The organism is Pelagimonas sp., assembly GCF_058892305.1.
Window position 1 is genome coordinate 78,666 of record NZ_JBZXVN010000001.1, and the last position, 56,739, is coordinate 135,404.

54 protein-coding genes (2 of these 54 running past the window's edge) are annotated in these 56,739 nt (G+C 60.0%); 28 read left to right on the top strand and 26 right to left on the bottom strand.

Translation table 11 applies throughout. The features are described from left to right. Nucleotides 1-155, bottom strand: partial view of a TetR/AcrR family transcriptional regulator gene (locus AC5EFR_RS00425; protein WP_493574091.1) — the 5' portion only. Its footprint begins 1,168 nt before the window's first position; 155 of the gene's 1,323 nt are visible here — the first part of the coding sequence; the start codon lies at nucleotides 153-155; its stop codon lies off the left edge, out of view. Between the two features lie 72 nt (nucleotides 156-227). Between AC5EFR_RS00425 and AC5EFR_RS00430 the strand changes: the two genes are divergently transcribed. The 3 genes from AC5EFR_RS00430 to AC5EFR_RS00440 all read left to right on the top strand — a co-directional run bounded on the left by AC5EFR_RS00430 (nucleotide 228) and on the right by AC5EFR_RS00440 (nucleotide 3,953). Next, nucleotides 228-1,052, top strand: coding sequence for a glucose 1-dehydrogenase (locus tag AC5EFR_RS00430; protein ID WP_341235577.1), 825 nt, complete (start codon nucleotides 228-230; stop codon nucleotides 1,050-1,052). A 112-nt stretch (nucleotides 1,053-1,164) separates the two neighbouring features. After that, nucleotides 1,165-3,102: an AMP-binding protein gene (locus tag AC5EFR_RS00435; protein ID WP_027238765.1), complete on the top strand. Its 1,938-nt coding sequence runs from the start codon at nucleotides 1,165-1,167 to the stop codon at nucleotides 3,100-3,102. Then, entirely contained in the window at nucleotides 3,099-3,953 is an 855-nt protein-coding gene (locus AC5EFR_RS00440; protein WP_027238764.1) for an SDR family oxidoreductase, read from the top strand. Before AC5EFR_RS00435 ends, AC5EFR_RS00440 begins: the two co-directional genes overlap by 4 nt. A gap of 120 nt (nucleotides 3,954-4,073) precedes the next feature. On the opposite strand, the gene AC5EFR_RS00445 is transcribed toward AC5EFR_RS00440, so the two are convergent. From AC5EFR_RS00445 to AC5EFR_RS00460, 4 genes are all read right to left on the bottom strand, one after another. After that, nucleotides 4,074-4,493, bottom strand: a complete 420-nt coding sequence (locus AC5EFR_RS00445; RefSeq protein WP_205855511.1) for a flavodoxin family protein — start codon at nucleotides 4,491-4,493, stop codon at nucleotides 4,074-4,076. Between the two features lie 24 nt (nucleotides 4,494-4,517). Continuing rightward, on the bottom strand, nucleotides 4,518-4,649 hold the full coding sequence (locus AC5EFR_RS00450; protein WP_276202234.1) for an NADPH-dependent FMN reductase family protein: 132 nt from the start codon (nucleotides 4,647-4,649) through the stop codon (nucleotides 4,518-4,520). Between the two features lie 229 nt (nucleotides 4,650-4,878). Further along, nucleotides 4,879-6,417 (bottom strand): class I adenylate-forming enzyme family protein, encoded by a 1,539-nt coding sequence (locus AC5EFR_RS00455; protein ID WP_027238763.1) that lies wholly within the window; start codon nucleotides 6,415-6,417, stop codon nucleotides 4,879-4,881. A 27-nt stretch (nucleotides 6,418-6,444) separates the two neighbouring features. Then, nucleotides 6,445-8,478 carry an FAD-dependent oxidoreductase gene (locus AC5EFR_RS00460; RefSeq protein WP_027238762.1) on the bottom strand — a complete coding sequence of 678 codons (2,034 nt, stop codon included), beginning with the start codon at nucleotides 8,476-8,478 and terminating at the stop codon, nucleotides 6,445-6,447. A 93-nt stretch (nucleotides 8,479-8,571) separates the two neighbouring features. On the opposite strand from AC5EFR_RS00460, the gene AC5EFR_RS00465 reads away from it, so the two are divergent. The 18 genes from AC5EFR_RS00465 (at nucleotide 8,572) to AC5EFR_RS00550 (ending at nucleotide 29,317) form a co-directional block, all read left to right on the top strand. Next, nucleotides 8,572-9,753: an acyl-CoA dehydrogenase family protein gene (locus AC5EFR_RS00465; protein ID WP_027238761.1), complete on the top strand. Its 1,182-nt coding sequence runs from the start codon at nucleotides 8,572-8,574 to the stop codon at nucleotides 9,751-9,753. Beyond that, nucleotides 9,750-10,529 (top strand): enoyl-CoA hydratase/isomerase family protein, encoded by a 780-nt coding sequence (locus AC5EFR_RS00470; RefSeq protein ID WP_027238760.1) that lies wholly within the window; start codon nucleotides 9,750-9,752, stop codon nucleotides 10,527-10,529. Before AC5EFR_RS00465 ends, AC5EFR_RS00470 begins: the two co-directional genes overlap by 4 nt. 9 nt (nucleotides 10,530-10,538) lie before the next feature. After that, nucleotides 10,539-11,699 (top strand): acyl-CoA dehydrogenase family protein, encoded by a 1,161-nt coding sequence (locus tag AC5EFR_RS00475; protein ID WP_027238759.1) that lies wholly within the window; start codon nucleotides 10,539-10,541, stop codon nucleotides 11,697-11,699. Between the two features lie 26 nt (nucleotides 11,700-11,725). Continuing rightward, a complete protein-coding gene (locus AC5EFR_RS00480; protein WP_341235578.1) occupies nucleotides 11,726-13,117 on the top strand; it encodes a phenylacetate--CoA ligase family protein in 1,392 nt (463 codons plus the stop codon). Then, on the top strand, nucleotides 13,114-14,721 hold the full coding sequence (locus tag AC5EFR_RS00485) for an acyl-CoA carboxylase subunit beta (RefSeq protein ID WP_027238757.1): 1,608 nt from the start codon (nucleotides 13,114-13,116) through the stop codon (nucleotides 14,719-14,721). Before AC5EFR_RS00480 ends, AC5EFR_RS00485 begins: the two co-directional genes overlap by 4 nt. Nucleotides 14,722-14,731: 10 nt before the next feature. After that, entirely contained in the window at nucleotides 14,732-16,738 is a 2,007-nt protein-coding gene (locus tag AC5EFR_RS00490) for an acetyl/propionyl/methylcrotonyl-CoA carboxylase subunit alpha (protein ID WP_341235579.1), read from the top strand. A 4-nt stretch (nucleotides 16,739-16,742) separates the two neighbouring features. Further along, on the top strand, nucleotides 16,743-17,702 hold the full coding sequence (locus AC5EFR_RS00495) for a hydroxymethylglutaryl-CoA lyase (RefSeq protein ID WP_027238755.1): 960 nt from the start codon (nucleotides 16,743-16,745) through the stop codon (nucleotides 17,700-17,702). An 11-nt stretch (nucleotides 17,703-17,713) separates the two neighbouring features. Beyond that, nucleotides 17,714-18,628: an SDR family NAD(P)-dependent oxidoreductase gene (locus AC5EFR_RS00500; protein ID WP_341235580.1), complete on the top strand. Its 915-nt coding sequence runs from the start codon at nucleotides 17,714-17,716 to the stop codon at nucleotides 18,626-18,628. Then, a complete protein-coding gene (locus tag AC5EFR_RS00505; RefSeq protein WP_027238753.1) occupies nucleotides 18,628-19,422 on the top strand; it encodes a citryl-CoA lyase in 795 nt (264 codons plus the stop codon). The genes AC5EFR_RS00500 and AC5EFR_RS00505 overlap by 1 nt, the downstream gene beginning before the upstream one ends. 3 nt (nucleotides 19,423-19,425) lie before the next feature. After that, nucleotides 19,426-20,589 carry an acyl-CoA dehydrogenase family protein gene (locus tag AC5EFR_RS00510; RefSeq protein WP_027238752.1) on the top strand — a complete coding sequence of 388 codons (1,164 nt, stop codon included), beginning with the start codon at nucleotides 19,426-19,428 and terminating at the stop codon, nucleotides 20,587-20,589. A 10-nt stretch (nucleotides 20,590-20,599) separates the two neighbouring features. Next, the gene (locus tag AC5EFR_RS00515) at nucleotides 20,600-21,439 is read left to right on the top strand and encodes an HTD2 family dehydratase (protein ID WP_027238751.1); all 840 of its coding nucleotides are present in this window, start codon (nucleotides 20,600-20,602) and stop codon (nucleotides 21,437-21,439) included. Nucleotides 21,440-21,650: 211 nt separating this feature from the next. Next, nucleotides 21,651-22,430 (top strand): ABC transporter ATP-binding protein, encoded by a 780-nt coding sequence (locus tag AC5EFR_RS00520; protein WP_036784113.1) that lies wholly within the window; start codon nucleotides 21,651-21,653, stop codon nucleotides 22,428-22,430. 25 nt (nucleotides 22,431-22,455) lie between these two features. After that, nucleotides 22,456-24,432 (top strand): AMP-binding protein, encoded by a 1,977-nt coding sequence (locus AC5EFR_RS00525; protein ID WP_027238749.1) that lies wholly within the window; start codon nucleotides 22,456-22,458, stop codon nucleotides 24,430-24,432. Nucleotides 24,433-24,447: 15 nt separating this feature from the next. Continuing rightward, entirely contained in the window at nucleotides 24,448-25,332 is an 885-nt protein-coding gene (locus AC5EFR_RS00530) for a branched-chain amino acid ABC transporter permease (RefSeq protein WP_027238748.1), read from the top strand. Between the two features lie 3 nt (nucleotides 25,333-25,335). After that, nucleotides 25,336-26,388 (top strand): branched-chain amino acid ABC transporter permease, encoded by a 1,053-nt coding sequence (locus AC5EFR_RS00535; RefSeq protein WP_027238747.1) that lies wholly within the window; start codon nucleotides 25,336-25,338, stop codon nucleotides 26,386-26,388. Nucleotides 26,389-26,492: 104 nt separating this feature from the next. Then, the gene (locus AC5EFR_RS00540) at nucleotides 26,493-27,662 is read left to right on the top strand and encodes an ABC transporter substrate-binding protein (protein WP_240476211.1); all 1,170 of its coding nucleotides are present in this window, start codon (nucleotides 26,493-26,495) and stop codon (nucleotides 27,660-27,662) included. A 61-nt stretch (nucleotides 27,663-27,723) separates the two neighbouring features. Beyond that, a complete protein-coding gene (locus AC5EFR_RS00545; protein ID WP_027238745.1) occupies nucleotides 27,724-28,515 on the top strand; it encodes an ABC transporter ATP-binding protein in 792 nt (263 codons plus the stop codon). Between the two features lie 13 nt (nucleotides 28,516-28,528). Next, on the top strand, nucleotides 28,529-29,317 hold the full coding sequence (locus AC5EFR_RS00550) for an SDR family NAD(P)-dependent oxidoreductase (RefSeq protein ID WP_027238744.1): 789 nt from the start codon (nucleotides 28,529-28,531) through the stop codon (nucleotides 29,315-29,317). Between the two features lie 25 nt (nucleotides 29,318-29,342). Here AC5EFR_RS00550 and AC5EFR_RS00555 read toward each other — a convergent pair whose 3' ends face one another. Then, complete coding sequence (locus AC5EFR_RS00555; RefSeq protein WP_036784160.1) at nucleotides 29,343-30,446, bottom strand: CaiB/BaiF CoA transferase family protein; 1,104 nt, start codon at nucleotides 30,444-30,446, stop codon at nucleotides 29,343-29,345. Nucleotides 30,447-30,474: 28 nt separating this feature from the next. On the opposite strand from AC5EFR_RS00555, the gene AC5EFR_RS00560 reads away from it, so the two are divergent. Genes AC5EFR_RS00560 through AC5EFR_RS00570 form a run of 3 tightly spaced genes read left to right on the top strand, consistent with a single transcriptional unit; the run spans nucleotide 30,475 to nucleotide 33,784 of the window. Next, nucleotides 30,475-31,347: an enoyl-CoA hydratase/isomerase family protein gene (locus tag AC5EFR_RS00560; RefSeq protein WP_493574092.1), complete on the top strand. Its 873-nt coding sequence runs from the start codon at nucleotides 30,475-30,477 to the stop codon at nucleotides 31,345-31,347. A gap of 16 nt (nucleotides 31,348-31,363) precedes the next feature. Beyond that, nucleotides 31,364-32,602 carry a thiolase family protein gene (locus tag AC5EFR_RS00565; protein WP_027238741.1) on the top strand — a complete coding sequence of 413 codons (1,239 nt, stop codon included), beginning with the start codon at nucleotides 31,364-31,366 and terminating at the stop codon, nucleotides 32,600-32,602. 15 nt (nucleotides 32,603-32,617) lie between these two features. Beyond that, nucleotides 32,618-33,784 (top strand): acyl-CoA dehydrogenase family protein, encoded by a 1,167-nt coding sequence (locus AC5EFR_RS00570; protein ID WP_341235581.1) that lies wholly within the window; start codon nucleotides 32,618-32,620, stop codon nucleotides 33,782-33,784. Between the two features lie 80 nt (nucleotides 33,785-33,864). Here the strand turns inward: AC5EFR_RS00570 and AC5EFR_RS00575 are convergent, their stop codons facing one another. The 10 genes from AC5EFR_RS00575 to AC5EFR_RS00620 form a co-directional block, all read right to left on the bottom strand. Then, on the bottom strand, nucleotides 33,865-35,061 hold the full coding sequence (locus AC5EFR_RS00575) for a phenylacetate--CoA ligase family protein (RefSeq protein WP_286135106.1): 1,197 nt from the start codon (nucleotides 35,059-35,061) through the stop codon (nucleotides 33,865-33,867). A 27-nt stretch (nucleotides 35,062-35,088) separates the two neighbouring features. Further along, entirely contained in the window at nucleotides 35,089-35,898 is an 810-nt protein-coding gene (locus tag AC5EFR_RS00580) for an enoyl-CoA hydratase/isomerase family protein (protein WP_027238738.1), read from the bottom strand. Between the two features lie 39 nt (nucleotides 35,899-35,937). Next, a complete protein-coding gene (locus tag AC5EFR_RS00585; RefSeq protein WP_101657240.1) occupies nucleotides 35,938-37,089 on the bottom strand; it encodes an acyl-CoA dehydrogenase family protein in 1,152 nt (383 codons plus the stop codon). Next, the gene (locus AC5EFR_RS00590; RefSeq protein ID WP_027238736.1) at nucleotides 37,086-38,210 is read right to left on the bottom strand and encodes an acyl-CoA dehydrogenase family protein; all 1,125 of its coding nucleotides are present in this window, start codon (nucleotides 38,208-38,210) and stop codon (nucleotides 37,086-37,088) included. Before AC5EFR_RS00590 ends, AC5EFR_RS00585 begins: the two co-directional genes overlap by 4 nt. Further along, entirely contained in the window at nucleotides 38,197-38,646 is a 450-nt protein-coding gene (locus tag AC5EFR_RS00595; protein ID WP_027238735.1) for a MaoC family dehydratase, read from the bottom strand. Before AC5EFR_RS00595 ends, AC5EFR_RS00590 begins: the two co-directional genes overlap by 14 nt. Then, nucleotides 38,643-39,362, bottom strand: coding sequence for a transglutaminase-like domain-containing protein (locus AC5EFR_RS00600; RefSeq protein ID WP_027238734.1), 720 nt, complete (start codon nucleotides 39,360-39,362; stop codon nucleotides 38,643-38,645). The genes AC5EFR_RS00595 and AC5EFR_RS00600 overlap by 4 nt, the downstream gene beginning before the upstream one ends. A gap of 64 nt (nucleotides 39,363-39,426) precedes the next feature. Then, the gene (locus AC5EFR_RS00605) at nucleotides 39,427-40,563 is read right to left on the bottom strand and encodes a CaiB/BaiF CoA transferase family protein (RefSeq protein WP_027238733.1); all 1,137 of its coding nucleotides are present in this window, start codon (nucleotides 40,561-40,563) and stop codon (nucleotides 39,427-39,429) included. A 10-nt stretch (nucleotides 40,564-40,573) separates the two neighbouring features. Continuing rightward, nucleotides 40,574-41,431 carry a MaoC/PaaZ C-terminal domain-containing protein gene (locus AC5EFR_RS00610; protein ID WP_027238732.1) on the bottom strand — a complete coding sequence of 286 codons (858 nt, stop codon included), beginning with the start codon at nucleotides 41,429-41,431 and terminating at the stop codon, nucleotides 40,574-40,576. A 23-nt stretch (nucleotides 41,432-41,454) separates the two neighbouring features. Next, the gene (locus tag AC5EFR_RS00615) at nucleotides 41,455-42,606 is read right to left on the bottom strand and encodes a thiolase family protein (protein WP_027238731.1); all 1,152 of its coding nucleotides are present in this window, start codon (nucleotides 42,604-42,606) and stop codon (nucleotides 41,455-41,457) included. Nucleotides 42,607-42,609: 3 nt separating this feature from the next. Continuing rightward, entirely contained in the window at nucleotides 42,610-42,987 is a 378-nt protein-coding gene (locus AC5EFR_RS00620; protein WP_027238730.1) for a Zn-ribbon domain-containing OB-fold protein, read from the bottom strand. Between the two features lie 104 nt (nucleotides 42,988-43,091). Between AC5EFR_RS00620 and AC5EFR_RS00625 the strand changes: the two genes are divergently transcribed. After that, entirely contained in the window at nucleotides 43,092-44,258 is a 1,167-nt protein-coding gene (locus AC5EFR_RS00625) for a CaiB/BaiF CoA transferase family protein (protein WP_027238729.1), read from the top strand. After that, nucleotides 44,255-45,421: a CaiB/BaiF CoA transferase family protein gene (locus AC5EFR_RS00630; RefSeq protein WP_101657236.1), complete on the top strand. Its 1,167-nt coding sequence runs from the start codon at nucleotides 44,255-44,257 to the stop codon at nucleotides 45,419-45,421. The genes AC5EFR_RS00625 and AC5EFR_RS00630 overlap by 4 nt, the downstream gene beginning before the upstream one ends. 21 nt (nucleotides 45,422-45,442) lie before the next feature. Here AC5EFR_RS00630 and AC5EFR_RS00635 read toward each other — a convergent pair whose 3' ends face one another. Continuing rightward, nucleotides 45,443-46,600 (bottom strand): acyl-CoA dehydrogenase family protein, encoded by a 1,158-nt coding sequence (locus tag AC5EFR_RS00635; protein ID WP_027238727.1) that lies wholly within the window; start codon nucleotides 46,598-46,600, stop codon nucleotides 45,443-45,445. A 61-nt stretch (nucleotides 46,601-46,661) separates the two neighbouring features. Between AC5EFR_RS00635 and AC5EFR_RS00640 the strand changes: the two genes are divergently transcribed. Beyond that, nucleotides 46,662-46,820: a hypothetical protein gene (locus tag AC5EFR_RS00640; RefSeq protein ID WP_161631283.1), complete on the top strand. Its 159-nt coding sequence runs from the start codon at nucleotides 46,662-46,664 to the stop codon at nucleotides 46,818-46,820. Nucleotides 46,821-46,847: 27 nt separating this feature from the next. Then, complete coding sequence (locus tag AC5EFR_RS00645; protein WP_027238726.1) at nucleotides 46,848-48,023, top strand: acetyl-CoA C-acyltransferase family protein; 1,176 nt, start codon at nucleotides 46,848-46,850, stop codon at nucleotides 48,021-48,023. Nucleotides 48,024-48,135: 112 nt separating this feature from the next. On the opposite strand, the gene AC5EFR_RS00650 is transcribed toward AC5EFR_RS00645, so the two are convergent. From AC5EFR_RS00650 to AC5EFR_RS00690, 9 genes are all read right to left on the bottom strand, one after another. Next, complete coding sequence (locus tag AC5EFR_RS00650) at nucleotides 48,136-49,062, bottom strand: electron transfer flavoprotein subunit alpha/FixB family protein (RefSeq protein ID WP_111368636.1); 927 nt, start codon at nucleotides 49,060-49,062, stop codon at nucleotides 48,136-48,138. Next, nucleotides 49,062-49,820, bottom strand: a complete 759-nt coding sequence (locus AC5EFR_RS00655; RefSeq protein WP_319828968.1) for an electron transfer flavoprotein subunit beta/FixA family protein — start codon at nucleotides 49,818-49,820, stop codon at nucleotides 49,062-49,064. Before AC5EFR_RS00655 ends, AC5EFR_RS00650 begins: the two co-directional genes overlap by 1 nt. Nucleotides 49,821-49,860: 40 nt before the next feature. Further along, the gene (locus AC5EFR_RS00660; protein WP_319828967.1) at nucleotides 49,861-50,643 is read right to left on the bottom strand and encodes an enoyl-CoA hydratase/isomerase family protein; all 783 of its coding nucleotides are present in this window, start codon (nucleotides 50,641-50,643) and stop codon (nucleotides 49,861-49,863) included. 11 nt (nucleotides 50,644-50,654) lie between these two features. Then, nucleotides 50,655-51,431 (bottom strand): enoyl-CoA hydratase/isomerase family protein, encoded by a 777-nt coding sequence (locus AC5EFR_RS00665; protein ID WP_319828966.1) that lies wholly within the window; start codon nucleotides 51,429-51,431, stop codon nucleotides 50,655-50,657. A 78-nt stretch (nucleotides 51,432-51,509) separates the two neighbouring features. Continuing rightward, nucleotides 51,510-52,760: an ABC transporter substrate-binding protein gene (locus tag AC5EFR_RS00670; protein WP_341235582.1), complete on the bottom strand. Its 1,251-nt coding sequence runs from the start codon at nucleotides 52,758-52,760 to the stop codon at nucleotides 51,510-51,512. Nucleotides 52,761-52,852: 92 nt separating this feature from the next. Then, a complete protein-coding gene (locus AC5EFR_RS00675; RefSeq protein ID WP_493574093.1) occupies nucleotides 52,853-54,040 on the bottom strand; it encodes an ABC transporter substrate-binding protein in 1,188 nt (395 codons plus the stop codon). A gap of 84 nt (nucleotides 54,041-54,124) precedes the next feature. Continuing rightward, nucleotides 54,125-54,937, bottom strand: a complete 813-nt coding sequence (locus tag AC5EFR_RS00680) for an ABC transporter ATP-binding protein (protein WP_027238719.1) — start codon at nucleotides 54,935-54,937, stop codon at nucleotides 54,125-54,127. An 11-nt stretch (nucleotides 54,938-54,948) separates the two neighbouring features. Further along, nucleotides 54,949-56,022, bottom strand: a complete 1,074-nt coding sequence (locus AC5EFR_RS00685; protein WP_027238718.1) for a branched-chain amino acid ABC transporter permease — start codon at nucleotides 56,020-56,022, stop codon at nucleotides 54,949-54,951. A 3-nt stretch (nucleotides 56,023-56,025) separates the two neighbouring features. After that, nucleotides 56,026-56,739 carry the 3' portion of a branched-chain amino acid ABC transporter permease gene (locus tag AC5EFR_RS00690; RefSeq protein WP_027238717.1) on the bottom strand. The gene runs 174 nt beyond the window's last position, so the window shows 714 of its 888 coding nt (coding positions 175-888); its start codon lies beyond the right edge, outside the window; it ends in the stop codon at nucleotides 56,026-56,028.

Here is a 56,739-nt window from a genome sequence, read left to right on the forward strand (position 1 = left end):
CCGGCCTCAACGCCCGCTTCCTGCGCGATATCGCGCATCGTCGTCGCGTGATAACCTTCATACCGAAAAAGTCGAGCGGCCGCCGAAAGGATCGCTTCGCGGGTTCTCTCCGACTCGCTCAGATCATCGTCTGCTCTCTTGGCTGCGTCTGTCATCTGTACCATTCCATGTCGATACTTGCCGGTGGTGAGGCTGTCCATTGCAATAATTCTAACAAATGTTAGAATATGAAGGAGAACGTACCGAATCAAGTTCTCTACGAAGGTCTATTGGAGAAGGAGGACCTCCTTATGCGAGGGTTGAGTGGGAAACGGGTCATCGTGACCGGCGGCGGCAGCGGCATTGGTCGCGCGGTTTGCGGACGGTTCGGCGAAGAAGGTGCCGAAGTCGCCGTTTTCGATCTGAACAAGGATGGGGCGGAAGAAACTGTCCGACTGATCACCGAGGCTGGCGGAAAGGCGCAGGCCTTCAAGGTAGATATCACCGACCGCGCCCAGGTCGACAAGGCGGTGGCCGAATTCGAGGCCGGAGGCCCGATCGATGCGCTGGTGAACAACGCCGGCTGGGACGTGATTAAACCGTTCCTCGATACAGATGTCGATCTCTGGAAAAAGGTCATCGACATCAATCTATACGGTCCGCTGAACATGCACCACGCGGTGCTTCCGGGCATGGTGAAGAACGGTGGTGGCCGCGTTGTCAATATCGCGTCCGACGCTGGTCGCGTCGGGTCATCGGGCGAGGCTGTCTATTCGGCCTGCAAGGGCGGCATCATATCGTTCACCAAGACTGTAGCGCGCGAACTTGCACGCAAAGGTATTCAATTGAACGCCGTCGCCCCCGGCCCGACCGATACGCCGCTGTTCGCACAGGTTGCCCAGGGCGAAGCTGGTGAAAAAATTGCCGAAGGTCTCAAGCGGGCAATTCCGATGAAGCGCCTGGCGCAGCCGACAGATTACCCTGGCATCATCTGCTTCCTGTCGTCGGATGACGCCGGATTCATCACCGGCCAGGTGATATCGGTTTCGGGCGGCTTGTCCATGCACGGTTAACCGCTGGTCGCAGCGCCTGTTACATGGCGCTGCGACCAAGCCGTGACAAGATATTTTACCTCCCCGACTGGCCGCGCTCACTGTGCGGTCTTTTTTTGAAGAAAGGTGATGAATGTTTCAGCCAGACTCTGACATTCAGCGTTCAAGCACGCTGACCGCTTTTCTGAAGGACTGGGGCATTGACAGTTACGAAGATCTCGCCCGCCGCACCAATGAGGACCCGGACTGGTTCTGGGGCCGGATCATCGACCACGTCGGCATTCGGATCGCGCGACCCTACACACGATTGCGGGACATCTCCGAAGGTTCAGAATCGGTCAGATGGGCCGTCGGAGGCACTTTGAATCTGACGGAAACCTGTCTTGACGCCCGAATTGCCGATGGCCTGGGCGAAAAAGTCGCGATCGACTGGATCGGCGAAGACGGAAGCCGCCGCCGCTGGACCTATTCCCAACTTGCCGCCGAAGCCGCCCGCGCCGCCTCGGCCCTTGACGCGCGCGGCGTAAAGCCCGGTCAGGCGGTGGGCATTTATATGCCGATGATCCCCGAAATCGAGGCCGCGCTGCTGGGTATTGCCCGACTGGGCGCGGTCGCGGTGCCGCTGTTTTCCGGCTTTGCGCCCCATGCCATCGTATCGCGCCTGAACGATGCCGGTGCCGTAGCGGTGCTGACAGCGGATGCCACACCCCGGCGAGGCAAGCCGGTCTGGATGGAGGCGGCGCTTGCCGAAGCCCTGACCGAGGTGCCTTCGGTGCACACCGTGGTCAGCCTGCGACGGTTCGGCGGCGCGGTGGCCGATCCGACCCGCGATCTCGACTGGACCGAAACCGTGGGCCCCGCCAGTCCGGATTTCGCCGCTGTTCCCGTCAAGGCCGAAGATCCCTTCCTTATCGCCTATACATCGGGCACCACCGGGCGGCCCAAAGGCGTCGTGCATACCCATTTGGGGGTGCAGGCCAAGGCCACGGCTGATTTCCTGCTTTGTCTCGACATGAAACAGGATGACCGGCACCTGTGGATGACCGACATGGGATGGGTCATGGGACCGCTCACCCTTTTGTCGGTGCTGCTGTCGGGTTCAACGCTGGTGCTTGCTGAAGGCGCACCATCGATGCCCGGCGATTCGTTCAGACTTTTGCGCCTTGCGTCCGAGATGAAGGTCACGCATCTCGGCGTGGCGCCAACCCTGGTACGGCAGTTCATGACGCAGGAGCTCGAGCCGCTGACAGACTACGACCTGTCGCCCCTGCGCATTGTCGCCTCGACCGGGGAACCCTGGACCGAGGACGCCTGGCGCTGGCAACTGGATCATATCTGCCGCCGCCGCGCGGTGCCGCTGAACATCTCGGGCGGGACCGAGTTGTTCGGTGCTATTCTGACATCGACCGTGCTGCACGAAATCAAGCCCGGCGGATTTTCCGCCCAGGCCCTGGGGGTCGGCGCGAAAGTGCTGCGCGAGGACGGCAGCGAAGCCGCGCCGGGCGAGGTGGGCGAACTGGTCGTTACCCAGCCGCCTCTGGGGCTGACCCCGGCCATTTGGGGCGACCGCGATCGCTACCTTGAAACCTACTGGTCCACCTTCCCCGGCCTCTGGCGGCACGGCGACTGGGTGCGCTACGATCCGGACGGGACATGGTTTATCCTGGGCCGGTCTGACGACACGCTGAACATCGCCGGTAAACGGATCGGCCCGCCCGAGATCGAGGCGGCCCTGACCGAGAGCGGAGAGGTGGTGGATGCCGCCGCCATCGCGGCACCTGACGACATCAAGGGTGTGGCCGTCGTCTGCGTCTGCGTGGCGGCACCGGATGTGTCGCTGGACGCGGACCTCGTGGACCGGCTCAAGGATCGGGTCGGAGAGATCGTCTCGAAACCCTTCCGCCCGCGCGAGATCCACTTTGTCGAGGCGCTGCCAAAGACGCGTAGTATGAAAACCATGCGCCGGGTCGTGCGCGCCGCCTTCCTCGGCGAAGATCCAGGCGATCTGTCGTCGATCAGCAACCCTGAAACCATTCAACCCATCGCAGACCTGCAAAAGGAAAAGCCATGATCACTGTATTCGGAGCCACGGGCACCACCGGCGCGCCTCTTGTCGACACGCTTCTGGCAAAGGGCGCTACCGTGCGCGCTGTCACCAGTGACCCGGCAAAGGTTGGCACGCTCAAGGCCAAGGGATGCGAGGCGGTCGCCGCGGATTTCACCGATCCCGCCGCGCTGGCGCGGGCCTGTGACAGGGCAGAAAAGATATACCTGGTCACGCCTGCCCATCTGGACATGCGCCAATGGAAGGCGAACGTGATCGAGGCGGCCAAGGTCGCGGGGGTGCGCCATGTCGTTGTGGCCACCGGGCTGGGTGCGTCACCCAAGGCGGGGCTGACCTTTGGCAAATGGCATTCCGACACCCAGGAACTCTTGAAGCAAAGCGGCCTTGACTGGACCTTCGTTCAGCCGACCTATTTCATGCAGAACCTGCTCTGGCAGGCCGGCAGCATTGCGAAGAATGCGGTGTACTACGATGATCTGGGCGGCCCCGTTGCCTGGATCGACGCCCGCGACATCGCGGATGTCGCCGCCGAGGCGCTGACCGCTCCGGGTTACGCAGGCAAGGGTCTTGGTCTGACCGGGCCCGAAGCGCTGACCGGAGATGATATCGCGGCCCTTCTGTCCGAGGTGACAGGGCGAAATGTCACCTGCGCGCCCCTGTCGGCCGAGGATACCAAGGCGTCCATGATCGCCGGCGGAATGCAGGACGAGGTCGCCGGGGCCATGGTCGAACTGGCGTCCATCGCGCCCAAGGGCTACCTTGCCGGTATCGAGACCACGGTCAGCGACGTGCTGGGGCGCCCTGCCCGCCGATTTGCTGATTTCGTTGCCCAGAACCGGGATGCTTTCGTCCAGTGACCTGACGGCGATTGTCGGGCTGACAGGCGTGGCCGGATAACGGGCGGCCGGGCGGGACTCTGCGTTCCCGCCTCGACCGCCCCAAGCCGCAGGGGCCGGTCACCGGTCCGTGGCCCTGGTTCAGCCCTGCCAGCGCAGTGTGACTTCGGCCAACCGCTTGCCATAGGCGCGCGCGGTGTCCAGATCGCCACCGGCCGGGAACTCTTCGGGCGCGCTGTCGGAGGGCGCGATTGCCAGAAGGCCGGAATAACCACCTGTCCAGTTCATCTTTTCCGGGCCGTCGGCCTTGGTATTCGGCGCCATCAGCCCGACGCCGCACCAGATCTGGCCATGCTGTTGCGACAGCGTGATGAAATACTGGATGGTCGAGAATTTGTCACCGTTGACTGTAGCCGAGGTGGTGAACCCACCGGCGATCTTGTCCTTCCAGTTCTGCGTGAACCAGGGCTTCGAGCTGGCATCGGCGAACTTCTTGAACTGCCACGCGGGGCCGCCCATGTAGGTCGGACTGCCATAGACGATGGCGTCGGCAGCATCCAGCGCCGCCCAGCCGGCTTCGTCAAGTTACCCATTTTCGGGCAGTTTCAGAATCTTGGCTTCGGTGCCTTCAACACTTCTGACCCCTTCGGCCACGGCGTTCGCTTGAACCTCCGTGTGCCCATACCCGCTGAAATAGACAATTGCGACACTCGTCATGTTTTCGGTCTCCTTCTCGGTTTGAAACGCAATGCTGACGGCTTAGGATTGACGGTTACAAAAAGAAAGCGGATAATTATTTTACACCAACGCGATGATCCGGACAATCATCGGCAGGGGAATTCCCATCTTCGGTGTAAGTCACCGGAATACATTAATATTATATCAGCACCGGACGGGCTCACGGGATGTTATGTTCATGACCTCACATCCATTGTGCGCCGGTGTATCAACTGGTTTCGGCTTTCTCGTCCCCGATCCATGTTTCGAGCACATGCCGCTGAACCTTGCCGCTGGTCGATCTGGGAAAGTCCTCGAACGCGATAAAGCGAAACTCGCGCGGCCGTTTGTAGCCTGCGAGGCTTTCGCGGCACAAATTCATCAGCGCCTCGGCATCCGGCCCGTCATTGCCGCAGGCGACAAAGGCCACCGGGCTTTCCCCCCATTTCGTGTCAAATGCCCGCACCACCGCAGCATCGACTACACCGGGGTGGGATAGAAGCACACGCTCGATTTCCGCAGGATAGACATTCTCGCCGCCGGTCTTTATCAAGTATTTGGCCCGGTCCACAAAGTCGACCGTGCCGTCCACATTGCGCCGGAAAAGGTCACCCATGTGGAAGAAGCCGTTGCGAAAGTCGCGGGCGTTGGTGTCGTCGGCGTTCCAGTACCCTGAAAACAACGTTGGGCCCCGCACTGCCATTTCGCCCGGCGTTCCATCGGGGACTTCGCGGTCGTCAGGATCGACCAGCCGAACCTCGCAAAATGCGCTGATGCGCTTGGAAAGCCGGTGCGGGGTAACACCCGGCGCAATCAGATCGGCGGTCCCCGGCGGCAGGCCGGTTTCGGTTGCCCCGAAGGAATTCAGATAGGGCGTGTCCAGAAGGCCCGTCAGTTCCGCGATTTGATGCGGCGGCACCAGATCGGCCATTGCGCCGCAAACCTTGATGCCCTTCACCGGCAGAGGGTTGGCGCGCCGGTCTGCGATAAAGGCGTCCAGCGCACCCGGCATCATCACGAACCAGCCGATCCTGTGGCGCGACAGCGCCTCGTTGATGACCGCAGGCTGCAAACCATCCACCATCACCACGGTCCCGCCCCGCAGGATTGTCGCCAGCGCATGATCGGTGGACGCCATGTGGAACATCGGTGCCCAGGCGATGAACCCGTCGCTGGGATCCAGCGCCAGTTGTGCCGCAAAAGCCATGGATCGGGCGATATGCGCGCGGTGGCTGATGAGCGCCCCCTTGGGCAGGCCCGTGGTCCCCGAGGTGTAAAGGATCGTCAGACCGGCCTCTGGATCGTCTACCATGGTTCCGGTGCGCGGGTCCGGTTCGACCCCGGCAATGGCCGTGTCCAGGTCTGGCCCGACGGTCAGACAGGGTGTCGCCGCGACGGCCCGATAGGCTTCTGAAAGATCCGGTTCGGCGACGGCGAGAACCGGCGCGACCAGATCGATGCAATGCCGCAGTTCATCGGGAGCAAGCCGCCAGTTCAGGCAAGCGACGATCGCGCCGATTCCCGCCGCAGCCAGTTCGACCTCCAGGTATTCAGACCGGTTGTGCGACAGGATCGCGATCCTGTCGCCGGGTGCCACGCCTCTTGCCAGAAAGACGGCAGCCAGACGATCGACGCGCCCCAGCAATTCGCCGTAGGTCAGTTTCTTGCTGCCGTCCTCAATGGCCAAAGCCCCGGCGCAGTCCTGTGCGCGGGTTCGAAAGATCGAATACAGATCAGCGCGCCCTGCACGGATGACGTCGGTCAGCATGGTTTCCTCCCTTGCCAGGGCTTCGGTTCAGAGACTTTGCGCCAGACGCACCCCTTCATCAATGGCGCGCAGAGCATCAAGTTCGGCGGCCTCCTTTGCCCCGCCGATCATCGTAACCGTGACACCGCGGGCGGCAAGCTCCTCTGCCAGGGCGCGTTCCGGCTCCTGGCCGGTGCATAGCACAATCGTATCGGCCGAGATGATCATTGGGCTTTCGTCCGTGAGGATATGCAGCCCCGCGTCGTCGATGCGGTCATAGGTCACCCCGCCCATCGCCTCGACCCCGTGTTTGCGCAGCGCGTTGCGCAGAATCCACCCTGTTGAAACTCCAAGCCCCGCGCCCGGTTTTGCTGTCTTGCGCTGAAGCATAACGACTTTGCGTCGCGACGGTTTCGGTGCCAATGGATCGCCAGCCAGGGCGCCCGGGGTGGCAAACTCGGGGTCCACGCCCCATGTTTCGCAAAAGGCGTCTGTGTTGGCGGCCTCGGCGGGTTCGGTCACCAGGAATTCGGCCACATCATGGCCAATGCCACCGGCCCCCATCACCACGACACGGTCGCCCGCCTCGCGGTCGCCGGACAGGATTTCCGCATAAGTCGCGACGCTGGGATGGTCGATACCCGGCAGGTCGGGAATACGCGGCGTGACCCCTGTGGCGATAACCACATGGTCGAAACCGTCAAGATCGTTCACGTCGGCCCGCTGCCCCAGCCGCTGTTTGGCCCCGTGCTTTCTCAGCTGACCGGCATAATACCGCAGGGTTTCGTCGAATTCGTCCTTGCCCGGCGCCGCGCGGGCCAGATTCAGCTGGCCGCCCAGTTTGTTCTGCGCTTCGAACAGCGTGACATCGTGGCCCAGCCGCGCCGCCTCGGCCGCCGTGGCCAGGCCCGCCGCGCCGCCGCCAACCACAGCCACTTTCTGCGGCGCGTCAGTTGGCGTGTCCCGAAATTCGGTTTCACGCCCGGCGCGTGGGTTGACCAGACACCCGACAGGCCGGTCCGAAAAGATGAAATCCAGACAGGCCTGGTTGCAGGCGATGCAGGTGTTGATTTCGTCCGCGCGGCCGTCGCGCGCCTTTTTCACGAAATGCGGGTCGGCCAGAAACGGGCGCGCCATCGAGATCATGTCTGCATCGCCAGAGGCAAGGATGTCTTCGGCAAGCTCGGGCGTATTGATTCGGTTCGAGGCGACCACCGGAATCGATACCGCCGCTTTCACGTTGGCCGCTGCCTTGCGCCAGGCGCCGCGCGGCACCGGATAGGCGATGGTCGGCACGCGCGCCTCGTGCCAGCCGATGCCGGTGTTCAGAATATCCGCGCCTGCCGCCTCGATCTTGCGCGCCAGTGCGGCGATTTCATCGGCGGGCGCGCCGCCCTCGACCAGATCGGCGGCGGAAATCCGGTAGATGACCAGAAAGTCGGGCCCGCAGCGTTCACGCACCGTGCGCACGATCTCGACCGGGAATCGATGGCGCTTCTCGGCGCTTCCGCCCCAGTCGTCTTCGCGCTTGTTGGTGTGGGTAACGGTGAATTCGTTAATCAGGTATCCCTCGGACCCCATGATTTCGACGCCATCGAACCCGGCCGCCTGCGCGTTGGCGGCTGCCGCGGCGAAATCCTCGATGGTGCGGCGGATGTCAGCATCGGACATTTCACGCGGGACGAAACGGTTGATCGGTGCACGGATCGGCGACGGGGCCACACAACCTTCGATTTTTGCATAGCGCCCGGCGTGGAGGAGTTGCGCGCAGATCAGGCTGCCTTCGGCCTGCACCGCCTCGCAGATCGGGCGCAGGCTGCGCGCCTCTTCCGGGTCGTCGATTCGCGGACCTTCGGGATCGAATATGCCCTCGGCATTGGGGGAAAACCCGCCGGTGACCAGAATCGCCGCCTCCCCCCGCGCCCGCTCAGAATAAAAGGCGATCTGTTTGGCTATGCCGTCAGGCTCGGTTTCCAACCGCGTGTGCATCGACCCCATGATGACACGGTTTCGCAATGTATGCTGGCCTGCGCGGATCGGCGAGAGCATGGTCCCGAAGCTCTCCGTTGGCTTATTTTCCATTGTGGGCATCCTCCTCAAAACTATGCTTGATCTGTATTCTAACAAATGTTAGATTTTTGGAAAGATAAATTTCGGTCATTGGGAGGAGCACCGATGCATTTCCAGCCAACAGACGATCAGAAGGCTTTTCGCGAAACCGCGAAGCGCTTCGCAACTGAAAAGCTTGCGCCCACATATCAGGAGCGCGCAAGCGGCCATACCTTTGATCGTGCGCTGATCAAGGAGATGGGCGCACTCGGTCTGATCGGGGCCGATCTGCCGGAAGAATTCGGCGGACTGGGTGAAAGCTCTGTCGCGTCAGGGCTGATCGTCGAAGAGATCGCCTATGCTGATTTCAACGCAAGTTACGTGCAGCTTCTCGGCTCTCTCATGGGCGGAATGGTTGCCAAGCATGCCTCCCGCGACATCGCGGCGAAATGGGTGCCCAAGGTTGTTTCGGGTGATGCCGTCATTGGTCTGGGTCTGACAGAGCCGCGCGGCGGATCGGACGCGGCGAACCTGATTCTGAAGGCCGAGAAATCCGGAAACGGTTGGCGGCTGAACGGTGAAAAGACATCCATGAGTTTTGCCAGTCAGGCCGATGCGGCGGTCGTCTTTGCCCGCACCGGCGATCCTAACGGTGGCTCACGCGGGGTCAGCGCCTTTTTTGTCGATCTGAACCAGGACGGCATCAAGCGCACGCATTTTGACGACATCGGCACCAAGCCCGTCGGGCGTGGGTCGGTGTTCTTTGACGACGTCTTCGTGCCGGCCGAAAACATGATGGCCGAACAGGATCGCGCCTTCGGAACGATCATGGCCGGGTTTGATTATTCGCGCGCACTGATCGGGCTGGAGTGCCTGGGTGCCGCGCAAGCGTCGGTGGATGAAACCTGGGCCTATGTCCAGGAACGCGAAGCCTTTGGTGCGCCGATTGTGCAGTATCAGGGCGTCAGTTTCCCGCTGGCCGAAGCCGAAACTCAACTGACCATGATGCGCCAGCTTTGCTATTACACGCTGGACCTGCGCGACCGTGGTCTGCCGCATACGTCCGAGGCGGCCATGTGCAAATGGTACCTGCCCAAAACCGCCTGCGAGATCCTGCACCAGTGCCTGATCCTGCACGGACATTACGGCTATACCACCGACCTGCCTCACCACCAGCGCTATAACGATGTGCTTGGTCTGCAGATCGGTGACGGCACCGCGCAGATCCAGAAGCTGGTGATTGCCCGCGAGAAGGTCGGACGGATGGCGCTGCAATATGACAAGAAGGCGACGGGAGCTCAGAAATGAGCAATCCCATTATCGTCACGACCGAGGGCAACACCGGCATCATCGAGCTGGCCCGCCCCGAGAAATTCAATTGCCTGTCACTTGACGTGCATGAGCGCATATCTGCCGCGCGTTCGGAATTCGAGGCGAACCCGGATATCCGGGCGATCCTCATCCGGGCACAGGGCAAGAACTTTTGCACCGGTGCCGATCTGGTGGAAGTGAAAGGTAAATTGAACGATCCCGCCGCGCTGGATCACTTCATCGCCTTTGGCATGGAAAACCTGCGTGCGCTCGAAACCTCCTCCCTCCCTGTCGTGGTGGCAGTGCAGGGGTTGTGTCTGGCCGGCGGGATCGAACTGATGTTGGCTTGCGATGTGTGTTTCGCCGCCGAAACCGCTCAGTTTGGCGATCAGCATGCACAATTCGGACTGATTCCCGGTTGGGGCGGCTCGCAGCGGCTAACGCGGTTGATGGGGCAGCGCCGGGCGCTCGACCTGATGTTCTCAGCCCGCTGGCTTGCGGCGGGCGCGGCCAAAGAGGCCGGTCTGGTCAACTATATCGTGCCGGATGCGGATCTGCATCAGGCCGCGTTGGAATACTGTCAGAAAATCACCACCCGCTCGCGTCCCGGTATCGCCGAGATGAAGCGGCTGGCGCGGGAAGGCACGGACCTGGGCATCGACCAGCAAATGCGGCTGGAACGTGACGCCGCCGTGCGCGCGCTGCCCAGTGATGACGTCGCCGAAGGGCTCGACGCGTTCGAGAACCGGCGCACCCCTGAATTCAAGGCCTGAGGACGAAACATGGAATTCACTTTGAACGACGAACAGCGCCAGATTTACGAATACGGCGGTCAGTTGGCGCAGAAATACGACAATGCGTATTGGCTCGACCACGCCCGCAGGCATGAGTTCCCGCACGAGATGTTCAAACAGATTGCTGACGATGGTTTTCTGGGCATCATGGTGCCCGAGGAATACGGCGGCGCCGGCCTTGGCATGACCGAAATGGCGTTGTTCATGGAGGGCACCGCCAATCACGGCATACCGCTTCTGATGATGGTGGTCGGGCCGACCATGTCGCTGGCCCATATCGCCAGCCACGGGAGCGAATTCCACAAGAAGGAGCTGCTGCCGGCTGCCTGCCGCGGTGATATCCAGTTCTGTTTCGCGATCACCGAACCGGGTGCCGGGTCGAACACGATGAAGGCCACCACGCTGGCTAAGCGTCGGGGCAACCGGTTCAGCCTGTCGGGCGAAAAGACCTTTATCACCGGCGCCGAGGTGTCGGACTATTGTCTGGTGGTGGCGCGCACCAAGCCGCACACAGAAGTCAGCCGCAAGACCGACGGCTTTACCCTGTTCGCCGTAGATCTGAAGAAAAAAGGCGTCGACAAGCAGCGGGTGAAGATCTCGATCCCCCTGCCCGAAGAACAGTGGACCTTGTTTTTCGACGAGGTGGATCTGGGCCCCGAGGATGTGGTCGGCGAGGTGGACGAAGGGTTCTCGATCCTGTTCGACAGTCTCAACCCCGAACGCATCATCCTGGCCGCTTTGTGCTGCGGCATCGGCCGCTTCGCGCTGAACAAGGGCGTGGCCTATGCCTCCGAGCGCAATGTTTTCGGCCAACCCATCGGTGCACACCAGGGCGTGCAGCACCCGATGGCCAAGGCGCACACAGCGGTCGAGATGGCCAGCCTGATGACCCGTCGCGCGGCCTGGGAATTCGACAACAAGCTGCCCGCGGGGGCCTCGTCGAATATGGCCAAGTATGCCGCCGCCGAAGCTGGGATCGAAGCGGTGGACGCCGCGCTGCAGGCGCATGGCGGATCGGGTTTCACCGAGGATACGGGACTTTACGAGATGTATCCGCTGGTGCGCCTGTTGCGTACGGCACCCGTGAACCGCGAGCTGTGCCTCAGCTTCATCGGCGAAAAGGTCATGGGTCTGCCGCGGTCCTATTGATCGCCCGGTCCGGAACGGAGGACAATATGCAATTTGGAATGCGCTTCCGGCGGGAGGATGCCGCCGATAAGGTAAACGATCGTTTCTGGCACGAAATCGAGGGCACGCCGCTTGACGAAGTGCGCCGCATTCAGGAAGAGCGACTGCGTGCGCAGATGGCCTATCTCAAGACGAACTCGACCTTCTATCAGGAAAAGTTAGCCGAAGCGGGCGTGGAGTTCGACGATATTCGCACCATCGAAGACCTGCAAAAGCTGCCCTATACTTACAAGACCGAGATCCGCGAAAGCCTGGCCGCCGAGCCGCCGTTTGGCAAACACCGCGCCGCGCCGATGGCCGACATCATTCAGATGCAGGCCTCGTCGGGCACCACCGGCAGCCCCTCATATGTTGCCCTTACCGAATCCGACGCCAAAATGTGGCACGAGATGACAGCGCGCTGCTTCTTTGCCAATGGCGTGCGCCCCGGCGACATGGTGTTGCACGCGTTTTCGCTGGCCAAGGGCTTTGTCGGCGGCATCCCCGTGATGCAGGGATTGCAGTACATGGGCACAATCGATGTGCCGGTGGGGGCGGATGGCGGTGCGGAGCGGCTGCTGCGCGCTTGCGCCGACACGCGTCCGCGCTGCATCGTCGGCGCGCCGAACTTCGTGCTGCACCTGGCGGAAAACGCGCCAGAGGTGCTGGGATGCAAGGCCAGTGAGCTGGGAGTGGAACAGGTGATCGTCGGAGGAGAGCCCGGTGGTGGCATCCCGGCAATTCGCGCCAAGATCGAAGCGGCCTGGGGTGCGAAATGCACCGAAATGCTGGGTGGCACCGATCTGGGTGTGACCTACTGGGCCGAATGCGATGCCCAGTCGGGGATGCACATGGTCAACATGGACTATATCATCACTGAATTGCTCGACCCCGAGAGCGGCGACATCATCCCTTGGAAAAAAGGCGCCGAGGGCGAGATGATCTATACCGCGATTGGCCGTCAGGCGAGCCCGGTGGTGCGTTTCCGGTCCGGCGACTATATCGAGGTGATCGACACCGAATGTTCCTGCGGGCGTACCGGACCCAAGATCCGCTGCACCGGCCGGACCGACGACATGCTGATCGTGCGCGGGGCCAATGTGTTCCCGTCGGCCATCAACAGCGTGATCACCGAGATGGTGCCGGACACTAACGGCGTCATGCGCATCGTGGCCGATTTCGAAGGTCATACCACGCAGGGCGCGCTGAAAGTGATCGTCGAACGCGGACCCGACCGCGATACCGCGGACGATGCTGCCCTCAAGAAGAAAATCGAACAGCGCCTGCGCGATGCCCTGGTCTTCAAGGCCGACGTTCACCTGGTCGCGCCCGACACTTTTGAAAAACCCGGCGCCGCCAAGGTTGCCTTTGTTCTGAGAGAATATCCCGACCTGCCATGACAAAAATGATATCCCTGCTCGATACCGGGTCAGATGACTTCCGGCAAAACGATACACAGTATCGCGACAAAGTCGGCGAGCTGCATGCCCTTCGCTTGCAACAACGTGTCGGTGGCCCTGAAAAGGCCCGCGAACGGCACGTGTCGAAAGGCAAGATCCTGCCGCGCGAACGCGTCGAACGGCTGATCGATCCGGGCACCCCCTTTCTGGAAGTCGGGGAGCTTGCCGGGCTGAACAAATATGATGGTGTACCGCCGGGGGCGGGCATCATCACTGGCATCGGCGTGATCGAGGGCCGCCAGTGCATGATCATCGCCAATGATGCCACCGTGAAGGGCGGCACCTATTTCGGCATGACCTGCCGCAAGCACGTGCGCGCCCAGAAGATCGCGTGGAAGAACCGCCTTCCGGTGATCACGCTGGTCGATTCCGGCGGCGCGTTTCTGCCGGATCAGGAGAACATTTTCCCCGATGAGGGGCAGTTCGGATCGATCTTTCACCAGCAGATCGGCATGTCCGGTGACGGTGTGCCGCAGATCGCGGTGGTCATGGGCCCCTGCACTGCGGGTGGTGCCTATATCCCGGCGCTCTGCGACGAGGTGGTGATCGTGCGCGGTCAGGGCTTTATGTATCTGGGCGGACCGGAACTGACCTTTGCTGCCACCGGCGAAAAGGTGGATGCCGAAGAACTTGGCGGCGGCAAGATGCACTCGTCCGTGTCGGGTGTGACCGACCATCTTGCCGAGGATGACGCCCACGCGCTGGCCATCACCCGCGAGATCGTCAGCCATCTGGGCGAAAAACCCCTGCCCCGCAAGACGCCCAAGACGCCGCGCGCGCCCGCCTATCCGGTCGAGGAAATCTACGGCATCGTCAGCCGCGACCCCAAGGTGCCAACCGACAACCGCGAGATTGTCGCACGGCTGGTGGATGACAGCGATTTCCACGAGTTCAAGCCGCTTTATGGTGACACGATCATGACCGGCTGGGGCCGGATCCACGGCCACGAAGTGGGCATTCTCGCCAATACCGGCGTGCTGTTCGTCGAGGCCGCGTTGAAGGCGACGCATTTCATCAACCTCTGCGTACAGCGCGACATTCCACTGCTGTTTCTGGCGGATGTGAACGGCTTCATGGTTGGCCGCGAGGTCGAACAGATGGGCATCGCCAAGGCGGGTGCCAAGATGATCACGGCCATGTCTTCGGCCCGGGTGCCAAAGTTTACCATCATCACCGGCGGCTCTTACGGGGCGGGATACCTGGCAATGCTGGGCCGCCCGTTCCAGCCGGACGCAATGTTCGCCTGGCCAACAGGACGGTCCGCGATCATGGGGCCGGAACAGGCCGCCAGCGTGCTGGCGCAGGTCCGCGCACAGATCAACGAACGCGAAGGCAAAAGCTGGACCCCCGAAGAGGAGGAAGCCTTCAAGGCGCCCATCCGCAAGGAATACGAGGATTTTCAAGGTGCTTACAATTTTGCCTCTAACCTCTGGATCGACAGCGTGATCGAGCCTTGTGAAACCCGCGATGTCATGGCGCTCATGCTGGATGTGACCTCGCGCAGACCCAAGGCCGAAACCAATTTCGGCGTGTTCAGGATGTGAGGAGCGAATCATGAAAATCAAAACGCTTCTAATCGCCAATCGCGGCGAAATTGCCTGCCGGATCGCGCGCACCGCGCGGGCCAGCGGTATCACCCCTGTTGGCGTGCATTCCGAAGCCGACGCCAATGCCCTACATGTCCGCGAGATCGGGCAATCAGTCTGCATCGGTGCCGGACCGGCGTCCGAGAGCTATCTGAAGATCGACGCGGTGATTGCCGCCGCGAAATCGGTCGGCGCGGATGCGATCCATCCCGGTTATGGCTTTCTGGCCGAGAACTCTGATTTTGCCCGTGCGGTCGAGGCCGCCGGCATGGTCTTCATGGGGCCGACCCCGGACACGCTTGACCGTTTCGGCGACAAGGCCAGCGCCAAAGAGGCTGCCGTGGCCGCCGGCGTCCCGGTTATTTCGGGTGCCGAAGGCGCGTGGTCCGATCCGCAAGAGATTGCCGATGAAGTCCGCGCAATGGGCCTGCCCGTTCTGCTCAAGGCCGTCGGCGGCGGTGGCGGGCGCGGCCAGCGGCTTGTCACCGATGAGGCCACCCTTGTGGAAGACATCGAAGGCGCCCTTCGCGAGGCGAAATCCACCTTTGGCTCCGAAGGGCTGTTGCTGGAACGTTTCCTGCCAGAAGCGCGCCATGTCGAAGTGCAGATCGCGGGTGATGGCAAGGGGCACGTGGTGCACCTGTTCGAACGTGACTGCACGCTTCAGCGCCGTCACCAGAAGGTTATCGAAGAGGCTCCGGCTTGGGGCTTGCCCCGTGCGCTGCTGGACGAGATCGCGCATGACGCGGTGCGCCTGGGTGAAACGCTTGACTATCGCGGCCTCGGCACGGTGGAGTTTCTGGTCGCGGGCGAGGATTACTTCTTTCTTGAGGTGAACCCCCGCATCCAGGTGGAACACCCCGTCACCGAGGCGATCACCGGCCTGGATCTGGTTGCTCTGCACCTGCGCATTGCCGAAGGCGCAGGCCTTGGTCTGGTGCAGGATGATCTGGCGATCAATGGCCACGCGGTCGAGGCGCGGCTTTACGCCGAAGATCCGGCGATGCAGTTCGCCCCCTCAACCGGCACCTTGACCACGCTCAGCCTGCCGGAAGGTTTGCGCATCGACAGCGGTGTCGAAGAAGGCGACGCAGTGACGCCCTTCTATGATCCGATGATCGCCAAACTGATTGTGCATGCACCCGACCGGGAAACCGCCTTGGCGCGGCTGGCGACAGCCTTGGACCACGTCGCGGTTGAGGGTGTGCAAACCAATCGCGCCTTCCTGACGGCGTTGGTGCGGAACCCGGAATTCGAACGGATGCAGGTTCACACGCGCTGGATCGACGGCAGGCTGGACGAACTGACACAGGCAGCCCCCCTTGTCCGTCCCGATCTGTGGAAGGCGGCAGCCGCCATTCTCTTCGTGGCCAAGTCGCGTGGCGGTACTGATGCCAATCCCTGGACCAACCGTGACTCCTTTACCGGCTGGCGGCTTGGCCTGGGCGGTGATGCGATCGAAGCGGGGCCGAGTGTGACGCTCACCGATTCAGACGATGAATCCGAGGAATTGCGCATCGGACCTGTCAAACCGGGTGCCAAATACACCGTCCATTCGGAAAACGGCGAAGCGCTGACACTGTCCGCCCGTGAAATCACGCCGGGCCGCTGGCGCCTGAGTGAAGGCGACACCGTCCACCTGATCGAAGCACGTCTGAGCGCCGGCGTGATCGAACTGGACACGCCCGAAGGCCGCCTGGTCTTCCGTCCGGCCGCGCCCCTCGCCTTTGCTGGCGGTGATGCGGTGGCAGATCGCGCCGTGACCTCTCCGCTGACAGGGATGATTGTCGAAATCAAGGTCGCCGAAGGCCAGGCTGTCGCAGAGGGTGACGTGGTTGCGGTGATGGAATCGATGAAACTTGAAATCTCGATCCGGGCGGCTGCAGCCGGGATCGCCAGCAACATTTCCGTCTCGAATGGGGACATGGTCGATCGCGGCCAGGTCATCGCCGAGATTCTACCATCCGAGGAGTGATGACATGAGCGACTTTCCCAAATTCGTCGAATTTCGAGAAGAAGGCCCGCGTGAGGGATTTCAGATCGAAAAAAAGATCTATCCGATCGAAGAACGGATCGAACTGATCGACATGCTCAGCGAAACCGGTCTGAAGCGCATTCAGGTCGGTAGCTTTGTCAGCCCGAAATATGTGCCGCAGATGGCAGACACCGGGGAGTTGTTCCAGCGTATCAAGCGCAAGCCGGGCGTGAATTACACGTCGCTGTGGCTGAACGACAAAGGGTTTCGCAAGGCCCTGACGGCGCATGAGGTCGATATCGACCCGCGCCTGCTGTTCTATCCTTCCGAGGCATTTGCCCAATCGAACAACAATTGTTCGTCCGCAGACATGCGGGAAAAACAACGCGACTGGGTTCGTCTTTACAAGGAAGAGGGATATACGGTCGACGCGGCCTATGTGATGACCGCCTTCGGCTGCAACCTCGAAGGCCCCATCCCGCAAGAACGCATTCTGGACGATTTCCGCTTCATTCTTCAGCTTTGCGAAGAAGAGGACATCCCCGTGCCAATCCTTGTGATCGCCGACACCATGGGCTGGGGAAACCCCGAGGCGGTCAAACGCATGATCGACGCCCTGCGCGAAATGGCGCCCGAGGCGCGCATCGGTATGCATATCCACGACACGCGGGGGCTTGGGATCGCCAATCTCCATGCCGCCCTGTCGATGGGTGTGGACATGTTCGAAAGCTCGGTCGCCGGTCTTGGCGGTTGTCCTTTCGCGGGCCACGGCCACGCCCGCGCCGCAGGAAATGTCTGCACTGAGGATGCGGTGTTCCTGTGTCACGAGCTCGGCATCGAAACCGGCATTGATCTGGACAAGCTGATCGCAGCGGCGGCCAAGGCGGAAGAGATCATCGGCGTACCGCTCATGGGCCGGGTCATGCATACCGGCGGCCTGGACAAATATCGCAAGGCAAGCTGAGGGAGATGAGAATGTCAAAGGCACTTGATGGAAAGGTTGTTCTGGTCACCGGGGCCGGGGGCGGGATCGGGTGTGACATCGCCTTGATGGCAGCCTCCGAAGGCGCTGCCGTTGTGGTCAATGATCTGGGCGCGTCACTGAAGGGCACCGGACAGACGGAAACTGCGGCGCAGAAAGTCGTTGAAGAAATCAAGGCCGCCGGGGGCGACGCCATTGCCGATGGCGGCAACGTCACCGACCCCGACGCCGCCCGCGCGATGATCGAGGCCGGTGTCAAGGAATTCGGCCGCATCGACGCGGTGGTGAACAACGCCGGCATCCTGCGTGACGGGTTCTTCCACAAGATGACATACGAGGATTTCGACGCGGTGGTGAAGGTCCACCTGTACGGCGCCTTCAATACCAGCCGCGCGGCGGCCGATTATTTCCGCGAACAGGAGGGCGGTGCTTTGGTGCACATGACCTCGACCTCGGGGCTGATCGGCAATCTGGCGCAGGCGAACTATTCGGCCGCAAAGCTGGGCATCGCGGCCTTCTCGAAATCGGTCGCGCTCGACCTGAAACGTTGGAACGTGCGTTCGAACTGCATCGCGCCCTTCGCCTGGAGCCGGATGATCTCGTCTATCAAGACAGACACCCCGGAACAGGTGGCGCGTGTCGAGAAGATCAAGGAAATGACACCGGCCAAGGTCGCGCCAATGGCCTGTTTTCTGATGAGCGACCGCGCGGCTGACGTTTCCGGTCAAATCTTTGCGGTTCGCAAAAACGAGATCTTCCTTTTCAATCAGCCCCGCCCCGTGCGGTCGGTCCATTCCGGTGATGGCTGGACCGCCGATGAAATCGCCGAGCGCGCCATTCCCGCGCTCAAATCACAGTTCACGCCGCTCGAAGTTTCGGCGGATGTCTTTTCATGGGATCCGGTCTAATGAAAAAACGCAAAGAAAAAATCAGCTCCGATATTGCCTGGAGCACCTCTGACAAGATCAGCGTGCGTGGCCTCGACCTGCCGAACGAGATCCTCGGGCACATGAACCTCGGCGATCTGGCGTTCCTGCAGTTGACGGGACGGAAAGCCACGCCCGAGGAAAGCCGGGTGTTCAACGCCGTCGTCATTACCCTTGTCGAACATGGCATCACGCCTTCGGCTCTGGCGGCGCGGATGACTTACATGGGTGCGCCGGAATCGCTTCAGGCGGCCGTTGCGGCCGGGCTGTGTGGGCTTGGCACCGTCTTTGTCGGTTCGATGGAGGGTTCCTCGAAAATGCTTTACGAGGCGCTGCCGCAGGACAAGTTGGGCACCGGTGTCGATCTGGATGCGCTTGCCGTCGAAACAGTTGAAAAATTCCGCGCCCGCAAGGCCATCGTGCCGGGGCTTGGCCATCCGGTGCACAAGCCCGTCGATCCGCGCACGCCGCGCCTGTTCCAGATCGCCGCCGAAAACGGAAAATCCGGTGAATACATCGCGTTGATCCAGAAAATTCAGGCCGTCGCCGAAGAAAAATCGGGCAAGATGCTGCCGATCAACGCCACTGGTGCGATCGGTGCAATCTGCTGTGAATTCGGCTTCCCCTGGAAGATCGTGCGCGGCTTTGGCGTCATGGCGCGTGCCATCGGTCTGGTCGGTCATATCCTCGAAGAGAGCGAAAACCCGATTTCCTATGAGCTGTGGCAGCGCGCCGAACAGGAAATTCTTGAAACGTCGGGACCGGGAGCGAAGTAACCAATGCAGACGTCAGCCCCAGACACTCACACCGATCTGCGCGACGCCTTGCGCGCACTTTGCGCGCAGTTTCCGCCAGAATATCATCGCAAGTTCGGCGAAAACGAAACCTACCCCGAGGAATTCGTCGATGCGCTGACCCGCGAGGGCTGGCTCGCGGCGATGATCCCCGAGGAATACGGTGGCTCGGGACTGGGCTTGACGGAAGCCTCGATCATCATGGAAGAGGTGAACCGCTGCGGTGGCAACGCGGGTCATTGCCACGGGCAGATGTATAATATGGGCACGCTGCTGCGGCACGGGTCGGACGCGCAAAAGCAGAAATACCTGCCCAGTATTGCCAGCGGCGAGTTGCGCCTACAATCCATGGCCGTGACCGAACCGACAACCGGAACTGACACCACCAAACTGAAGACCACCGCGGTCAAGAAGGGTGACCGGTATGAGATCAATGGCCAGAAGGTCTGGATCAGCCGCATCCAGCATTCTGACCTGATGATCCTTCTGGCACGCACCACGCCTCTGAACGAGGTCAAGAAAAAGTCGCAGGGCCTGTCGATCTTTATGGTCGATCTGAAAGAGGCAATCGGCAACGGCATGGAGGTCCGCCCCATCGCCAATATGCCCGGCCACGAAACCAATGAAGTGTTTTTCGACAACCTGGAAATCCCCGCTGAAAACCTGATCGGGACCGAAGGGCGCGGGTTTTACCATATTCTTGACGGGCTGAACGCCGAACGGACCCTGATTGCAGCGGAATGTATCGGTGATGGATACTGGTTCGTTGACAAGGCCCGCGCCTATGCCGGCGACCGCGTGGTCTTTGACCGTCCTATAGGCCAGAACCAGGGCGTGCAATTCCCCATCGCCAGGTCCTATGTGAACATCGAGGCCGCCAATCTGATGCGCTTTGAGGCCTGCAGACGTTTCGATGCCGGGCTGGATTGTGGGGCGCAGGCGAATATGGCCAAGCTGCTGGCTTCGGAAGCCAGCTGGGAAGCGGCCAATGCCTGCATCCAGACCCATGGCGGCTTCGGTTTCGCGCGGGAATACGATGTCGAGCGCAAGTTCCGCGAGGCCCGACTGTATCAGGTGGCCCCGATCTCGACCAACCTGATCCTGTCCTATGTCGGCGAGCATATCCTCGGCATGCCGCGATCCTTCTGAGTTCGCGACCATGAGTGAGATCGACCTAGACGCGCTTGCGCCCTGGCTGGGACGCACCGAAACCAGTGAAGATGTTCTGACGCAGGGGCTGATCGACAAATTCCGTGCCACATTCGGCCCGCACCTTTGGGGCGGAGCGGGTGATGTTCCGCTGGGAATTCATTGGTGTATTGCCCTTGATACCGTGCCAGCTGCCGCCCTGTCAGAAGATGGCCATGCCGCAAGGGGTGGATTTCTGCCCCCGGTACCGCTGCCCGCCCGCATGTGGGCCGGCGGCGATGTTACACATATCGCGCCGCTGACGATCGGTGAAACCTTCACCCGCCGCTCGTCGATCGGGGATATAACGGCCAAGCAGGGCCGCAGCGGAGCGTTGGTCTTTGTGACCATCGAACACGAGTATTTTAGCGGCAACCGGCTTTGTATCCGGGAACAGCAGTCGATTGTCTTTCGTAAGATCACCGCGCCCCGCCCGGTGAAGAGCGCACCCGGCGCGGGCGACCCCGCCACGCTCAGATCGAGCCTGACTCCGGATCCTGTGCTGCTGTTTCGCTATTCGGCGCTGACGTTCAATGCCCATCGCATCCACTATGACCATGTCTACGCCACCGAAGCCGAAGCCTATTCCGGGCTTGTTGTGCATGGCCCATTGCAGGCGACGCTGCTTCTGAACCTGGCGGCGAATGCGTTGAAGACGTCGCCCCACCGGTTTTCTTTCCGCGGACTCGCACCGCTGACCCTGCCCTGCGAATTGCAATTGCACAATGAAGGGACCGGTGCCTCCGGGACAGTCTGGTGTCAGGATCAAAAAGGTCTTCGAAGCTTTTCCGCAGAGTACGCGGCTGTCTGATCGGTTTTCTTCGGTAGCGAATTCAGTTGTTGACTAAATTTTCTAACATCTGTTAGATTGTGCGGGGAAACTTGGTAAACAGCCCAGGCAAACCTCTGAACAAAGAGGTGGGAGGAGAAACGATGCGAGGAAAACTCGTTCTCAACGGACAACCCTACGGTAGGGCTGTGCGCGACTCCATGACGTGTCGGGAAAAGACACGGGCTGCATCATGACTACGAATGGCGGGATCGTCTCAGCGCCGCTTGCGGTGCGTGGTGCAACTTTGAAATTTGGCGGTGTGACGGCGCTCGACGATGTGAGCATCTCTGTAAACGACGATGAATTGCTTGCGATCATCGGCCCGAACGGTGCCGGAAAAACATCACTTCTGAACGTTACTGCGGGCTTCTACCGTCCGCAGAAAGGCCGTGTCGAATTGTCTGGTCAGGACGTGACCGGCCTGCGTGTTGACCAGATCGCCCGGCGCGGTTTGGCGCGGACGTTTCAGGGCACCCATCTTTTTGCCGGGCAGACCGTGGTGGAAAACATCATGATCGGCCGTCACATGCTGATGAAATCGAATGTGATCCAGGCCTTTTTCCAATTCGGTCCCGTGATGCGCGAGGAATCGGAACATCGCGAAGCCGCTGAAGAGATCATCGACTTTCTGGAGATCGAGGCAATCCGCAACCGGCCCGTGGGCACGTTGGGGTACGGGCTGCGCAAACGTGTCGATCTGGGCCGTGCATTGGCGCAGGAACCGTCGATCCTGCTGATGGATGAACCGATGGCCGGTATGAACTCGGAAGAGAAAGAAGACCTCGCGCGCTTCATTCTCGATGTGCGGGAAGCGCGCAAGATTCCGGTGGTTCTGGTCGAGCACGACATGGGCGTGGTTATGGACCTTGCCGACCGGATTGTGGTGTTGGATTTCGGGCGGGTGATCGCCGAAGGCACCCCGGAAGAAATCCAGAAGGACCCGGCTGTGATCAAGGCATATCTGGGGTAGCGGGATGGTCAAACAAAGAACAGCAATGGTCTATTCAGACCCGGCAGTGACACATAGCGAAACCCTGCCACAGGTGTTGCTCGCGCGTGCAATCTCCTCGCCGAACGACCTCGCCGAACGCCACAAGCGCCTTGGTATCTGGCGTGAATTCACCTGGGCCGATGTGCTTGACAGGGTTCGTGCCCTGGCTCTCGGGCTGGAGAACCTGGGCCTGTCGGCGGGCGATTCCGTCATGATGATCGGCGAAAACGAACCCGAACATTTCTGGGCTGAATACGCCGTCCAGTCATTGGGCGGCAAAGTCCTGTCCGTCTATCCGGATCAGAACGCCGAAGAGATTCTGTATCTGGCCGAAGACTCGCAAACGCGGATTTTTCTGGCGCAGGATCAGGAGCAAGTCGATAAATGCATCGAGATCGCGGGCAAATACCCGGGTGCCCTGGCGATCGTTTACTGGGATGATTCCGGCCTCTGGGGCTATGATCATCCCCTGTTGCATTCCTTTGAAAGTGTGAGCGCGGCTGGACGTCAGATCCACGCCAAAGAGCCTGCCAGATTTGAAGAACACGTCAAACGCGGGCGGGCGGACGATACCGCCTTGCTGTCCTATACCTCCGGGACCACGGGAAAACCCAAGGGCGTTGTCATCAGCCATCGTTACCTGTTCGACAACTGCTCGCGGGTGATGGGGGCAATCGAAATCGCGCCAGGCACGGAATACCTGACCTACATTTCCCCCGCCTGGGTCACGGAACAGATTTTCGGCCTGTCGATCGGTTTGATCGCGCCCATGGTCGTCAATTTCCCCGAAGGCCCCGAAGACGTGCTGACCAACATTCGCGAACTGGCGGTTGACGCGCTGGTGTTCAGCCCGCGCCAGTGGGAGAACCTCGCCTCTATCGTCCAGGCCCGGATGTTGGGTGCGGGCAAGTTCCGCAATGCGATGTACAATTGGGGTATGAAAGTCGGCCGCAACGTTTATGTCGAGCGGCTGGAAGGGCGCAGCCCCAGCCTTGCCGCACGCCTGCAGCTTCCCTTTGCCGAGGCGCTGGTGCTGCATCACCTGCGCGACAATCTTGGCCTTGGTAAGGCCAAAAACGCAATGAGCGGCGGCGCCCTGATGGCACCTGACGTCTTTCGCATGTTCCACGCAATGGGCGTCAAACTGCGCAACGTCTATGGCGCGACCGAAATCGGCCTTCTGACTGCGCATGTCGGCGAAAGCTATCAGCTGGAAACCAGCGGCAGCTGGATGCAAAGCAACACGAACTACGGCGAACCGCTGGACTACAGAGTCTCGGACGAAAGCGAGCTTCAGGTGCGGGGCGGATCGGGCTTCGGCGGCTATCACGGCAAGCCCGAAAAGACCGCAGAGGAGCTGACCGAAGACGGTTGGTACAAGACCGGTGACGCGGTGTCCATGACCGACGACGGCGAGCTTTTGTTCTTTGATCGTGTCAAGGACATGCGCCGCCTGGCAAACGGGCACAGCTATCCGCCGCAGTTCATCGAAACGCGGTTGCGCTACAGCCCCTTCATCAAGGATCTCATGACCCTGGGCGACGAAAGCCGTGACTTCGTCAGCGCGCTTATCAATATCGATATGGAAGTTCTGGGTCGTTGGGCGGAAGAGAACAAGATCAGCTTCTCGACATACACCGATCTGTCGCAAAAACCCGAAATTCTGGAGCTTATCAAAGGCGAAGTGGCGCGCATCAATGGCCTTCTACCCGAAGGCTCGCGCATCGCGCGGTTTGCGAATTTCCCTAAAGAGCTCGACCCGGATGAAGGCGAGTTGACCCGCAGCCGGAAACTCCGGCGGGCCTTTTTGGAGGAACGATATGCAAACCTTGTCGAAGCGATCTATGGCGGCGGTGACAAGACCGATCTTGAAATCGCCGTGACCTATCAGAATGGCCGTCAAGGCGTTCTCAAGGCCACGGTTCGCGTATCAGATGTCGAAAACGCATCGAAGGCTGCCAAGCGGCAGTCCAAAACCTAAGGGAGGTCGGCGAAGATGGTTTATTTCATCAATGACATTATAACCGGGGCTTTGATCGGCCTACTATATTCGCTGGTGGCCATGGGCTTTGTCGTGATTTACCGCGCCAGCAAGGTATTCAACTTCGCGCAGGGCGAACTTGTGATCATCGGCGGGTTCATCGTCTGGTTCACAACGATGCAAGCGGGGCTTAGCCTTTGGTTGTCGATACCGCTTTCGCTGGTTCTGGCTGGCTTGGTCGGCTACGCAATCGAACGGATTTTTCTGACAAAGCTGATCGGTGAATCGGTTTTTTCGATGGTCATGGTCACTGTCGGCCTGCTGATCCTGTTGCGCGGGCTGGTGCTACTTGTGTTCGGTCCCGCCGTGCGGCCCTTCCCGATCATTTTCCCGCTGAAACCGTTGTTCCTCGGTGATATGTTGATCCCGATGAACCTCCTTATGGGTGGGATCATCACCATTGTCGCCGCCGTCGGGCTGTCGTGGTTCTTCAACCGGACCCGGTCGGGTCTGCGGATGACCGCAGTGGCAGAAGATCACGTCGTGGCATCTTCGATGGGGATTTCAGTGAAGGGCTCGATTGCCTTTGCCTGGGTGCTTGGGGCAATCCTGTCCACGATCGGTGCAATGATCTTTCTCAGCGGCAAATCGCTGACCTTCCTGGCCTCGGATATCGGGTTCGCGGCCCTGCCGGTGGCGCTGTTTGCCGGGTTGGAATCCATCGGCGGGCTTATTCTGGCAGGAATAATCATCGGAATCGCCCAGAGCCTGACCACCAACTATCTTGACCCGCTGATTGGCGGCTCACTTGGCAGTGTCGTGCCATACATCATCATGCTTGCCATTCTGCTGATCCGGCCGACCGGCCTGTTCGGCTGGCGCACAATCGAGCGGGTGTAATCCATGGATCCCTCCGGTATTTTCCCGACAAGCTATCGCAGTGACAGACGTATTATCCGAACGCGCTGGCAGGTGCTTGCCCTCGTCTTGTTCATGGCTCTGCTGTTGTTAGCGCCTTATCTGGTAAGCGGGCGTATCATCGCTATCCTGAACATGATGATGATCAGCGCCGTCATTGCCGTAGGGCTTCAGATCTGCACCGGCTATGCGGGCCAGATTAACCTGGGTCAGGCGGCTTTCATGGGGGTCGGGGCCTATACGGCCTCGATACTTGCCTCGAAGACCGGCCTTACATTCTTATTGACGATTCCTCTGGCCGGCCTCTCGGCTGCGCTATTCGGCTTTCTCTTTGGTTTGACCGCGGCGCGGATCAAGGGGTTTTATCTGGCTCTGACCACGATTGCGGCACAGTTCCTGTTCCACTTTGCCGTATTAAACCTGCCGTCAACCTGGATGGGTGGATCAAACGGTATCACCGTGCCGCCCGCAGAACTTTTTGGGCTGCGCTTCGTTGGCGAAACTGCGCAGTTCTACATGAATTTTGCGGTCACCGCGATCATGGTCGCGGGCGCATTCGGGATCGTCCGGTCACGCTTTGGCCGTGCCTTCGTGGCGGTCAGGGATGATGACGTGGCCGCAGGTATCATGGGGATCAATGTCGCGGCCACCAAGGCGAATGCCTTCCTGATCGGCGCTTTCTATGCGGGTGTCGGCGGGGCGCTGTGGGCCTATCTGATCCGCTTCGTGGGGGTGGACCAGTTCACCCTGTTTCACTCGATCTTCTTTGTCGCGATGATCATCGTCGGCGGGATGGGATCAATCGTGGGAGCCCTGGTCGGTGTCTTCATTATCCGCATCATCCAGGAAATCATCGCGACGGTCGGCCCCAATATTGCCGACTCGGTATCATTCCTTGGCGGAGACATCGTGTTCGCCGGCATGAATGTCGTTCTTGGCGGCGTGATCGCATTGTTCATGATCCTCGAACCCAAGGGGCTGATGCACCGCTGGAACATAATGAAATCATCTTATCGTATCTGGCCGTTTCCCTACTGAAAAAATAGAGCGGCTCTTAACCTGGGAGGAAAAATATGACTTACCAAACGAAACAAGGCCTCCGCGGCCTGCTGGCAGCGTGTGCCATAGCTGTTGCGGCAACTATGCCTTTGAAAGCGCAGGCGGAGACAACCTATAATCTCGCCCTGCTGTCGGACTTTTCCGGCCCCTATGCTGACATCATGCCCATTCTGGCGGGCGGACGCGAGGCTGTGTTCACCTGGTGGAATGAAACCCGGGGCAAGGAACTTGGCGTTACGCTGAACTATAAGAACTACGAAACCCGCTATGACGCGGCACAGGTGGCGAGCCTCTGGCCCGGGATCAAATCGGAACTGGATCCGATTGCGGTCGTCGGCCTTGGCGGGCCTGACGTTGCCGCCCTTTCCGAACGCCTGCCGGAAGACAAGATTCCGATGTTCATGGCCACGGCCAGCTACGGTTTTGCCTGGAAACCGAATTCTTGGATTTTCAACCCGCGTCCGACCTATTCGCACGAAAGCGCCGGCTTTCTGAACTGGATGCGTGAACAGCGAGGTGGAGACGGTCCGCTTAAGGTTGCGATCCTGGCTTCCGAGGCCTCGCCTGCCTATGTCGATATGGCAAAGGGCCTCGAACTCTATGCCGAAGAGCACCCCGAGGAGATTGACCTCGTCGAGGTCATCTATACCGAAGTGCAACCGACCGATCTGACGGGGCAAATGCGCCGCGTCGTGCGGGCCGGGGCCGAGGCGCTGATCATCCAGACGAACACTTCTATCGTAGTTGCGGCGAAACGTGGACTGCAGGCCAACGGTTCGAACATCCCGATCATGATGAGTTCGCATAACGGGCTTCCGGCCTCGGGCGGCGCGCTTGGCGGGCTTGATCAACTGGAGGGCGATTTTGAAGCCTACGGCATGGCGATCGCGGCCGATGAGGACACTCCCGCGCGGCAATTCTATGAAACACTGGTTGCCGATTATGGGCTCAAGGCGCCCTGGAACGTCGTGACCGCAATGGGCGTGTCTCAGGGCCTCTTTGTCGCGACCGTGATCGATCACGCGATTGCGGCGAACGGTGCCGAGGGCCTGACCGGAGAGATGGTACGCGAGGCGCTCTTTGCCGGGCCGATCACGACCGAAGAAACCCACGGCTTTCTTCCATCCCTCACGTTCACTCCCGAAGCGCCTTTCCCTTTGGAAGGTCTCAAGGTGAATGTGGGCACTGTCAAAGATGGCAAGATCACCATCGAAGCGATCGGCGTCGACGTTCCTGACGTTCAGAAGTGGTGAATTAATCCGGGCGCCGCAGTCGCGGCGCCCGTCCTGATCCTTGGCCCCGGGCAATATGACCATGCTGGAACTCAATAATGTAGAAGTGACCTATTCCGACGTCATCCTGGCGCTCAAAGGCGTGTCCATGACAGTCAGTGAAGGTCAATGTATTGCTCTGCTCGGTGGCAATGGCGCGGGCAAAAGCACGACGCTCAAGGCCATCTCGGGAACGCTCAAATCCGAGGATGGAACCGTTTCGGCAGGGTCCATCGTTCTGGACGGAACCCCCGTTCAGAACATGGAAGCCTCGGAAGTCGTGAAGAATGGCCTGATCCACGTGATGGAAGGCCGGCGCGTGTTGCGCCATCTGACGTCAGAGCAGAACCTGATCGTCGGCGGACACATGGTGCCCAATTCCGCCGAGCTTAAAAACCGCCTGGACCATGTTTACACCTTGATGCCTCGGCTTGCCGACCTCCGAAATCGAACCTCTGGCTTCATGTCTGGTGGCGAACAGCAACTGCTGCTGATTGGTCGGGCCATGATGGCCAAGCCCAAGATCATCGCGATTGACGAGCCGTCCCTGGGTCTGGCCCCGATGATGATCCGGGATGTTTATGAAGTGCTCAAGCAACTCAAATCAGAAGGCACTACCTTTTTCCTGGTCGAACAGAACAGCGCTGCTGCACTGTCGATCGCCGACTACGCCTATGTGATGGAAAATGGCCGTATCGTGATGGATGGCCCGGCAGACAAGCTCGCTGACAACGAGGACATCAAGGAGTTTTATCTTGGTGTCACCGCGTCCGGCGAACGCAAAAGTTATCGTGCAATCAAACATTATCGCCGCCGCAAGAGGTGGCTGGGATAGGAAAGGAACGAAGATGAGTGAACTGCTATCCATCAAGGGTCGTACCGCAGTAGTAACCGGAGCGGGTCAGGGCGTGGGCCGACAAGTCGCGCTTTATCTGGCTGAACACGGGGCCGGTGCCGTCATCGTCAACGATTTTCACGCCGAACGGGCCGAAAGCGTTGCCGCGGAAGTGGAGGCAGCCGGTGCAAAGGCGATGCCGCTCGCGTTCGATGTGTCGGATTTCGACGCGGTCGGCGCGGCGTTTGCCGAGGCTCAGAACGCCTTCGGCGGCGTGGATATTCTGGTCAACAATGCAGGCAACGCCGGGCCGACATCGCGTCTTGACGATCTTGTCCCGTTTTGGGAGTCGGATCCCACCGAATGGCGCCGCTGGATGGCGACCAATTTCGATGGGGTTCTGAACTGCACCCGTCACGCCATGCCCTTGATGGTCAAAGGTGACTATGGGCGCATCGTGACCGTCATTTCCGACGCCGGTCGCGTCGGCGAGCCGCATCTGGCGGTTTATTCCGGTGCCAAGGCCGGTGCGGCAGGCTTCATGCGGGCCATCGCCAAGGCGGGTGGCCGGTTCGGGATCACCGCGAATTGCGTCGCCCTGGGGGGAACGAGAACGCCGGCTGTTGCCGACCTGATCCCGGATGCAGAGACCGAGAAGCGGGCATTGTCGCAATATGTGATCCGCCGTCTGGGCGAGCCGGAAGATCCCGCCGGAATGATCCTGTTTCTCTGCTCGGATGCCGCCAGCTGGATCACCGGACAGACCTATCCGGTGAATGGCGGGTATTCTTTTGCCTGCTAGAGCCGAAAGCGGACGGAAGCCGCCTCTAGCTGGCGCTGTCCGAAAGAACGCTGTCATTGTCTGCGCCAAGCTCTGGTGGCAGGTCAGGGGCTGCGGTCTCGAAACCATCGAACTTCAGAGGCTGGACAAGGAACGTCTCGGTCCTGCCGCTGTCATGCGCGATCGTGCGCAGCAACTGTCGCGCACGCACATGGGGGTCGTCCAGCGTTTCGACCAAGGAATTGACCGGACCCCAAGGCACGCCCGCCTTGTCCAGAAGATCGCCCCATTCGGCGCGCGTCTTGCCGACCAGAACCGCCGCGATCTCTTCGCGGAGCGCGTCCTTGCGGGCGACACGGTCGCGGCCTGTCAACGGCGCAAGATCCGCTCTGTCGATCACATCGCAGAACGGTTGCCAGAACCAGTCCTCATGCGCGATGGACAAGGTCATGAGCTTGCCGTCCTTGCAGGTGAACACGCCGTAGCCCGGCTCGGCGATGAACTCGCCCAGCGGTGTGCCGTTGGCCGCCGGAACAAGGAATGCCGTCAACATCGAAACCACAGCGTCCGACATGGACACGTCCACGAAACGCCCCTGTCCCGTCCGCTGGCACGATACGACCGCCGACAGGATTGCGATCGCCGCGAACAACGCCGCGCCCACATCCGCGAGGGGGATCGCCGGAACAGGGCCCGGTTGCCCTGCATCGGCCTGATCGGCCAGCAGGCCGCCAACGCCTTCGTAGCTCAGGTCGTGGCCGGCACGGTCACGATAGGGGCCGTCCTGCCCGTAGCCCGAAATCGACACGTAGACCAGCCGCGGGTTGACGCCACGCATGTCCTCGAACCCGGCGCCCAAGGCCGCGAGCTTTCCAGGGCGGAACCCTTCGACGATAACATCCGAAACCTTGGCCAGTTCGCGAAACCGTGCCAACCCGTCGACCGATTTCAGATCCAACGCGACGCTGCGCTTGCCCCGGTTCAGAGCCCGGAACAACGGCGGAAACTGCCGGGCCGGATCACCGATGCCCGGACGTTCGATCATGATCACCTCGGCCCCCATGTCGGACAACAGCATTGTCGCGTAGGGGCCGGGAAATTGTTCAGCAAGGCTGAGAATCCTCAGGCCGGCCAGGGGTGCATTACTCATATCAGTCTCCAGCTCTTGTTTTGTCCGCGTGCGGGTCCGACCCAGTGCAGCGCAGATCGCCGGGAAAGACAAGACAAAAAACCAAACTTCCATTATTTTTCAGGATCTTAGCATGAATGAAGCAAAGCAGACGCTATTTGTTGAGCGGGTGGCAAAAACTGAATGGATTACCTTCCAGCGCACCGAACAGCTCAACGCGATGTCAACGCAGATGTTGCGAGAGATCGCGGCCGCGCTGGAATCGGCGCTGGCCGACGATGCGGTTCGCACAATTGTCCTGACCGGTTCTGGCCGGGCATTCTGCGCCGGTGCCGATCTGAAAGAAGTTGCTGGCACCAAACATGCACCGGGCGAGCCGGATCTGATTGATCTTGTCGATCACACGTTTGGACTGATGCGACATGGGCCCAAACCCGTGATCGCCGCCGTGAACGGGCTGGCCATGGCGGGCGGTCTGGAAATGGTGATGGCCTGCGACCTGGTCTTTGCCGCCGAAAGCGCGCAACTGGGCGACGCACATTCCAATTTCGGGGTCTTTCCTGGAGCAGGCGGTGCGGCGATCCTGCCGCGCAGGATTGGACTGAACCGCGCGAAATACCTGCTGTTCTCGGGCGAGAACGTTTCGGCGCGGGACATGATGGACTGGGGGCTGGTCAACAAGGTCGTCACGGACGAAAACCTGCGCAACGCGGTGCAGACCTTTACCGACAGGCTGGCAGACAAAAGCCCGGCGGTCTTGCGCCGTATGAAGGCGGTTGCTAACCGGTCGCTGGATGTGGACGAAACCGCCGCCCTGTCCGAAGAGATGCTGAACCTGCGCGCGCACATGCGGTCCTGGGACATGCACGAGGGCCTGTCGGCGTTCAATGAAAAGCGAAAACCGCAGTTTCGCGGATACTAGATCAGGAGGACAAACGATGCAGGACATTTACGTCGTTGGCGTCGGGATGACGCCGTTCGGAAAATTCCGGGACAAAACCATCAAGGCCATGACCGGCGAGGCCGTCGCCGCCGCCCTTTCAGACGCCGGAGTGACGGCTGATCGCATCGACGGCGCGTTCTTCTCGAACGCGGTGCAGGGCCACATGGAAGGCCAGCACATGATACGGGGCGAGATCGCGCTACGCGAGATGGGCATTCAGGGCATTCCGGTGGTGAATGTCGAAAACGCCTGTGCCAGCGCCTCGACCGGGTTCAAACTGGCGGTGGATTTTCTCAAGGCGGGCAATGGCGATTGCTGCCTCGCCATAGGCGCCGAAAAGATGTATTCCGACGACCGCGCGTTGATGTTTTCGGCCTTCGACAGCGGCTGGGACGTCAGCAACGGCGACGAGGTCGCGCAACGGCTGGCCGATCTGGGTACCGGAGTCGAGGAACCCGAAGGATCGAAATCGCCCAAGCCCTACAGCGTGTTCATGGATGTCTACGCAGGCTTCGCGCGGTTGCACATGAAGACCTTTGGCACCACGCAGGAACAGTTCGCCGCCGTCGCCGCCAAGAACCATGCACATTCCGCGCATAATCCGCTGGCGCAGTATCGCGATGCCATGAGTGTCGATCAGGTTCTGGCCGCGCCGCCCATCACCTATCCGCTGACCCTGCCGATGTGCGCCCCGATCTCGGACGGTGCCGCGGCGGCCGTGCTGTGCACGGGCGAAGGGCTCAAGCGGCTGGGGCTCGATCCCGCCCGCGCGATCAAGGTCAAGGCCGCGATCCTGCGCTCGGGCACCGACCGTCCGCCGGAAGATTACAAGAACCACCTGACCCGGCTGGCCGCGCTTCAGGCCTATGAACAGGCCGGGCTCGGCCCCGAGGATATGTCAGTTGCCGAAGTGCATGACGCCACGGCCGTCGGTGAAGTGATCCAGATCGAGAACCTCGGGTTTGTCGAATTCGGTGAGGGCGGCCCGGCCAGCCTGCGCGGCGACACAAAGATCGGCGGACGCATTCCGGTGAACCCTTCGGGCGGATTGGAATCCAAGGGCCACCCGGTCGGGGCCACCGGTATCGGGCAGGTCTTTGAACTGGTCACGCAGCTGCGCGGCGAAGCCGGCGCGCGTCAGGTCGAAGGGGCACAGAACGCCATTGCCGAAAACGGTGGGGGCTTGCACGGGGTAGAAGAAGCTGCCGCCTGCGTCACCATTCTCGGCCGCTGAAACAAGGAAAAAACTATGGAAAACGTGATCGCCGCCGCTCAGGCAATCTATACAGACGAGCAACGCATGTTGCTGGAGCACTTCCGCAAGATGGCCGAGGCAGAGTTCGCTCCGCTGGCCGAGAAATACGAAGACCTCGGACACCCGCCCGATGCGAAAACGCTGAAGTCCCTGTTCGCCAAGGTCGAGGAATTCGGGCTGATCAGCGGCCTGATACCCGAGGAAGACGGCGGTGCCGGAATCGACCGCATGACCTATGGCATCCTTTACGAGGAACTGGCCCGGATATGGGCCGATCTGGCAATTGCGGTCCTGATCCAGGGTCATGCCGTGTTCGCCGTCAACCTTTTGGGAAATGCGGCGCAGAAAGAGGCCTATCTGAAGCCGCTCCTGCGCAGTGAACGGATCTGTGCCACGTGTATTTCCGAACCAGAGGTCGGCTCGAACGTGCGCGAGGTCAAGACCCGTGCAGACCGCGAGGGCGACAAGATTTTCGTCACCGGCCAGAAGCTCTGGATTTCCAATGGGGCCCAGTCGGATTTCGCCATCGTTGTCTGCAATCTGGACGACGGTATTTCCATGGTCATCGTCGACCGTGACACCGGCGGATACGAAAGCCGCGAATTGCGCAAGATGGGGCTTGTCGGTGCTTCGACCTGCGAATTGTTTTTCGACCGGGCGGAAACCACCGCCGAGCATGTTCTGGGTAATGCGGGCGGAGGCCTGTTCCAGACTTTGAAGCTGTTTGAAAGCGCTCGCGTGTTTGTCGGCCTGACGAGCATTGGCATTGCCCAGGCAGCGTTGGAATGTGCCGTCAAATATGCGCAGGATCGCGAACAGCATGGCAAGCCGATCGGCGGGCACCAGTTGATCCAGGGCTACCTGGCCGACATGGCCACGCACCTGGATGCAGCGCGCCTGTTGTGTCAGCGCGGGCTGCAACTTTTGGACCTGGGCGTGCGCTGCGACACCCAGACCTCGATGGCGAAATGGTATGCGACAGAGATGGCGGTAGAGATCGCCGGAAAAGCGGTGCAAATCCACGGCGGCAACGGCATCACCAAAGAGTTTCCAGTCGAACGGCACTTTCGCAATGCCAAGGTCATGCCGATCCCGGACGGGACCACCGAGATTCAGAAGCTGGTCATCGGCCGGAACCTGACCGGGTTGAACGCGTTCTGACTCTTGAACTGACTTGGGAGCGGCCAGGATGTCCTGGCCGCTCCCAAGTCTGTTGGAACGCTTTCCGGTTTCAGCCGATCTCAGCCGTCTTTTTGGTTGACGATCAGTTCTGCATTCTCGGGTAGTTCCGCAACAATGCTCACCTCGTCGGCGCGAATTCGTGCATGCAGTTTGAAGGTTTCGATGGCGGCTGTTTCCGCAGCAGAAGCGTCGGCACCGTCTTCCAGCACAAGCGAGAGGCGGATCATGTCGCGATCGTTCTCGCGCGTTACCACGGCCTGCGCGGCCGTTGCGCCGGGCGTACCGATGACAACTTCTTCGATCACGCGTGGATAAACGAATATCTCGCGCACTTTGACCGCTGCGCCGACCCGGCCCTGCAGTGCGGAAATCCGGCTGACGGTGCCATCCGCGTTGCTTTCCAGCGCAAAGGCGCTGTCGCCGGTACCGAACCGGATCATCGGCCAAGTTGCATCGCGCGCGGTCACAACAACCTCGCCCGGTTCCCCGTGAGCGACCTGTTCTCCACTGTCCGGATCGCAGATTTGCACCACGCGGTCGGGATGAACTCCATAGCCTTCGCCGCCATCCTCATAGGCGACAAGGCCCAGATCCGCAGTGGCATAGGCAGCCCAGGTGGAGACGCCATAGTCGGCCTCAATCCGGCGGCGCTTGGCCATCCAATCGCCCATCTCTCCGCCGAGGAAGGCCGTCTTTACCTTCCATGCGTCGCGGCCATAGGTTTCGATCACTTTGTCCGCCAGCGTCAGGAAAAACGCGGTCGAGGCGCAGATCGAGGTCACGCCGGTTTCGACGATGATCTGTGCCTGAAGCTCGGTATTGCCAACGCCTCCGGGGATAACCGTGGCGCCGGCGGACTGTGCCGCTTCGTCGAACAGCAAGCCTGCCGGCACGAGGTGGTACATCCAGGTGTTCAGGATGATATCCCCGGGCCCCACGCCGGCCGCCTTGAACAGCAGGTCCAGACCGTGGCCGCCACCGCCCGATAGGGCCGGTTCGAAAATCGGGCCGGGGGATACGTAGATCCGCCCGATATCCTTGAGATCCGATGCGAGGAACCCGCCGAAGGGTGGATTGTCACGCTGGATCTTCAGAAGCTCCTCCTTCTTCATCACTGGAAGACGCGAGAGGTCCGCCACCGATGTGACGGCTGCCGGATCAAATCCGGCAGCCGTAAATCGCGATTTCAGGCCAGGAGCCTTTTCGGCCGCAGCGGCATAGGCTTGCGCTATATCTTGGTAGATATCTTCAGACATTTCCATGCCTCCTCGTCCAATCAGGCGTTAAAGCGGGCAGTCCTTGCGGAAGTTCGGCGCGCGCTTCTCCCGATGTGACAGAACGCCTTCCCTGACGTCTTCACCCATGAAACCGAGCATCTCCAGCGCGGTCGACGCATCGAAGATCGGGCCAGCCTGGCGCAGCCAGTTGTTCAGCGAATACTTGGTCCAGCGGATTGCGCTTTGCGAGCCGTTGGCCAGCTCGACGGCCGTGTCCAAAGCGATTTGTTGCAACTCGTCATCTTCGACGCACATTGAGACAAGGCCGATGCGCTCGGCCTCTTCGCCCGAAACCGGCTTACAAGTCATCAGATAGTATTTCGCCTTGGCCATCGAAGTCAGCAGCGGCCAGATGATCGCCGCGACATCGCCAGCGGCAACACCCAGGCGCGGGTGACCATCGACAATCTTGGCCTTCTTCCCGGCAATCGAGATGTCGGCGAGGATGGCAACCACAAGACCGGCACCGGCCGCAGGTCCGTTGATCGCGGAAATGATGGGTTTGTTGCAGTTGATGATGTTGTAGACAAGGTCCTTGGCCTCTTTCCAAGTCTTCATGATCTCGTGCGAGTCGCCGATCATTTTTTCAATCAAGCTAAAATCACCGCCGGCGGAAAACGCCTTTCCCGCGCCGGTTACAATGACCGCGTTGATGTCGGGATCACGGTCGATATCGATCCACATGTCCGTCATCTGGGTATGGGTTTCCGCGTCCACGGAATTAAAGGACTCAGGGCGGTCAAAAGTGATGCGCAGGACGCGATCCGCCGGGTAGTCAAATTTCAGTTTGTCGTACTTTGCATAGCGCTCCGACATAGTTCTTTTCCTCCGTAGGGTGTGGGTATGAGTATGGGTTCAGCCAGGCAGTCCGAGGACGGCCTTGGACAGAATGTTTCGTTGGATTTCGTTCGACCCACCGTAGATCGTGGTCGGCCTGGCCTTATAAAAGCTCGCAAGGACATCGACACTTACGTTGCCGACCTGAAGTGGCCCGATGGTACCGCCGTCGGGGCCGGCAGCTTCGATCATAAGCTCGGTAATGCGCTGAAAGCACTCAGTCACCCAGATTTTGAGCATCGAGACATCCGCGCCGAGCGTTTCACCTCGCTTGAGCTGATCGGCAAAACGGGCGTATAGCGCGGCGTGATCTTCAACATCGAGTGCGGCTTGGGCAAAGCGGTCGCGGAACACCGGATCATCGAAAGCGCCACGGCCCCGGGCAAAGCTTTCCAGTTGCCCCAGTGCGTTCTGGGCCAGGCTTGGTGAGCCGATGAAGATGCGCTCGAAACTCAGAAGCGCCTTGGCCATCGTCCAGCCCTTGTTCAACTCGCCCACGAGGTTTTCACTGGGCGTACGGGCATTGTCGAAGAAGACCTCGCAAAACTCGGTCTCGCCCGACAGGGTAGTGATCGTGCGCACCTCGACTCCGGGTTGATCCATCGGAGCGAGCAGGAAACTGATGCCCTGTTGTTTCTTGGGCGCATCCGGATCAGTGCGCACCAGCATGAAGATGTGCGTGGCATCATGCGCCATCGTGGTCCAGATCTTCTGTCCGTTGATGACAAATTCGCCGCCATCAATCTCTGCGCGTGTGCGCAGGTTGGCCAGATCGGATCCGGCGCCGGGTTCCGAATAGCCCTGACACCAGATGTCTTCACAACTCAGGATACGCGGCAGCCAATAGTCTTTCTGTTCCTGGGTGCCAAACTTGATAATCAGTGGGCCGACCATCTGCACGCCCATGTCGCGGCCACGATTGACGCCCCAGCGTTGCTGCTCCTCGTAGAAAATCAGAAGCTTGGCGGCGTTCAGCCCCATGCCGCCGTATTCCGCAGGCCAGGCCGGCGCGACCCAGCCCTTGGCGTGCAGCTTGCGGTGCCAATGTTCGATCTCGGCGAACTTGGGACGATGCGGCAGGTGGCGCAGTTCCTCGGGATATTCCGCCTCGAAGAACTGGCGCACTTCTTTGCGGAAGTCCGCATCGCTCGTTGCGTTCCAGTCGGTCATTGTGCTGCCCCCTCTGCTTCGCGTGCATCGAACCAAATCCGTCTGTGATAGGCGTCGTCGCCCAACCAGGCCGACAGCACCAGCGCCCGGTTCAGGTAGAGCCCGATATCGAACTCATCGGTGTAACCGACCGCCCCGTGCAACTGGACCGCGTCGCGGGTAATCCTTTTGGCGGTCGTAACCGCACGCGCCTTGGCACGGCTGGCAAGCTGTGCCCGAACCTTCTGATCGGTTTCACGGTCCATCAGCGCCAGAACTTCGCGGACGCCCGCCTGTGCAACCTCGCACATCACGTTAAGGTCGACGGCTCGATGCTGGATGACCTGGAATGACCCGATCGGCTTGTCGAACTGCTCGCGCGTCTTGATGTAGTCGAGCGTAATCTCGAAGGCGCACTCGCTCAGGCCGACAAGCTCTGCCGCGGCTAGCGCCGTTGCATCGGCGACAGCCTCGGCAAGCGCAGCCTGAACCGCGTCGCCGCTGGCCAGTTCCGCGGCCGGTATTCCTGAAAACGAAAGCTCGCCCAGGGAACTGCCGTCGGCCTGCGCCCGCCTGGTCGTAACAAGCCCGTCCGCGTCTGCCTCGGCCAGAACCAGAACCGGACCATCATCTCCTTTGGCCACAACAAGGAAGCCGTGCGATCCGGTCGCGCCGACCACCCAAGCCTTGCTGCCGGTCAGCCGTCCGTCTGCGTATCGGCAGGTCGCATTGGCGGGCGCTCCGCCCGGGCCACGTTCCTGCCAGGCAACCGCCAGTGAAATTTCGCCGCCGATGAGCTGCGCCATCTTCGGATGTTCCGGGCAAAGGCGGCGCAGAAGGCCGAGGCTCAGACCGATCGTCAGCACGACCGGTTCCGGTGCAATCACGCGACCGGCCTCTTCTGCGATGACGCCCCCGGCGGCCAAGCCCATGCCAAGACCCCCCTGATCTTCGGGCACCGCCACGCCGAATACGCCGGCCTCGGCCAATTCCCGGACCATTTTCGGGTCGAAACCGCCGTCGGCATCACGTAGTTTTCTGGCTCTTCCACTTCCGCCCGCGCGCTCGAACAGGGTGCGCGCGCTCTCTCGCAACAGGCGAAGGTCTTCTTGTTCGCTGGAAACTGTATCAGTCTGTGTCATTTTGTTTTCGCTGAATCATCACAGGGGTGTCGGTCGAAAAAACGATCTCGCCTTTGGGGTTTTTGGCGCTGAGCGTATAGTGCAAAATACCTCTGTCGGGCTTGCTTTTGGACGGCGTGACCGAATTGACCGTCATATCAACATCAAGGGGTTCGTTCGGGCGCACTGGCCGCAGCCAGCGCAAATTGTCAAAGCCCATGCCACCGATATTGGCAACATCGACCATCATCTCGGTCATGACAGGCTTGAACACCTCCAGCATCGTCTGAAAGCCCGAGGCGATCAGGCTGCCATGTATGGTGGCCGCATAGTCTTCGTCGGTGTGCAGCCGCTGCGGATCCCATTCCTTGGCAAATGCCTTTATTGAGGCTGCGCTCATCGGGGCGCTGCGAAAGTGATAGACTTGGCCCGGCGCGAAATCCTCCAAATACCTCAAGAAGCATCCTCCTTTGCGAAACCGGAATCGTATCCGCTTGCATCCCTGGAAATCCGTACGCGGTTGAATTCTTCCAGCTTCGGATAGGTTTCCTTGAACGCCACCAGGAATTCGTCCATGGGCGCGTCGAAATAGAGCCCTCGATCGTTCACATATTCCATGTGCCGGTGGTCCTGTTCATCGAACTCGTGGAACAGCGCATCGTGATACCCGTCGAAGACCAGAGGCTTGACCCCGAATCTTTCACACAGCTCCATGTTGAATGCAGGTGTTACCTTGTAGGGCTCACCATCCAGCCACAGTTGAACGTAGCCGTGATAGATGAATAGGTCAGTCCCCATCAACTCCTGCAGCTTAGGGGTGTTCAGGTGGTTGCGCACATCGGCAAACCCAAGTGCGGCGGGGATACCCACAGCACGCAAACAGGCCGCAAGCAGGATCGCCTTGGGAACGCAAAATGCCGCTTCTGCCCCTGCGATCCGGCTGGCACGGTAAGAATCTTCATCCAGCGCAAAACAATATGGGTCGTAACGAATGTCGTCGCGAACCGCTTCAAACAGACGGATCGCCTTGTCCCGCTTGGTTGCATCCAGCGAAAGATCGCGCAAAGCCGCTGTCGCAAACCCCTGCACTTCGAGGCTGTCGCTTTCGACATAGTGCGACGGCATGACAAAGCGCTCGGCTTCTGCAGGCAGGTGGTCATCGGACTCGGCCATTGGATCTCTCCATTTTTCTAACAATTGTTAGAATAGTGATTCACCACCAGCACGTCAACGGGATTTAATCTGTGTCCGGCGCGTCCAGCCCGTAACGCGCATTGTCTTCTCCCAAGGCGGCCGCAACTCCGACCGAGTTGGCCGGAGACCGGAACTCCGGCGCAATTGGTAGCGGCAATGCGGGCGCATTCTGGCCGGATATGCTCAGGGTTCGCCCAAAAACGTCACGCGCTTTGAAATGCGGGTCACGCGACGCCTCGGCGTGCGTTTTTACGACCGAACAGCAACAATCTGCCGCCGCCAGCAAAGGCTCCCAATGGGTCGAGGGCTGTTTCCCCAGACGACGCGCAACTTCCGCAGCACAGGAATCAGGCTCGGACCAGTCATCGCGAAGCGCCGACGGCAAACCGATGACATCGCAGAACGACTGCCAGAACTTTTCTTCCAACGCGCCAACGGCGATCTGACGCCCGTCCGCAGCCGTATAAAGCCGATACCGGGCCAGGCCGCCCGTCAGGCGGCTGCCGCCGCTTTCGATGTTTTGCCCGGCGATCACACCTTCGGCATGGGCCCAATAGGCAAAGGCGAACGCCCCCTCGGACATGGCGATATCCAGATGCGTCCCCTGCCCGCTTGCCTGCCGCGCGATCAGGGCCAGCAGGATATTCATCACCGCCGGATAGGTTCCGCCTCCGATATCGGCGACCAGCCCGAACGGCATTGTCGGTTGGTCATCGGGTCCGCGACTCAGCGACAGGATACCCGCATCGCCGATGTAGTTAAGGTCGTGGCCAGCGGCGCTGGCCTTTGGTCCGGTCTGGCCATAGCCGGTGATCGAACAATAGATCAGACCGGGATTGATCTCGCGCACAGCCTCATATCCCAGCCCGAGCCGGTCCATCACGCCGGGACGGAACTGCTCTACCAGAACATCGGCCTTTTCAAGTAAAGGCCGCAGAGCATCTACCGCGCCCTTTGACTTGAGGTCGATGGCCACCGACCGCTTGCCTTGGTTCAACACAGCAAAGCCGATGCTCTCCCCGTCGATCATGGGTTCCGTGTGGCGTGCGTCCTCACCGACCCCGGGCCGTTCGAACTTGATAACCTCTGCCCCGGCCTCGGCAAGCATGAGCGTCGCCATCGGACCGGGAAGAAGGGTGCTGAAATCCAACACCAGAATATCCTTGAGCGGTTGAGTCATCTTCTGCTCCTCACGCGAAGCGCGCGGCGCCATTGTTCAGAACAACGACGTCGCGTGCCGGGACCGACGCGCGAAACCGGGCCTCGCCGTCCTCTTCCCAAATTTCGAACCGCACGGTTTCGCCGGGATAGACCGGTGCCGAGAACCGAACATCCAGACCGACAAGCCGGGCGGCGTCGTAATCCAGCACCGACTTGAGGATCGCCCGGGCGGCCAGACCATAGGTCGCCAGACCGTGCAGGATCGGGCGGTCGAACCCGACAGAACGGGCGACATCCGGGTCAGCGTGAAGCGGATTGAAATCGCCGCTGAGGCGATAAATGAGCGCTTGGCGCGGCAGGGTTTCGATTTCACAGACGTGATCGGGCGCGCGGTCAGGCAGCGCTGCCGGTGCCGGGCCCGCCTTATTTTCACCGTCAAAGCCGCCATCGCCGCGACAGAAGGCCGACATCGCCACGCGCGCCAGCTTTTCACCGCTGTCCGCGTCGATGATATCGCGGCTTTGGTAGATGACGGCTCCCTTGCCCTCGCCCTTGTCGGAGATGAAGTCGATCTTGCTGCGGCCGACAATCCGGCCATGGGTCGGCAGCGGCTTGTAGATATCCAGCCACTGTTCACCATGTAACACTTGCTGCCAGTTCACACCGGTCTTGGGATCGCGCAGCCAGAAGCCGGGGTACCCCATAGTGACCGCCATCGATGGAACCGTCTTCAGCCCGTCCTCATAGACGTAGGCCAGTTCCTTTTTGTCGGTCGGATCCTCGCCGAACCCTAGGCCGAGCGCATACAGGATGGTATCCCGCTCGGTCAGCGTCTGTTCGATTTCCTCAAAGTCCCAGTTCGACAGTGCCTCGAAATCCAATGGCATTATCTTTCCTCCCTTAATTGCCGTCAGAGCGTGTTTTGCGATCCAAGTATTGCCGTGACCTGACTGGACAGCACACCGCCGTTGCCATGCGCCAGCGCCAGGTCGATATCCTTCAACTGAATGCCCGGCGCGTCGCCACGGATCTGACGCGCAGCCTCGATCACGGTGAAGATTCCGTACATCCCGGGGTGCACGCAGGACAGGCCCCCGCCATTCGTGTTAACAGGCAAGATGCCGCCAGGCGCGATGCGCCCGCCTTCGACGAAGGCCCCGCCCTCGCCCTTGGCGCAGAACCCCAGATCTTCAAGAAACAGGATGGTATTGATGGTGAAGGCATCATAAAGCTCGACCGCCTGGATGTCCGCAGCGGTCACTCCGGCCGCAGCAAAGGCGCGCGCGCCCGAGTCGCGGGCGGCGGTCACGGTGAAATCTTTCATCTGCGAAATCTGCCGGTGCGAGCTTTCCGCAGCACTGCCCAGCACATAGACAGGCGCCTTTGGGAAATCCCGGGCGCGGTCCGCGCGGACCATTACGATCGCGCCGCCGCCGTCGGTGACAAGACAACAATCGCGCACGGTCAACGGATCGCCCACCATGCGCGCGCCCAACACGTCCTCGCGGGTCAGCGGGCCGCGCTCGAACGCTTCGGGATTGTGGTGCGCCCAGGCCCGCGCGGCAACGGCCACGTCGGCCAGTTGTTCGCGGGTGGTGCCGTATTCATGCATGTGCCGCGCCGCGGCCATCGCATATGCCGAGATCGGATAGCGCGGATTGTACGGCGCCTCATAGGCCGGCGGGCGCGAGGCGGTCACCAGTCTGCCCGACGCGGTGCGCTGGTTGGAGCCATAAACAATCAGGGCGACATCACACAGGCCGGCATCAAGCGCCATGGTCGCTGACGTCAGATAATTCACGAAGGATGATCCACCCGACATCGTGCCATCAATGAAACGCGGCTGAATGCCCAGATACTCAGCCGCCATAAGCGCCGGCATGCTGTCTTCCATCATGGTGCAGAACAGCCCATCGACGTCGGACAGATTCAGCCCGGCATCGCCAAGCGCTGCAAGTGCGGACTGCGCCATGACATCATATGCCGTCAGACCATGTGCCTCTCCAAAACCGGCATGACCGGTTCCCACGATGGCGGATTTTCCCCGAAGTTCAGCGGTCATATCTTATCCCTCCGATGGCTTGAAAAGCACGGCCGGAGCGCCCTCGGCCTCGCTCACGAAAGCGGTTACAGCCATGTCGATGGCGACCTCACCTGGAGCAATGCCCTCGACCCGGCTCATCATCCGAACGCCCTCGTCCAGCTCGACAACGCACACATTGTAGTCACCTCCCCGTTCGGGCTTTCGGCGCACGACGGTTGTGGTGTGGACCCGTCCCTTGCCGGTGGCCTGCTTCCATGAAATCGCGGCGCCATGACAATGGGGACACAGGACGCGCGGGAAAAAATGATAGGCCTCGCAGTCTTCGCACTTTGGCAGCAGGATCTCTCCCTTTGTCAGTGCGCCCTGGAAAATCTGGTCTGGTCCTTTGGCGTCCGGCACCGGCGTTCTCCTTCAAGTAATCAATTCTCTGGTTAAGCGTATTGATAATAAATCTAACAAATGTTAGATTTAGTCAACCTCTTTGGAACATTTTCGGGAAACTCATGTCAGGTTCAGATTTAGCCCCCCTTTCTGGCAAACTCATAGTTGCGCTGGAACAGGCAGTCGCCGCGCCTTTTTGCTCCTCGCGACTGGCCGATGCCGGCGCGCGCGTGATCAAGATCGAACGCAAGGGCACAGGCGATTTCGCCCGCGCCTACGATACCGCCGCCAATGGTGAAAGCGCCTATTTCACATGGCTGAACCGAGGGAAAGAATCGGTCGCCCTGGATATTAAAGCCGGCGAGGACCGGGAAATCCTGCTCAGGATGCTGGAAAACGCGGATGTGTTTATTCAAAACCTGCTGCCGGGCGCGCTGGTCAAGCTTGGGCTCGATTCCGCCACGCTGCGAGAGAGGTTCCCGCGTCTCGTGACCTGCGACATCACCGGATACGGTGAGGACGGTCCGATGCGCAATGCCAAGGCCTATGATCTTCTGGTGCAATGCGAAAGCGGTCTGGCATCGGTGACCGGCACGGCGGACGGACCGGGGCGGGTTGGCGTTTCCGTCTGCGATATTGCCACCGGTATGACAGCCCATGCCGGAATTTGCGAAGCACTTGTCGGGCGTGATCGCACCGGCAAGGGCAGCGGTGTTTCGGTGGCAATGTTTGACGTGATGGCCGACTGGATGTCGGTTCCGCTGCTATATCACGATTACCTTGGCAAGCCGACACCCCGTGTCGGACTGAACCACACGGTCATCTGCCCGTACGGGGCCTATGCGTGCAAGGACGGTCAGCTTGTCGTCATTACCGTGCAGCACAGCGGCGAATGGCAACGGTTCTGTGAACACATACTGGGCGACGCGCCTCTGGCAACCGACCCCCGGTTTCACGACAACACGGCGCGAATTGAAAACAAGCCCGCGCTCGAAGCGCTCATCAAGGCCGTGTTCTCCTCTCATGACCGCGCCGAGATGCTGAAGCGGCTTGACGCTGCGGGCATTGCCTCCGGGGCCGTGAACGACGTGGCGACCCTGTCCGATCACCCTCAGCTTGACCGGTCCGTGATTGGCACACCCTCCGGCGAGATCAAGGTCCCGACACCCCCGATCCGGCGCAGCGTCGGCGAAACGACACTGGGCCCCTGCCCGGCCTTCGATGCGGAAGGCAAAGCCCTTCGCGCCGAGTTCTACCCTCGTTCAAAAAAAGGTTGGGCAACTAAATGACCGCTGAGAAAAAACCCGCGATCCTTCAAGGCGTGAAGATCGTGGATCTGACTTCGGTCGTTTTCGGACCTTTGGCGACGCAAATGCTGGGCGATCTGGGGGCCGATGTGATCAAGGTGGAAGGCCCAGAGGGCGATCTTCTTCGCCAGGTCCAGCCATCACGCAACAAACTGATGGGCGCCGCTTTTCTGGGTACCAACCGTAACAAGCGCAGTGTCGTACTCGATCTGAAGACGCAGACCGGTCGGGATCGATTGCGCAAGCTGCTTATCGATGCCGACGTGATGATTTCAAGCATACGGCCTGCGGCGCTAGCCAGATTGTCTCTCGATCCCGAAACCCTACGCCAGGAAAATCCGAACCTGATCACGGTATCTGCCACTGGATTCGGGCAGGACGGACCCTATGCCGCCCGACCCGCGTTCGACGATGCCGTCCAGTCGGTTTCCGGGTTAGCTAGCCTGGCAACATTGCGCGATCCCGAAGCGCCGCCCGCATATGCCCCTACGATTCTAGCCGACAAGCTTGGCGGCGTGACGGCCGCCTATGCCGTGATGGGAGCCCTGTTCCACCGCGAGCGTACGGGAGAAGCCCAGCATGTCGAGGTGCCGATGTTTGAGACGCTGGCCGCCTTCCTGCTGGCCGAACATCTGGATGGTGCCACCTTCGAAGAGACCCCGCAGGATTTCGGCTATGCCCGGATGCTGGTTCCGCATAGGCGTCCGGTTAAGACGGCAGATGGATATATCACAATTCTGCCCTACACCAACGTACAATGGGCGCGGTTCTTCAAGGCGGTCGGGCGCGATGACATGATCGACCACGTCTGGGTCACTGACATGGACACCCGTAGCCGCAACATCGGCGCTGTATACGATATGGTGGCGCAGATTGCCCTAACTCGGACAACAGATGACTGGCTTGCCCTGATGGAGAATGCCGACATACCCGCCATGCCGGTGCGCAACCTGTCGGATTTGCCGAACGATCCCCATCTTGCCGCGACCGGGTTCTTTCAACAGATTGATCACCCAACCGAAGGTGCGATCTGGACGACACGCCCGCCGATACGATTCTCGGCAACGCCGGCGCGGCATGATCACCGCCCTGCCCCTCGACTGGGGGAGCACAGCGAAGATATCCTCGGGCCGGGAGAAGAATAACCCCCCCCGGCACCGAACGGATCAAACATCCATCGAACGTGCGATCAGTTCCTTCATGATCTCGTTGGTGCCGCCATAGATCATCTGGACCCGGCTGTCGGCATAAAGGCGCGCGATCGGGTATTCCATCATGAAACCATAACCGCCGTGCAGTTGCAGGCATTCATGCATGACCTCGTTTTGCGTCTGGCTGCCCCACCATTTCGCCATCGAGGCCGTGGCCGCATCAAGTTCGCCCTTTTCGAGGCGCACGAGCCCGTCATTGACGAAGGTGCGCAGCAATTCGGCCTTGGTCTTGCATTCCGCCAATTTGAAGCGTGTGTTCTGGAAATCCATGATGCGGTTACCAAATGCCTTGCGGTCCTGTACATATTTCACAGTTTCATCGATGGCAAAGTCAATGAAGCCTAGCGCGGTAACGCCAATCATCAGCCGTTCCCAAGGGAGCTGCTTCATCAACTGGTAGAAACCTTGCCCTTCTTCCGGGCCAAGCAGGTTCGCCGTAGGCACGCGCACATCCTCGAAGAACAACTCAGCCGTATCCGATCCCTTCATGCCCAACTTCTTCAGGTTCCGTCCCCTACGAAAGCCTTCGGCGTCCTCGGTTTCCAGAACGATCAGCGAAACGCCCTTGGCGCCAGCGTTACGGTCGGTCTTTGCCACGACGACAACCAGATCGGCTGTATGTCCGTTGGTGATGAAGATCTTCGAGCCGTTGATCTTGTAATGGTTGCCATCCTTTTCCGCATGGGTCTGGACGTTCTGGAGGTCAGAGCCCGTTCCTGGCTCGGTCATCGCGATCGCCGCGACACTGTCGCCGCTGACCAGCTTCGGCAACCACTTTTTCTTCTGTTCTTCGCTGCCATAGGCGTTGATATAATGGATTACGATGGACTGGATGCCATAGCCCCAACCCGTGTCACCGGTGCGCCCTTGCTCGTAAACGGTAATCGCATCGAACCCGATGCCGCCACCGAACCCGCCATATTCTTCGGCAATCGAGCCACCCATGACACCCTGTTGACCGACTGTTTTCCAGAAGTCGCGGTCAACAATGCCCTGCTCCGCCCATTTTTCGATGTTTGGAGCCATTTCGGCATCGAAAAGCTTGCGTGTGCTATCCGCGAACATCTTATGTTCATCTGCGGCCCAGGCCGAACTATTCGTAATCAGAGACATTTTGGAATCCATTCCTAAGGTTGGTATTGCCATAAATCTAACATCTGTTATTTTTTCGGCAATGGCCCAGTCTCAAGGCAAACGCCGCGTTATTTTGCTCGAGACGGCTTTCCTGAACTGGCGCGGTATCAACTTCCTACTCCCAGGCAAGTTCCACCAAGGCACCGAACGCGCAGGTCAGGGTAACGGGCTGACACTGGGCAGTACACGGCCTGCGTGACGCAAAAAATGAAGAACCGGAGTGAAAATGAAAGATATCGTAGTATTGGATGGTGTGCGAACAGCCATCGGAACCTTTGGCGGCTCTCTTTCGGGCACGTCTCCGATCGAACTGGGTAGCATAGTGGCGAAAGAGGCGCTTGCGCGTTCAGGTGTCGAAGGCAAGCAGGTTGGAAACGTTGTTTTTGGCCATGTTATTAACACAGAGCCGCGCGACATGTATCTTAGCCGCGCGGCGTCTATTGCCGCTGGCGTGCCAGAAAAGGCGCCCGCAATGAACGTCAATCGGCTCTGCGGTTCTGGGCTACAGGCTATTGTGTCAGCGGCGCAGTCGCTGATGCTGGGTGATGCAACAATGGCTCTTGCCGGTGGCAGCGAAAGCATGAGCCGCTCGCCCTATATCGTGCCAGCCATTCGCTGGGGGCAGAAAATGGGTGACACGGGTGCAACTGACATGATGCTCGGCGCGTTGAACTGTCCGTTTGGCACCGGGCATATGGGCGTAACAGCGGAAAACGTCGCCGCCGAATACGACATCACGCGCGAAGCTCAGGATGCGTTTGCCCTTCAAAGCCAGGAGCGCGCTCTGAACGCGCTCAAAGAGGGGTATTTCAAATCCCAGATCGTTCCCGTCGAGGTCAAGGTCAAACGCAACACTGCTTCTTTTGACACCGATGAACACCCCAAGGCGAGCACAGTTGAAATGCTCGGCAAACTGCGTCCGGCCTTCCAGAAGGATGGCACCGTGACGGCGGGGAATGCTTCGGGTCTCAATGATGGGGCCGCCGCAGTTGTGCTGGCCACGGCAGATGCTGCATCAGATGCAGGGTTGAAACCGCGCGCACGCCTGCTTGGATATCATGTTGCAGGAGTACGCCCGGACATCATGGGAATCGGGCCAATTCCGGCTGTCGAAGGACTTTTGAAACGTACAGGCCTGACAATTTCTGATTTCGACGTCATCGAGTCAAACGAAGCCTTCGCGGCTCAGGCTTTGGCCGTGAGTAAAACTCTTGGTCTGGATGGCAACAAGGTGAACCCCAACGGCGGCGCAATTGCTCTCGGACATCCTATCGGGGCGTCGGGGGCCATAATCTTTGTCAAAGCGCTCTACGAGCTGGAGCGTACCGGCGCAAAACGCGCGCTGATTACCATGTGTATCGGTGGTGGGCAGGGGATTGCCCTAGCCATAGAAGCCATATGAATTAGAGTCTATGGGCACCTCAAAAAAGCGGTTCCCTTTCAATTAGTAACAAGATGAGCATACAAAAAGGCCCGCCGGATGGCGGGCCTTCTCGCATTTGATGTGACGCAATTTACAGTGCGTCAGTCAGGGCCGGGACGGCCTCGAACAGGTCGGCGACCAGGCCGAAGTCAGCAACCTGGAAAATCGGTGCTTCTTCGTCCTTGTTGATCGCGACGATGATCTTCGAGTCCTTCATGCCAGCCAGGTGTTGGATGGCGCCCGAGATGCCAACGGCGACATACAGTTCGGGGGCAACAACCTTGCCGGTTTGACCCACCTGCCAGTCGTTCGGGGCGTAGCCCGAGTCGACAGCAGCGCGCGAAGCCCCAACGGCGGCGCCCAGCTTGTCAGCCAGCTTCTCGATCAGGGCAAAATCCTCTTCAGATCCGACGCCACGGCCACCGGACACGACCACGCCGGCCGAGGTCAGCTCGGGGCGGTCCGATGCGGCAACCTTGTCTTCGACCCATTCGGACAGGCCGGGGTTGTCGGCAGCACCGATGGTTTCGACTGCGGCCGAGCCGCCTTCGCCAGCGGCATCAAAGGTCGAGGTGCGGAAGGTGATGACCTTGGTCGTATCCAAAGATTTGACGGTTTGCACGGCGTTGCCGGCATAGATAGGGCGTTCGAACGTGTCTGCATCGACAACGCCAGAGGCGTCCGAAATCACCATCACGTCCAGCAGCGCAGCAACGCGCGGCATGACGTTCTTGGCGTCGGTCGTGGCGGGTGCCACGATGTGCGAATAGTCACCGGCCAGCGACACGATCAGCGCGGCGGTGGGTTCCGCCATGCGGTGACCCAGCGACGCATCTTCAGCGACCAACACCTTGGCGACACCGTCGATCTTGGCGGCGGCTTCGCCAGCTGCGGCGGCGGAAGCACCCGCGGCCAGAACGGTCACGTCGCCCAGTGCCCGGGCGGCGGTGACGGCTTTGGCGGTGGCGTCCAGCGCCAGTTCACCATTGTTGACTTCGGCGAGTAGAAGAACAGCCATTACACAGCCCCCGCTTCTTTGAGTTTCGAAACCAGCTCGTCAACCGAGCCGACGATGATGCCGGCGGCACGTGTTGCCGGCTCGGTCGTTTTGACCACTTCAAGACGCGGCGAAGTGTCGACGCCGTAATCGGCGGCGGTTTTTTCGTCCAGCGGCTTCTTCTTGGCCTTCATGATGTTGGGCAGCGAAGCGTAACGCGGTTCGTTCAGGCGCAGGTCCACGGTGACGATTGCAGGCATGTTGACCTTGATGGTCTGCAAACCGCCGTCGACCTCGCGGGTCACCACGGCCTTGTCGCCGTCGATGTCCAGTTCCGAGGCGAAGGTGCCTTGCGACCACCCCAACAGCGCCGACAGCATCTGGCCGGTGGCGTTCATGTCGTTGTCGATGGCCTGTTTGCCCGCGATCACCAGACCGGGGTTCTCCTCGGCGATGACGGCCTTGAGGATCTTGGCGACGGCCAGCGGTTCGATGTCGGTGTGGACGTCATCAGCGGCGTTAACCAGAATGGCACGGTCGGCGCCCATGGCCAAAGCGGTGCGCAGGGTTTCCTGCGCCTGCTTGACGCCGATCGACACGACGACGACTTCTTCGACCTTGCCGGCCTCTTTCAGGCGGATCGCCTCTTCGACCGCGATTTCGTCGAACGGGTTCATCGACATTTTGACATTGGCGAGATCGACACCGCTTCCGTCCGCCTTGACGCGGACCTTCACGTTGTAGTCGATCACGCGTTTGACAGGCACAAGCACCTTCATCTACGTTCTCCTTTGGTTCTTCGATATGGTTTCCACCGACCTATCGGTCATTGAATTCGGGGTTTCTTTTCTCTGAGAACGCTTTCATGGCCTCTGGAAAATCATGCGCGCACAGCAGAACGCTTTGGGAATCGCGTTCGATGTCCAGAGCCTCCAGATAGCTGCACTCCGCCGTGGCGCGCATCACGCGCTTGGTTGTCTGGACACCGAACATCGGGTGTGGTGCGATCTCGCGGGCAATTTCCAGAGCGCGTTGCTCGACCTGGTCGGCGGGTACGCATTCTTCCACGACGCGCAGTTCCTTGGCGGTGCGCCCGTCTATTTCACGACCTGTGAGAACAAGCATCCGCGCCACGCCCGCGCCGGCACGTTGCTGAAGCAGCCAGCTCGAGCCGGTGTCGGGACAGCCGCCGATGCGGGCAAAAACCTCGCACAGCCGGGCATCTTCGGCCGCTACGACGATATCCGCCGACAGGGCCAGGCTGAGGCCGGCACCAAATGCTACTCCGCATACAGCAGAAATCAGAGGCTTGCGAAACAGATAGGCCGCGCGTCCGCCATCGTGAACCCGGTCGACCATTTCCGATGTCGCCCTTGCGCCTTTCGCGATTTCAGCCTGAAATCCAACGAGATCGCCGCCGCTGCTGAAATGATCGCCACCGGTCATGACAACGGCACGGATCGTATCGTCCCGTTCGGCTTCGCGCAGGAGTGTCACTAATTCCTCTACGAATGCAATGCTGTAAGGGTTGCGTTTAGTTGGCTGAAGAAAACGCAATATTCCGACATGGCCATCCCTGTCCAGACGAATAAGTTCAGTCATTCCAGTCTCCATCAGGTTCCAGTCCAGACCGGTGCGCGTTTTTCGGCGAATGCCCTGGGGCCCTCAATCGCGTCGTTGCTGGCGTATACAACCTCGTGCAGGCGCTTACCCTCTTCGAGGCCACCCGCACAGCCCAGGTCCATGGTCGCGCGAACGCCGCCCTTGGCAGCGATCACCGAAAGCGGGGCCCCGCTGGCTATGCGTTTGGCAAGGTCGAATGCCCGTGCGCGAACGGCATCGGGGGTGTCCTCGATATAGTTGGTGAACCCGTATTCGTGCAGACGCTCGATCGGCATCAAATCGCCGGTCAGAACGATTTCCATAAGGATGGGCTGCGGCAGCATGGACAGCGCCGGCGACGCCCAAGGCGATCCACGACCGATCTTTACCTCGGTAATGCCAACCTTGGTCCCCTTGAGACCGACCCGCAGATCGCAATTCAGCGTCAGCATCATGCCGCCCGCCATCAGCGACCCCGTCATCGCCGCGATGATCGGCTTCTTGCAGGCGCGCATGGTCTCGTGAAATGGATCGCGCATCTTTGACAGGATATCGACGCCTTCGTCGCGCGCGATTTGCGTGGCTTCCTTGAGGTCCAGCCCGGCGCTGAAAACACCGCAATCGGCCGAAGTCAGAATGGCCACACGAACGCTGTCATCCGCCTCAATCTTTTCCCAGGCATCCGTCAGCCCGTTCGTCGCGGCCACGGAAAGCGCATTCTTGCGTTCGGGCCGGTTGATACAGACGGTTGCAATGCCGTCTTCGATTTTCACATCAATAGGGCTCATGATACCTGCTTCGTTTTAACTGGGGAAATTCTGATGCGAAGCTTCCCCGCGACATGTTTGCCGCGGGGAAGTTCCTGCTTATTCGACAGAGAACGACTTGGAACTGTGCTTGATGACTTCCCACACAACGTCGAGATAGTCGGCGCTCCAGTCGGTCAGCGGAACCCAGGTTTCGCCATTCCACTGTTCGACTCGGGTCTTGCCGCCGCCGCCGTGGTCTTCACCGGTTACGGTCACCGGGGCCATGACGCCGTCGCCATCGAAGTTCTCGATCGATTCATAGGCAGCCTTCATGCTTTCCGGTGTGATCGGCCAACCGTTTTCGGTAATCGCGATACGTGCAGCTTCAAAGCCGACCGAGTAGATGGCCATGCCGGTGTTGTAGTACACGTCGCGAACAAGGCTCTCGGGACCGCTGCCCTTGCCATTGGCATAGTAGGTGTCCAGCATCGTCTTGACGATCGGAACTTCCTGGCCACCGGCCACGTTGGTCCCGCGCAGGATGCCTTTCGCCTCTTCGGCACCGATATTGGCGATGTCGACTTCGTTCAGCCAGTTGACCGACAGGTAACGGTCGATCGGGAACCGATTGCGGCGCATTTCCTTGGAGGCGACCACGTGTCCGCCGGCAAGCAGCCAGCTGATCACGTAATCTGGCTTATCACGGCGGATATTGCTCCATGCGCCGGCTTGATCCGACCCGGGGAGCGGCACAGGATAAAGCTCCAGCTCAAACCCTTCCCTTTCAGAAAGTGTTTTCAGGATCTCGATCGGTTCCTGACCGAAGGGATAGTCCAGATAGATGAACCCGATCTTTGCTTTGCTCAGATCACCGCCCATCTGGCCTTTGATGAAGGCAACATCATTTGCCGCCTGCTGCCAGTACGTCGGACCGACCGGGAAAACCCATTCGAACACGTCGCCGTCAACCGCGTCGCCGCGGCCAACGAAGGACTGCATCAGAACGTTTCCGTCCTTCATGGCCCGCGGCAGGACCGCGTTCGTGACGGGCGTGGAAAGAAAGTTGAAAAGGAAAACACCGTCACGCTTGAGCTGCTCATAGCATTCCACGCCACGTTGCGGTTCGTTGCCATGGTCGCGAATGATGATTTCAACCGGATGGCCTTCGATTCCACCGTTTTCGTTGGTGTACATCGCCAGGTCCTGGGCTGCCTGGGCCACCTGCGGTGAAATGAACGTGTACGATTTACTGAGGTCGAAGCAGAGTCCGAAGCGGATCGGCTCCTTGTCCTGCGCCGCAGCCACCGTCGCGCTTGTTGCCAATGCGGCAGTAAGGGCCACCGCCTTGATGTGCTGTTTGATTTTCATATTCTCTCTCCCGTTGGTTGAGTTTAGGGCGGCTAAACTGTTTTGTGAGCGCCGCCGCCCTGTACAGCGCCACCCTTCCTGCTATCAGTCTGTCACTGCTCGTATTTTGCGGAACTTTCCTTAACCACGTCCCAAACGACATCGCCGTATTCAGAAATCCATTCGGTTTGCGGCACCCAAGCCTCTCCGTCCCACATTTCGATGCGCGTCTGGCCACCGCCGCCATGGTCTTCGGCCGTTACCGTAATGGGGGCCATCAACCCGTTGGCGTCATAACCCTTCAACGACTCAAGTCCCGCCTTGTAGGATGTCGGAGTGATCGGCAGCCCTTCGAGTTCGACCGCGTTGCGCGCGGCTTCGAACATGATCGAATACATGGCCAGCCCCGTATTATAGAAAACGTCCTGCGTCTTCTCAATCGGGCCCGAGCCCTGTCCGTTGTCATAAAGCTCGGTCATGATCTCCTTGAACAGGGCGACATCCTGACCGCCCACGACATTGGTACCGCGCTTGATGCCCTTGGCCGCATCAGTGCCGATATTGGCAATATCGACCTCGTTCAGCCAGTTGACCGAAATGTATTTTTCCATCGGGATGCGATTGCGCTGCATCTCTTTCGATGCGACCACATGGGCACCGCCCAGCATCCAGACGATCACATGATCGGGCTTGTCGCGGCGCACCTTGGACCATACTCCGGCCTGGTCGCTGCCGGGCAGCGGAACGGGGTAAAGCTCAAGCTCGAAACCCTCTTTCTCGGACAAGGTTTCCAGAATCTCGATTGGCTCCTGTCCGAAGGGATAATCGAAGTAAACAAACCCCACCTTCACGTCCGACAAGTCGCCGTCGTGCAATTGCTTGATGTAGGCGACGTCGTTGGCGGCCTGCCCCCAATAGGTAGGCCCGATCGGATAGACCCAGTCAAAGACCGTGCCATCCACGGCATCGCCGCGGCCGACAAGCGATTGCATCAGAATGCGCCCATCTTCCATAGCCCGTGGCAGGATGGCCAGAGACACCGGGGTGGACAGTGTATCGAAGACGAACACACCCTCGCGGCTGAGCTTGGAGTAACACTCGATCCCGCGCTGCGGTTCGTTCCCATGATCGCGCACGATAACCTCGACCGGTTCTCCTCCGATACCGCCCTTCATATTGACCAGCTTGGCGAGATCTTGTGCCGCCTGGGCAACCTGCGGCGTGGCAAAGGTATAGGCTTTGCTGAGGTCGTAGCAGACGCCAATCTTGAATGGCTCAGCCAGCGCCTGGGTGCCGAACATCGCTCAGCCAACCATTGAAAACACGGCCAACGCTTTGGTAAGTTCCTTCATTTGATCCTCCCTGAACAATTTCTGAATAGTACCTCAGCTCAGCCAACGTTTGCGTCGGCTGTAGTGCTTGACGTTGTGGAAATCGGTTTCTTCTCCGCCGCCCAGATAAAATTCCTGAATGTCGGAGTTGGATTTGAGCGCCTCGGCCGTGCCGTGCATGACAACGCGGCCGTTCTCAATCAGATACCCTTGCGAAACAATCTCCAGAGCGGCCAGCGCGTTCTGCTCCACCAGCAGGACGGATACGCCCTCCTCCTGATTGATCTTTTGCAGGATGCCGAAGATTTCCTCGACCAGGAACGGGGCAAGGCCGAGACTTGGTTCGTCGAGCATCAACAGTTTCGGCTGCGTCACCAGCGCCCTGCCGATGGCCAGCATCTGTTGCTCGCCACCAGACAAATAGCCTGCTTGCGAATTGCGGCGTTCGGCAAGTCGTGGGAAATAGTCGTAAATCTTTTCTTTTTCCGCATTCAGCGCCGATCGGGACATTCCGCGCGGCGCAGCAGCGGTCAGGTTCTCGTCGGGGGTCAGGTGTTCAAAGACCCGCCGCCCTTCGATGACGTGACAGATACCCATCCCGACGCGGTTTTGCGCGAGCACTTCGGTTATTTCTGTTCCCTGGAAGGTTATTTCACCTCGGCTGATGCGTCCGCGCTCTGCCTTCAGAAGACCGCTGATCGCTTTCAACGTGGTGCTTTTGCCCGCGCCGTTCGAGCCCAAGAGCGCGATCATCTCGCCTTTTGGCACCTTGACCGAAACACCTTTGATCGCCAGCATTACATTGTCGTACAGCACCTCGACACTGTTCATGGACAGAATGTGCTCGGCTTCAACTTTTTCTTGCATCGGCATTTCCCTTATTTCTTGAACTGATCGAAGGGCCAGACCATCAGATAGTCTCTGATGTTGCCGTAGAGTTTTCCCAAACCGAGCGGTTCGATCAGAAGGATAATGACGATCAGTGCGCCATAGACCGCATTCGGGATGTGAGCGAGCGTTTCAACATTGATCTGCATACCAAGCCCCTCGCTCACCGTGACGACGAGACCGTTCACCAAACCGGGGACAAGAAGGATCAGAGCAACACCGAAATAGGATCCGATTACGCTGCCGAGGCCGCCAACGATCACCATCGCAAGAACCTGGATAGATACGGTGACCGAAAACTGCTCCGGCGCGGCAAGAAAGAAGAAGGTGGCGACAAGCAAAGCACCACTGACGCCCGCGATGAAAGACGAAGTCGCGAAGGCTAGGATCTTGTAATAGAAACTGTTCACACCCAGGATCGCGGCAGCAAAGTCTTTTTCGCGTACCGCGACCAGGGCACGACCAAGCCCAGTGCGTTTGAGATTCAGCATGAAGATCGTCACCAACACACACCATCCGAAGGCGACATAGTAAAAACCGGTATCAGAGGTAATATCCTGCCCAAGAAACGCCAAAGTTGGTGACTGGAGCGATGCGTGCGAGCCCCCTGAAATCGCCGGCGAGTGGGTCAGAACCCAGTCCATCACGAATTGCATCGCAAGAGTCGTGAGTGCGAGATAGAGACCCTTGACCCGCAATGCGGCAAAGGCGAACAGGCTGCCGATCACAGATGACGTCAACCCGCCAATGATCAGGGCGAATTCCCATGGCACGCCGAAACGCGCCGCGTGGATCGCCGAATACGCCCCGACGGCCATGACCGCAGCATAGCCCAAGTGAAGTTGGCCAGCCCAACCTGTCACCAGGTTAAGTCCAAGGGCGGCGGCCGTCCAGATCAGCCACGGAAGCATGTAACTGTTCAGGTAGAGCGACGGTATGATGAATGGCGCGGCAAGTCCAATCAGGAAGATGAATACAGCCAGGTTCCGGTCAGCAGGTACCTTGAAGATACGACTATCGGATACATAGTTGGCGTGATGGACGCCGGAAAGTCTATAAAACATCCCTTAGACCCTTTCGATGTCGTGACGGCCGAACAGCCCGTGCGGACGGATCATGACCGTAAGAATGAGCACGGCGGCGACGATAAGCTCGCGGCTTCCGCCTCCGACAAGCGGATCCAGAAGATCGGCACCAACGTTTTCGACGACGCCCAGAATGATGCCCGCGATCACTGCGCCGAGGATACTGTCGAGTCCACCAAGAACGGCCACCGTCAGACCCTTCAGAAGCAACAGCGACAGCGCCTGATCGACACCCTGAATCTCGCCCCAGATGACGCCTGCGGCGACGGCAACAACTGATGCCAGTGCCCAGGACAACCCTACGCCGCGCTCAACCGAAATGCCGACCGACCACGAAGCCATGTAATCATCCGCGATCGCCCGCAACTTGATCCCGGTCCGGGTTCGGAAGAACAGCATGAAGGCGACAAAGAGTGCGAGCGCAACACCGGCACCGACAAGATGGATGCGGCTGACGAAGATGTCGCCCAGGAACAGCGGTTCATAGCTGACCCCCAAATCAACCGAACGGGATGTCCCACCCCAGATTGCAAGTGTTGTCCCCCGCAGGAAGATGTCCAGGCCAAGTGTCAGCATCAGGATCATGACGACCGGACGGCCCGCGAGACGGCGCAGGGCAACACGCTCAATGCCAAATCCCAGGCCGAACATGATCACCGCAGCAAGCGGAATGGCCAGCCACAGCGGCAGACCCGC

Coding starts and splice junctions, on each gene's coding strand:
- AC5EFR_RS00430 (WP_341235577.1), top strand. CDS start 228: ATGAAGGAGAACGTACCGAATCAAGTTCTCTACGAAGGTCTATTGGAG.
- AC5EFR_RS00435 (WP_027238765.1), top strand. CDS start 1,165: ATGTTTCAGCCAGACTCTGACATTCAGCGTTCAAGCACGCTGACCGCT.
- AC5EFR_RS00440 (WP_027238764.1), top strand. CDS start 3,099: ATGATCACTGTATTCGGAGCCACGGGCACCACCGGCGCGCCTCTTGTC.
- AC5EFR_RS00450 (WP_276202234.1), bottom strand. CDS start 4,649: ATGACGAGTGTCGCAATTGTCTATTTCAGCGGGTATGGGCACACGGAG.
- AC5EFR_RS00455 (WP_027238763.1), bottom strand. CDS start 6,417: ATGCTGACCGACGTCATCCGTGCAGGGCGCGCTGATCTGTATTCGATC.
- AC5EFR_RS00460 (WP_027238762.1), bottom strand. CDS start 8,478: ATGGAAAATAAGCCAACGGAGAGCTTCGGGACCATGCTCTCGCCGATC.
- AC5EFR_RS00465 (WP_027238761.1), top strand. CDS start 8,572: ATGCATTTCCAGCCAACAGACGATCAGAAGGCTTTTCGCGAAACCGCG.
- AC5EFR_RS00470 (WP_027238760.1), top strand. CDS start 9,750: ATGAGCAATCCCATTATCGTCACGACCGAGGGCAACACCGGCATCATC.
- AC5EFR_RS00475 (WP_027238759.1), top strand. CDS start 10,539: ATGGAATTCACTTTGAACGACGAACAGCGCCAGATTTACGAATACGGC.
- AC5EFR_RS00480 (WP_341235578.1), top strand. CDS start 11,726: ATGCAATTTGGAATGCGCTTCCGGCGGGAGGATGCCGCCGATAAGGTA.
- AC5EFR_RS00485 (WP_027238757.1), top strand. CDS start 13,114: ATGACAAAAATGATATCCCTGCTCGATACCGGGTCAGATGACTTCCGG.
- AC5EFR_RS00490 (WP_341235579.1), top strand. CDS start 14,732: ATGAAAATCAAAACGCTTCTAATCGCCAATCGCGGCGAAATTGCCTGC.
- AC5EFR_RS00495 (WP_027238755.1), top strand. CDS start 16,743: ATGAGCGACTTTCCCAAATTCGTCGAATTTCGAGAAGAAGGCCCGCGT.
- AC5EFR_RS00500 (WP_341235580.1), top strand. CDS start 17,714: ATGTCAAAGGCACTTGATGGAAAGGTTGTTCTGGTCACCGGGGCCGGG.
- AC5EFR_RS00505 (WP_027238753.1), top strand. CDS start 18,628: ATGAAAAAACGCAAAGAAAAAATCAGCTCCGATATTGCCTGGAGCACC.
- AC5EFR_RS00510 (WP_027238752.1), top strand. CDS start 19,426: ATGCAGACGTCAGCCCCAGACACTCACACCGATCTGCGCGACGCCTTG.
- AC5EFR_RS00515 (WP_027238751.1), top strand. CDS start 20,600: ATGAGTGAGATCGACCTAGACGCGCTTGCGCCCTGGCTGGGACGCACC.
- AC5EFR_RS00520 (WP_036784113.1), top strand. CDS start 21,651: ATGACTACGAATGGCGGGATCGTCTCAGCGCCGCTTGCGGTGCGTGGT.
- AC5EFR_RS00525 (WP_027238749.1), top strand. CDS start 22,456: ATGGTCTATTCAGACCCGGCAGTGACACATAGCGAAACCCTGCCACAG.
- AC5EFR_RS00530 (WP_027238748.1), top strand. CDS start 24,448: ATGGTTTATTTCATCAATGACATTATAACCGGGGCTTTGATCGGCCTA.
- AC5EFR_RS00535 (WP_027238747.1), top strand. CDS start 25,336: ATGGATCCCTCCGGTATTTTCCCGACAAGCTATCGCAGTGACAGACGT.
- AC5EFR_RS00540 (WP_240476211.1), top strand. CDS start 26,493: ATGCCTTTGAAAGCGCAGGCGGAGACAACCTATAATCTCGCCCTGCTG.
- AC5EFR_RS00545 (WP_027238745.1), top strand. CDS start 27,724: ATGCTGGAACTCAATAATGTAGAAGTGACCTATTCCGACGTCATCCTG.
- AC5EFR_RS00550 (WP_027238744.1), top strand. CDS start 28,529: ATGAGTGAACTGCTATCCATCAAGGGTCGTACCGCAGTAGTAACCGGA.
- AC5EFR_RS00555 (WP_036784160.1), bottom strand. CDS start 30,446: ATGAGTAATGCACCCCTGGCCGGCCTGAGGATTCTCAGCCTTGCTGAA.
- AC5EFR_RS00565 (WP_027238741.1), top strand. CDS start 31,364: ATGCAGGACATTTACGTCGTTGGCGTCGGGATGACGCCGTTCGGAAAA.
- AC5EFR_RS00570 (WP_341235581.1), top strand. CDS start 32,618: ATGGAAAACGTGATCGCCGCCGCTCAGGCAATCTATACAGACGAGCAA.
- AC5EFR_RS00575 (WP_286135106.1), bottom strand. CDS start 35,061: ATGTCTGAAGATATCTACCAAGATATAGCGCAAGCCTATGCCGCTGCG.
- AC5EFR_RS00580 (WP_027238738.1), bottom strand. CDS start 35,898: ATGTCGGAGCGCTATGCAAAGTACGACAAACTGAAATTTGACTACCCG.
- AC5EFR_RS00585 (WP_101657240.1), bottom strand. CDS start 37,089: ATGACCGACTGGAACGCAACGAGCGATGCGGACTTCCGCAAAGAAGTG.
- AC5EFR_RS00590 (WP_027238736.1), bottom strand. CDS start 38,210: ATGACACAGACTGATACAGTTTCCAGCGAACAAGAAGACCTTCGCCTG.
- AC5EFR_RS00600 (WP_027238734.1), bottom strand. CDS start 39,362: ATGGCCGAGTCCGATGACCACCTGCCTGCAGAAGCCGAGCGCTTTGTC.
- AC5EFR_RS00605 (WP_027238733.1), bottom strand. CDS start 40,563: ATGACTCAACCGCTCAAGGATATTCTGGTGTTGGATTTCAGCACCCTT.
- AC5EFR_RS00610 (WP_027238732.1), bottom strand. CDS start 41,431: ATGCCATTGGATTTCGAGGCACTGTCGAACTGGGACTTTGAGGAAATC.
- AC5EFR_RS00615 (WP_027238731.1), bottom strand. CDS start 42,606: ATGACCGCTGAACTTCGGGGAAAATCCGCCATCGTGGGAACCGGTCAT.
- AC5EFR_RS00625 (WP_027238729.1), top strand. CDS start 43,092: ATGTCAGGTTCAGATTTAGCCCCCCTTTCTGGCAAACTCATAGTTGCG.
- AC5EFR_RS00630 (WP_101657236.1), top strand. CDS start 44,255: ATGACCGCTGAGAAAAAACCCGCGATCCTTCAAGGCGTGAAGATCGTG.
- AC5EFR_RS00635 (WP_027238727.1), bottom strand. CDS start 46,600: ATGTCTCTGATTACGAATAGTTCGGCCTGGGCCGCAGATGAACATAAG.
- AC5EFR_RS00640 (WP_161631283.1), top strand. CDS start 46,662: ATGGCCCAGTCTCAAGGCAAACGCCGCGTTATTTTGCTCGAGACGGCT.
- AC5EFR_RS00645 (WP_027238726.1), top strand. CDS start 46,848: ATGAAAGATATCGTAGTATTGGATGGTGTGCGAACAGCCATCGGAACC.
- AC5EFR_RS00650 (WP_111368636.1), bottom strand. CDS start 49,062: ATGGCTGTTCTTCTACTCGCCGAAGTCAACAATGGTGAACTGGCGCTG.
- AC5EFR_RS00655 (WP_319828968.1), bottom strand. CDS start 49,820: ATGAAGGTGCTTGTGCCTGTCAAACGCGTGATCGACTACAACGTGAAG.
- AC5EFR_RS00660 (WP_319828967.1), bottom strand. CDS start 50,643: ATGACTGAACTTATTCGTCTGGACAGGGATGGCCATGTCGGAATATTG.
- AC5EFR_RS00665 (WP_319828966.1), bottom strand. CDS start 51,431: ATGAGCCCTATTGATGTGAAAATCGAAGACGGCATTGCAACCGTCTGT.
- AC5EFR_RS00670 (WP_341235582.1), bottom strand. CDS start 52,760: ATGAAAATCAAACAGCACATCAAGGCGGTGGCCCTTACTGCCGCATTG.
- AC5EFR_RS00675 (WP_493574093.1), bottom strand. CDS start 54,040: ATGTTCGGCACCCAGGCGCTGGCTGAGCCATTCAAGATTGGCGTCTGC.
- AC5EFR_RS00680 (WP_027238719.1), bottom strand. CDS start 54,937: ATGCAAGAAAAAGTTGAAGCCGAGCACATTCTGTCCATGAACAGTGTC.
- AC5EFR_RS00685 (WP_027238718.1), bottom strand. CDS start 56,022: ATGTTTTATAGACTTTCCGGCGTCCATCACGCCAACTATGTATCCGAT.